38 protein-coding genes (2 of these 38 cut by a window edge) are annotated in these 57,671 nt (G+C 53.9%); 9 read left to right on the plus strand and 29 right to left on the minus strand.

The genetic code is table 11. From position 1 onward, the window contains the following. Both ACI1P1_RS24795 and ACI1P1_RS24800 read right to left on the minus strand, forming a co-directional pair. Positions 1 to 145, minus strand: partial view of an endo-1,4-beta-xylanase gene (locus ACI1P1_RS24795; RefSeq protein ID WP_416219161.1) — the beginning only. Its footprint begins 2,309 nt before the window's first position; 145 of the gene's 2,454 nt are visible here — the first part of the coding sequence; its start codon is at positions 143 to 145; the stop codon falls past the left edge of the window. A gap of 11 nt (positions 146 to 156) precedes the next feature. Continuing rightward, a complete protein-coding gene (locus ACI1P1_RS24800; RefSeq protein WP_416219162.1) occupies positions 157 to 1,164 on the minus strand; it encodes a glycoside hydrolase family 43 protein in 1,008 nt (335 codons plus the stop codon). Positions 1,165 to 1,346: 182 nt separating this feature from the next. On the opposite strand from ACI1P1_RS24800, the gene ACI1P1_RS24805 reads away from it, so the two are divergent. Further along, positions 1,347 to 2,153 (plus strand): AraC family transcriptional regulator, encoded by an 807-nt coding sequence (locus ACI1P1_RS24805; RefSeq protein ID WP_416219163.1) that lies wholly within the window; start codon positions 1,347 to 1,349, stop codon positions 2,151 to 2,153. Here ACI1P1_RS24805 and ACI1P1_RS24810 read toward each other — a convergent pair. Continuing rightward, a complete protein-coding gene (locus ACI1P1_RS24810) occupies positions 2,139 to 3,674 on the minus strand; it encodes a glycoside hydrolase family 43 protein (RefSeq protein WP_416219164.1) in 1,536 nt (511 codons plus the stop codon). The genes ACI1P1_RS24805 and ACI1P1_RS24810 overlap by 15 nt on opposite strands. Positions 3,675 to 3,895: 221 nt before the next feature. Here ACI1P1_RS24810 and ACI1P1_RS24815 point away from each other — a divergent pair, with 221 nt between their 5' ends. Continuing rightward, positions 3,896 to 5,443, plus strand: a complete 1,548-nt coding sequence (locus tag ACI1P1_RS24815; RefSeq protein WP_416219165.1) for a glycoside hydrolase family 43 protein — start codon at positions 3,896 to 3,898, stop codon at positions 5,441 to 5,443. Between the two features lie 345 nt (positions 5,444 to 5,788). Here ACI1P1_RS24815 and ACI1P1_RS24820 read toward each other — a convergent pair whose 3' ends face one another. From ACI1P1_RS24820 to ACI1P1_RS24845, 6 genes are all read right to left on the minus strand, one after another. After that, the gene (locus ACI1P1_RS24820; protein WP_416219166.1) at positions 5,789 to 12,067 is read right to left on the minus strand and encodes a fibronectin type III domain-containing protein; all 6,279 of its coding nucleotides are present in this window, start codon (positions 12,065 to 12,067) and stop codon (positions 5,789 to 5,791) included. A 146-nt stretch (positions 12,068 to 12,213) separates the two neighbouring features. After that, a complete protein-coding gene (locus tag ACI1P1_RS24825; protein WP_416219167.1) occupies positions 12,214 to 13,824 on the minus strand; it encodes a response regulator transcription factor in 1,611 nt (536 codons plus the stop codon). Positions 13,825 to 13,837: 13 nt separating this feature from the next. Continuing rightward, positions 13,838 to 15,577 carry a sensor histidine kinase gene (locus ACI1P1_RS24830; RefSeq protein WP_416219168.1) on the minus strand — a complete coding sequence of 580 codons (1,740 nt, stop codon included), beginning with the start codon at positions 15,575 to 15,577 and terminating at the stop codon, positions 13,838 to 13,840. Between the two features lie 214 nt (positions 15,578 to 15,791). After that, a complete protein-coding gene (locus ACI1P1_RS24835; protein WP_416219169.1) occupies positions 15,792 to 16,634 on the minus strand; it encodes a carbohydrate ABC transporter permease in 843 nt (280 codons plus the stop codon). After that, positions 16,631 to 17,587, minus strand: a complete 957-nt coding sequence (locus ACI1P1_RS24840) for a carbohydrate ABC transporter permease (protein WP_416219170.1) — start codon at positions 17,585 to 17,587, stop codon at positions 16,631 to 16,633. Before ACI1P1_RS24840 ends, ACI1P1_RS24835 begins: the two co-directional genes overlap by 4 nt. A 182-nt stretch (positions 17,588 to 17,769) precedes the next feature. Next, on the minus strand, positions 17,770 to 19,761 hold the full coding sequence (locus ACI1P1_RS24845; protein WP_416219171.1) for a hypothetical protein: 1,992 nt from the start codon (positions 19,759 to 19,761) through the stop codon (positions 17,770 to 17,772). A 122-nt stretch (positions 19,762 to 19,883) separates the two neighbouring features. Between ACI1P1_RS24845 and ACI1P1_RS24850 the strand changes: the two genes are divergently transcribed. Together ACI1P1_RS24850 and ACI1P1_RS24855 are read left to right on the plus strand one after the other, a co-directional pair. Beyond that, a complete protein-coding gene (locus tag ACI1P1_RS24850; protein WP_416219173.1) occupies positions 19,884 to 20,168 on the plus strand; it encodes an AraC family ligand binding domain-containing protein in 285 nt (94 codons plus the stop codon). Further along, the gene (locus ACI1P1_RS24855) at positions 20,144 to 20,314 is read left to right on the plus strand and encodes a helix-turn-helix domain-containing protein (protein WP_416219174.1); all 171 of its coding nucleotides are present in this window, start codon (positions 20,144 to 20,146) and stop codon (positions 20,312 to 20,314) included. The genes ACI1P1_RS24850 and ACI1P1_RS24855 overlap by 25 nt, the downstream gene beginning before the upstream one ends. Before the next feature lie 55 nt (positions 20,315 to 20,369). Here ACI1P1_RS24855 and ACI1P1_RS24860 read toward each other — a convergent pair whose 3' ends face one another. From ACI1P1_RS24860 to ACI1P1_RS24890, 7 genes are all read right to left on the minus strand, one after another. Then, positions 20,370 to 21,710, minus strand: coding sequence for an ABC transporter substrate-binding protein (locus tag ACI1P1_RS24860; RefSeq protein WP_416219175.1), 1,341 nt, complete (start codon positions 21,708 to 21,710; stop codon positions 20,370 to 20,372). Between the two features lie 899 nt (positions 21,711 to 22,609). Then, on the minus strand, positions 22,610 to 23,746 hold the full coding sequence (locus ACI1P1_RS24865; protein WP_416219176.1) for a glycoside hydrolase family 88 protein: 1,137 nt from the start codon (positions 23,744 to 23,746) through the stop codon (positions 22,610 to 22,612). A gap of 809 nt (positions 23,747 to 24,555) precedes the next feature. After that, the gene (locus ACI1P1_RS24870) at positions 24,556 to 25,932 is read right to left on the minus strand and encodes an ABC transporter substrate-binding protein (protein ID WP_416219177.1); all 1,377 of its coding nucleotides are present in this window, start codon (positions 25,930 to 25,932) and stop codon (positions 24,556 to 24,558) included. Between the two features lie 141 nt (positions 25,933 to 26,073). Next, positions 26,074 to 27,681 carry a response regulator transcription factor gene (locus ACI1P1_RS24875; protein WP_416219178.1) on the minus strand — a complete coding sequence of 536 codons (1,608 nt, stop codon included), beginning with the start codon at positions 27,679 to 27,681 and terminating at the stop codon, positions 26,074 to 26,076. A gap of 28 nt (positions 27,682 to 27,709) precedes the next feature. Further along, positions 27,710 to 29,524 carry a cache domain-containing sensor histidine kinase gene (locus ACI1P1_RS24880; protein ID WP_416219179.1) on the minus strand — a complete coding sequence of 605 codons (1,815 nt, stop codon included), beginning with the start codon at positions 29,522 to 29,524 and terminating at the stop codon, positions 27,710 to 27,712. Positions 29,525 to 29,652: 128 nt separating this feature from the next. Beyond that, positions 29,653 to 30,498, minus strand: a complete 846-nt coding sequence (locus tag ACI1P1_RS24885) for a carbohydrate ABC transporter permease (RefSeq protein WP_416219180.1) — start codon at positions 30,496 to 30,498, stop codon at positions 29,653 to 29,655. Positions 30,499 to 30,513: 15 nt separating this feature from the next. Further along, on the minus strand, positions 30,514 to 31,422 hold the full coding sequence (locus ACI1P1_RS24890; protein ID WP_416219181.1) for a carbohydrate ABC transporter permease: 909 nt from the start codon (positions 31,420 to 31,422) through the stop codon (positions 30,514 to 30,516). Positions 31,423 to 31,644: 222 nt separating this feature from the next. Here ACI1P1_RS24890 and ACI1P1_RS24895 point away from each other — a divergent pair, with 222 nt between their 5' ends. Continuing rightward, positions 31,645 to 33,582 (plus strand): DUF2264 domain-containing protein, encoded by a 1,938-nt coding sequence (locus ACI1P1_RS24895; protein ID WP_416219182.1) that lies wholly within the window; start codon positions 31,645 to 31,647, stop codon positions 33,580 to 33,582. A 444-nt stretch (positions 33,583 to 34,026) separates the two neighbouring features. On the opposite strand, the gene ACI1P1_RS24900 is transcribed toward ACI1P1_RS24895, so the two are convergent. From ACI1P1_RS24900 to ACI1P1_RS24925, 6 genes are all read right to left on the minus strand, one after another. After that, positions 34,027 to 36,042, minus strand: coding sequence for a beta-galactosidase (locus ACI1P1_RS24900; protein ID WP_416219183.1), 2,016 nt, complete (start codon positions 36,040 to 36,042; stop codon positions 34,027 to 34,029). 161 nt (positions 36,043 to 36,203) lie between these two features. Further along, positions 36,204 to 37,241, minus strand: coding sequence for a LacI family DNA-binding transcriptional regulator (locus tag ACI1P1_RS24905; protein WP_416219184.1), 1,038 nt, complete (start codon positions 37,239 to 37,241; stop codon positions 36,204 to 36,206). 81 nt (positions 37,242 to 37,322) lie between these two features. After that, positions 37,323 to 38,744 carry a family 43 glycosylhydrolase gene (locus tag ACI1P1_RS24910; RefSeq protein WP_416219185.1) on the minus strand — a complete coding sequence of 474 codons (1,422 nt, stop codon included), beginning with the start codon at positions 38,742 to 38,744 and terminating at the stop codon, positions 37,323 to 37,325. 100 nt (positions 38,745 to 38,844) lie between these two features. Next, positions 38,845 to 40,419, minus strand: coding sequence for an extracellular solute-binding protein (locus tag ACI1P1_RS24915; protein WP_416219186.1), 1,575 nt, complete (start codon positions 40,417 to 40,419; stop codon positions 38,845 to 38,847). A 64-nt stretch (positions 40,420 to 40,483) separates the two neighbouring features. Next, the gene (locus tag ACI1P1_RS24920) at positions 40,484 to 41,377 is read right to left on the minus strand and encodes a carbohydrate ABC transporter permease (protein WP_416219187.1); all 894 of its coding nucleotides are present in this window, start codon (positions 41,375 to 41,377) and stop codon (positions 40,484 to 40,486) included. A gap of 15 nt (positions 41,378 to 41,392) precedes the next feature. Beyond that, complete coding sequence (locus ACI1P1_RS24925) at positions 41,393 to 42,316, minus strand: ABC transporter permease (protein ID WP_416219225.1); 924 nt, start codon at positions 42,314 to 42,316, stop codon at positions 41,393 to 41,395. A 619-nt stretch (positions 42,317 to 42,935) separates the two neighbouring features. Here ACI1P1_RS24925 and ACI1P1_RS24930 point away from each other — a divergent pair. The 3 genes from ACI1P1_RS24930 (at position 42,936) to ACI1P1_RS24940 (ending at position 46,691) form a co-directional block, all read left to right on the plus strand. Next, positions 42,936 to 45,188, plus strand: a complete 2,253-nt coding sequence (locus ACI1P1_RS24930) for an AraC family transcriptional regulator (RefSeq protein ID WP_416219188.1) — start codon at positions 42,936 to 42,938, stop codon at positions 45,186 to 45,188. A 134-nt stretch (positions 45,189 to 45,322) separates the two neighbouring features. Continuing rightward, positions 45,323 to 46,486, plus strand: a complete 1,164-nt coding sequence (locus tag ACI1P1_RS24935; protein WP_416219189.1) for a glycoside hydrolase family 27 protein — start codon at positions 45,323 to 45,325, stop codon at positions 46,484 to 46,486. Position 46,487: 1 nt separating this feature from the next. Next, complete coding sequence (locus ACI1P1_RS24940; protein WP_416219190.1) at positions 46,488 to 46,691, plus strand: hypothetical protein; 204 nt, start codon at positions 46,488 to 46,490, stop codon at positions 46,689 to 46,691. Here the strand turns inward: ACI1P1_RS24940 and ACI1P1_RS24945 are convergent. Further along, entirely contained in the window at positions 46,688 to 47,497 is an 810-nt protein-coding gene (locus tag ACI1P1_RS24945) for an AraC family transcriptional regulator (RefSeq protein ID WP_416219191.1), read from the minus strand. The two genes, ACI1P1_RS24940 and ACI1P1_RS24945, sit on opposite strands and share 4 nt — an antisense overlap. A gap of 87 nt (positions 47,498 to 47,584) precedes the next feature. Continuing rightward, positions 47,585 to 49,888, minus strand: a complete 2,304-nt coding sequence (locus ACI1P1_RS24950) for a sugar-binding domain-containing protein (protein ID WP_416219193.1) — start codon at positions 49,886 to 49,888, stop codon at positions 47,585 to 47,587. A gap of 121 nt (positions 49,889 to 50,009) precedes the next feature. On the opposite strand from ACI1P1_RS24950, the gene ACI1P1_RS24955 reads away from it, so the two are divergent. After that, positions 50,010 to 50,831 (plus strand): AraC family transcriptional regulator, encoded by an 822-nt coding sequence (locus ACI1P1_RS24955; protein WP_416219195.1) that lies wholly within the window; start codon positions 50,010 to 50,012, stop codon positions 50,829 to 50,831. Positions 50,832 to 50,885: 54 nt separating this feature from the next. Here the strand turns inward: ACI1P1_RS24955 and pelA are convergent, their stop codons facing one another. The 5 genes from pelA to ACI1P1_RS24980 all read right to left on the minus strand — a co-directional run. Further along, entirely contained in the window at positions 50,886 to 51,860 is a 975-nt protein-coding gene (gene pelA, locus ACI1P1_RS24960; RefSeq protein ID WP_416219196.1) for a pectate lyase, read from the minus strand. A gap of 238 nt (positions 51,861 to 52,098) precedes the next feature. Continuing rightward, entirely contained in the window at positions 52,099 to 52,875 is a 777-nt protein-coding gene (locus tag ACI1P1_RS24965; RefSeq protein ID WP_416219198.1) for an NAD-dependent epimerase/dehydratase family protein, read from the minus strand. 55 nt (positions 52,876 to 52,930) lie between these two features. Then, positions 52,931 to 55,549: a phosphoenolpyruvate synthase gene (ppsA, locus tag ACI1P1_RS24970; protein ID WP_416219199.1), complete on the minus strand. Its 2,619-nt coding sequence runs from the start codon at positions 55,547 to 55,549 to the stop codon at positions 52,931 to 52,933. A gap of 256 nt (positions 55,550 to 55,805) precedes the next feature. After that, a complete protein-coding gene (locus ACI1P1_RS24975; protein WP_416219200.1) occupies positions 55,806 to 57,077 on the minus strand; it encodes an erythromycin esterase family protein in 1,272 nt (423 codons plus the stop codon). 359 nt (positions 57,078 to 57,436) lie between these two features. Then, positions 57,437 to 57,671: the 3' portion of a family 43 glycosylhydrolase gene (locus ACI1P1_RS24980; protein ID WP_416219201.1), read on the minus strand. 1,184 nt of this gene lie beyond the right edge of the window; only the last 235 of its 1,419 coding nucleotides appear in the window; its start codon lies beyond the right edge, outside the window — the gene reads right to left on this strand; its stop codon occupies positions 57,437 to 57,439.

Here is a 57,671-nt window from a genome sequence, read left to right on the forward strand (position 1 = left end):
ATTTCATCTGGTTTTCGGCTGTAATGCTATTGAAGTGCCGGGTTATCAGCTCACTCTCCGACCTGATGACGGACGGACTGACGGCGGCGCCGATTTTGAAGCCGCTGCTGTAGCTTTTAAACAAAGAGGGAATATCCGGTTTCATGGAAGCCTCCATTATTCTGCAGGTTGACCGTCATCCCCTACGGGATACGGGTTGATGGGTTGAATGGTGCCGTCCTCATTATAGTGGAGCTCGGCATACTTGACGCAGCGCTGGTGGTTAAGACCGCCCGACAAGGAGCTGTCGTGATAAAACAGGTACCATTTCCCTTCGAATTGGACAATGGAATGATGGGTAGTCCAGCCGATAACCGGCGGCAGGATCAACCCCTTGAAGGTAAAAGGCCCCTCCGGTGACGGACTGACAGCATAAACCAGCTTGTGTTTGTTGCCTGTGGAATACGACAAATAATAAAGGCCGTTGTATCGATGCACCCACGCCCCCTCGAAGAAGCGCCTGTCCTCATCTCCCGCCAGCAGCGGGTTACCCTCCTCATCCACAATCGAAAGCTCCTTGGGGGGTGTTAGGAAGGAGAGCATGTCATCCGACAGCTCTGCGAATTGCGGGCCTAAGGCAGGAGCATCCGGGGCAGGCCCTTCCCCGTCCGCGAGATAGGAGCCGGTTTGCCATTTCTCCAGCTGGCCTCCCCACAAGCCGCCAAAATACAGATAGGTCCTGCCGTCATCATCTACCAGCACGGCCGGATCTATGCTGAAGCTGCCGGGAATATAAGCGGGCTCCGCTTGGAACGGACCGGCGGGGCTTGTGCCGGAGGCAACCCCGATGCGGAAGATGCCGTTATGGTCCCGTGCCGGAAAATACAAGTAATACCGCCCGTTCTTATAAGCGGCATCCGGTGCCCACATCTGCGTCGACGCCCAGGGCACATCACGGATATGAAGAGCCTCGCCATGATCCACACACGGGGAACTGAAGCTATCCAGGGAGAGGACATGATAATCCTCCATGACGTATTGGTCGCCGTTATCATTGCTTTCCATATCATGTACAAGATCATGAGAGGGATAGATATACAGCTTCCCCTCAAACACATGTGCAGACGGGTCTGCCGTATATATATGGGTTACCAGCGGTTCATGCTGCGAAGCAGGCTTAATCATTCCTATTTCTCCTTTTCTTTTTCATTGTAGTGAAACGCCTCCTGAAATCCATAGAATAAAAAAAGATGTTTTGGAATTTTTAAAGATTCATTTATACTAGGGTGTGTCTGAAAACTCCGTGGGGAGCAGATTATCCTGAAATTTCTCAGACAGGCCCTAGAAGAAAGAGGAGGCGTGTTGCTTTGGATTTGGCGAATCACCACCACTTGGTTCCCAATATATTTTTATTCGTGGACCGCAAATGCTTCGGCGACTGGAAAATAGGGAAGGACTGGATCGATTTCCATGATTTAACCTTTGTAATCAGCGGCAAAGCCCGCTACTGCATAAACGGTGAAACATATGAAGTCGAAGCCGGCGATTTGGTTTATGTTCCGGAAAACAGCACCCGCGAGGCCCATACCTATGCGGATTCGCCCATGCATGCCTATCCCTTCAACTTCCAATGGGCTACGCCCCATAACAAGGTGCATCTTCCTTTTGGAGTTGTCACCAAAAAGCTGATCACCACAGAAATCCTTGATTATATTCAGGAATTTAAGCATGTCTGGATGGGCAAACAACCCTTTTATCCGCTTCAAGCCCGGGCTATCTTCGAGCTGATCCTCCACCGTCTGCTCAGCAATTATTACCTGCTGTCCAACCCGGTGATGGATCCCCGCATCAAGAAAATCACCACATATATCGAAGAGCATTATTCCAGTGACATCGCCATCAGCCAATTGGCGGAGACGGTGAACCTGCACCCCGTCTATTTGGGGAAGCTGTTCAAGGAATGCACCGGCTCCACCTGTAAGGAATATCTGAACCGCATCCGCATCAACAATGCGGAAATGATGCTGTCCTCCGGGGACTTTACGGTATCGGAAACGGCAGAGCGCTGCGGCTTCCGGGATATTTCCTACTTCAGCAATATGTTTAAGCTGCTTAAGGGTTATCCCCCGTCCGCAGTTTTGCGCAAAACCGGGCTTTCTTTATTCAACAAGTGAATATGCGAACTCCGAAAAATCGGCTCTGCCCCCGGCTTCCCGGGTAGAAAACAGGAACAGGCCTACCCGGGCTCCGACGAACATGTCCATCTTGAACACCATGCTGTGGGACACCCCAAGCTTGTGCCAAGCAGCCCCCTCCATATAATAAAATTCGCATGTATCCGCCTTTTCCACAAAATTACACCGGACCTTTAGCCTTACTGGGGTGCCCTCAACCGCCACTCTGGCATATTCCACTCCCGGATCGTTGTCCACCAGATTCCCGAAGATGGATTTATCCTCCGTTGGCCGTGCCCGCATCACAAGATAAAGCTGCCCCTCCTGCCGGGTAAGGGCAATAAATCCATACGAACTGATTAACAAACAGAGACCCGCGAAGTCCCCATCCTTAAGTGCGCTTCCATCCAGAGTAACCTCGGCTTCGCATTGCGGTCCTACGGTTCTTTGGGTCAAGGTATTTACCGCGTACACCAGATTGGGAGACAGCCTGTCCGTGCGTATCCGGTATACGCCGGGTTGTTCGGTAACCGACCATAAGCCGTCAGCCGGATTGTGGTTCCACTCCCAATATTCCTTCAGGTGCACCCTGCCCTCCCCATCAGCAATATACTGGAAATCGTCGCCGCCATACAGCGGCTGGCAGACGTAACCGGGCCTTGGGTCAGGCACTTCAATGTAGAGCGGCGCCTGTTGCGGAAATACGGGCCAACCCTTCTCCCACCGGAAAGGCACCAGAACGGGGATCCGGCCAAGTGCTCCGTAGTCCTGGAACAGCATGGCATACCAGTCCCCCTGGGGCGTATCCACAATCCCTCCTTGGGCTACACCGGAATTGAAGAAGCCCATATCATCATTGAAAATATCCCCTCCGGCAAATTCCCCCTCCAGTGAGTCGGCGATATAACAAGCCTGTGTCCGGCGTCCCGCTGCTTTGGGCATATGGATCAGGAACAGCACGTACCTGCCGTTGATCTTGTACAGATGGGCCCCCTCATAACCCAGGTAGACCTCCTCCTTGCGGTCCTGCACAAGCACACGGTTGAGGCCGCCGGGCTTGGGACCGGACAAATCCTCCGCCAGCTCCGTCAGACGGATCTCCATATTGCCCGAAACCAGATACGTCCGCCCGTCGTCGTCAAACAGCAGGGAGCAGTCATGGTAAAAACCCGCTATCGTCCGTTTGCTCCACGGCCCATTAACGGAAGCAGCTGTGTACAGATAGGTTTTGCCCGTATCATTGGCGACAAAGCATACATAGAATGTGCCCTGGTGAACCCGCAGAGACGCGGCCCACATGCCTTTGCCGTAGATATGCCTCCCTTCCTCCAGCTTCTGCCCCGGTGTATCGTCCAGCGTCCGGTACACATGCGCCGCCGTTTCCCAATGAATCAGATCATAGGAACGCAGGATGACACAGCCTGGCATAAAATGCATGGTTGTGCTGACCATGTAATACGTATCCTCCACCCGGATAATATCCGGATCGGGGTAATCCGCGAGAATGATGGGATTCTGCATATGCCCATTTCCTTTCCAGAAACTGTTATCGGTACCGCGATAGTAGCACGGGAAATCGGAGCCGTCAATTGCCTCTTAAGCCAGGTGGCGGCTGATCTTTTTACCGCTAAAATAATCTTTAATTTCTCCAAATGTTCTTGATTTTCTTTATGGACGAATGGAAGAATAAGGTCCATTATAGGAATGATAACGTTTTCTCCACATGGAAAGAGAGGCCGCCCATGAAAACCTTTACGAATCCGATTTTGCCCGGTTTTTACCCGGACCCGTCCATCTGCAGAGCAGGGGATGACTATTACCTGGTTACCTCCACCTTCGAATATTTTCCCGGCATCCCTATCTTCCACAGCAAGGACCTGGTCCATTGGCGCCAGCTCGGCCATGTGCTGGACAGGCCGTCCCAACTGGACCTGGATGGTGTATCCCCGTCCAAGGGCGTATTTGCCCCGACGATAAGGTATCATGAGGGCGTTTTTTATGTCATCAATACCATTGTCGGCAAAAAAGGCAATTTCGTTGTAACCGCCACTGATCCTGCCGGCCCCTGGTCAGAGCCGTATTGGCTGGAGGCGGAGGGCATTGACCCGTCTCTCTTTTTTGATGAGGACGGCAGGGCCTATTACACGGGAACCCGGCCTGTCCGGGAAGGCGAGGCGTATTTCGGCAACTGGGAAATCTGGCTCCAGGAGCTGGACTTATCCACCATGCAGCTTACAGGGGATACGTATTCCCTATGGAGAGGCGCACTGCGTGATGCCGTTTGGCCGGAGGGTCCCCATATCTACAAAATCAACGGCTATTATTACCTGATGATCTCAGAAGGCGGCACCGGACCGGACCATGCTTTGTCGGTTGCCCGCAGCCAACAGCTGACCGGGCCATACAAGGGATATCCCCGCAACCCCTTCCTTACCCACCGCCATCTGGGCCAGGACTATCCCATCGTGAATGTAGGCCATGGGGATATTGTGGAAACTCAGGATGGGGAATGGTGGATGGTGCTGTTGGCCTCCCGTCCCTACGGCGGATATTACCGCAACCTGGGCAGGGAAACCTTTCTGGTGCCCTTTGTCTGGGAGGACGGCTGGCCGGTGGTGAAGCCGGGCAAGAGTATTGTAGAGTTAACGGAAACTGCTCCCAGCCTGCCGGAGCACCGCTGGTTGCCCCCTTCGGCGTGCGACCAGTTTGAAGGCGGAGCCTTGGATATGCAGTGGATGTTCGCCCGGACACCCCGGGACACATTTTACAGCCTGGACGCCCGCAAGAGCTATCTGCGGCTGAAGCTGCGGCCGCAGACCCTCTCGGAGAATGCCAATCCCAGCTTGGTGTGCAGACGCCAGCAGCATATGGATTTTACGGCGAGAACCAGGATGGAATTTACCCCTCGGGCAGAGGGTGAGGCCGCCGGGATGGCACTGTTACAGAGCAGCCAGTACCACTTCCGCTTTGAAACCATTCAAGTGGATGGCAGACAATATGTCCAGTTGGCCAAAAACCAGGACGGCCAGGAGGAGATTCTGGCCCGGCAGCCCTATTCGTCGGATGTCCTTTATCTGACGGTAACGGCGCATGGGCAGGACCATTCCTTCTATTATGGAAGCACCCCGGAGGAGCAGACGCTCTTGGCCAGCCAGGTAGACGGGCGTATCCTGAGTACGGACGTTGCCGGAGGTTTTGTTGGTGCATGTCTCGGCATGTACGCCAGCAGCAACGGCAAGGACAGTAATAACTGGGCGGATTACGACTGGTTCGAATATACGGGTGTGTAATATTGAACGTTTGGTATGGAGGCTGTCCGCGGGGACGGCCTTCTTTTTTGTGTATGCTTGGTTTAGAGGGGGACTCCCGCTGCCAATCGTATATGAAAAACCGAGTACAATGACCCAAACTGGGGCTCTGCGACCATTCTTAGCCCGCAGGAGCAGAATAGACATATGTTTCATAGCAATTATTATATGGTTAATATTATATATATTGTCATATATACATTTTCATCTTTCATCCACGCTGTTAGATGCTATCATGTCAAAAGGAAGGAGCTCAAAGGCTCCTTCCTTTTGCATGATCACCTACCCTGAATGAACATGGTGTGTATCGCAGTGTTGTATGATTGGTTATTTCTTGTAAATCCGGTAAATCAGGACGGCGGCCTCCGCCCGGGTTGCCGTACCGTTAGGATGAAGGCTGCTGCCGTCTCCCTGCACAATGCCCTCCTTCACCAATGCTGCCACGTTGGCTGCGGCATAATCGGCCACATCCGGTGCGTCCGCAAAACGGCTCAGATCTTCGTTGTTTCCTTCCGCCGCAAGCTTGTTCACAGCCTCCAGCGCTCTGGCGGCGATGACCATCATATCCTGCCGGGTAATGTCCCCTCGCGGATTGAATCGCCCATCCTCCAAGCCGTTGATAATGCCCAGCTTTTTGGCGATAGCCAGTGCCTCGTAATAATAATCATCCGGCTGCACATCGATGAAGCTTCCTTCATATCCGGCCTTCAGGCCCAAGGCCCTGACCATCAGCACCACAAAATCAGCACGGGTCACATTGCGCTCCGGACTGAAGGTAGTGTCCGTGGTGCCTTGGATAATGCCCTTGGCATACAGCTCTCCGATGGCCTCATCTGCCCATGTAAATCCGCTGTCCACATCCTCAAACACGCTGCTGCCCGGTGCCGGAGCAGGCTGCTGCGGTACTGATGGTGCTTCCGGTCCAGCTGGTGGTGTAACCGGAGGTGTGACGGGCGGCGTTACCGGCGTTCCGGGGGTTCCCGGCGTGACCGGAGGTGCCTCCGGCTCAGGGTCAGGATCAGACCCGGGCTCCTCACTGTAGCTTAGGGTAGTCGCCATCACTGACGGCCCACTGGTGCTCCAGTTGCCGGCTGCGTCTCCGGCCTGGATCAAGAAGGTATACTCCGTACCTGCCGTTAAACCGGTGACGGTGTAACTGCTGGCCGTACCCTCCGGCTCAGCAAGCACGCTGCCATTCCGGTACAGCTTATAACCTGTTACTCCCTTGTTGTCACTGGCCCCGGACCAGCTCAGCACCAGACTCGTTTGCGTAATCCCCGATGCCGTCAGTGTGCTGCCCCCGGTCCACACAGGAGCTGAGGTATCCGGAGCAAGCAGCGTAGTCGCCGTAACCGACGGCCCAGTAGTGCTCCAGTTACCGGCCGCGTCTCCAGCCTGGATCGAGAAGGTATACTCTGTACCCGCCGTTAATCCGTTGACGGTGTAACTGGTAGCCGCACCCTCCAGCTCAGCAAGCACGCTACCGTTCCGGTACACCTTGTAGCCTGTTATCCCCTTGTTATCACTGGCCCCGGACCAGCTCAGCACCAGCCCCGTTTGCGTAATCTCCGACACCGTCAGTGTGCTGCCTCCTGCCCACACAGGAGCCGATATATCCGGAGCAGGCAGCGTAGTTGCCCTAGCGGAGGGACCGTTTTCCGTCCAGTTCCCGGCAATATCCCCCGCTTGAACCGTGAATAGATATTCTGTCTCCGGGGCAAGCCCCGTCACCCGGTAGCTGTACACCGACCTGGTGACCGCCCCGCCGCCATACACGGACCCTGTCACAGACGGCGAGTAAACCGTTTGCGACACCGTGAGAAGCGGATCACCAGCGACAACCGTCAGCGGCAAGTGAATCACGCCGTTATAGATCCGGTATCCGGCTATGCCGCTTTCATCCTCTGCCTCCGTCCAGCTAAGAAGTGCCTCCGTGCTGGTAACCCCTGTCACGTCCAGCCTGCTGCCCTCCGGCCATACCGGCGGGGCCACATCTGCGGCAGAAGGAGTAACAACGGAAACGGCAGGGCCGTTAACACTCCAATTGCCAGCCTGATCCCCCGCTTCAATCTTGAAGGTATAGGCTGTAGCCGGCTTCAATCCAATTACCCGCCAGCCGTACACATCTCCCGCCACCGTAACCGGCTCCGCATCCACTCCGTTGTAGATCCGGTATCCGGCTATGCCGCTTTCATCCTCAGCCGATGTCCAGGATAACAGCGCACCTCCGCTGGTTACCTCCACGGCCTTGACTGAACTGCCTTCCGGCCATACCGGACTTTTTTTGTCATCTCCTTCTCCTCCGAGCAGGGTAATCGTGGGGACGTTGAGAACCGCCTTTCCTTTGGTGAAGACAACTGAATACGGGTTGCTGCTTCCGGAGATCAGCCCCTGCACCCCAAGTGCCTTCAACTCACTGTGCAGATCCAGCCATTGCTGAGCCTTCGCCTTTAACGCCGGATCCTGATTTAGCGCGTTGGGCACAATAATGGAGCTTCCGATCAGGGCCGCCGCTTGCTCCACAACCACCTGGTCGGGACTGGTTGTTGTGTTTCCCGAGGATTTGGATAAGGTCACATTAGAGAACGTAATCTGCAGATCTGCCGTGGAGCTGACGTTGGTTCCGTACAGCTGCAGCTTGGCATTGGTGAAGAAAGCCGGCGTGTACGTGGTAGGCACAGTGGCTCCCGGGCTTCCGCTCATAATGGTGTAGCTGGCGCCTCCGTTTGTGGAGAAATACCCCTGCACATCATTTCCGGTTTTGACTACGCGCAGATAATAATCCGTTCCGTTGAGGCTGGTCTGGCTGGTAGTATTGCTTTTGGTTTCACTGCCTGTTTTGCCGGAGCTGTTCACCTTGACGCTGGTGCCTACCCGGATGCCGTTCAGCCGGAAGAACTCCCCGGTGGAGATATTGCTGATCCCCAACCCTACTTGAGTACCGTCTGTAAAAGAGGAATCGCTCAAGGCCTTATTCACGCTGATCTTCGCCGTTAAGGTCCAGTTACCCTCGGCTGAGCCAGGGAATTGCAGCATATTGCTGCTGTCGGGGTAAGCGGCATCTCCCTTAACTCCAGCCAGTGTAACACTGCCGGAGGAATTAAACGCCAGAGCCTGCTCAGGTTGAACCGGATTGGCAATGGTCCAGCCAACCGGCAAGCCGCCGGCAAAGCTGATCACCTGGGTGGTGGAAAAGGCAATCGTATAGGTTTTGACCTGTTGGCCTTTCACAAAACGGACAATGGCCGTGCCGCTGGTGCTGTCCGCCTGGGAAATGCTCACCCTGGTGTTAGGATCAGTGGAAGAGGCGGTTACTACCGGAATGGTCTCGCCTGTCACCGGATAGGAATAATCATATTTATTGGGATCAAAATTGGCCGGTGGCGCTCCATTAACCATTACCGTATAAGTAGGAATGAACTGTGGCACCAGTGAAAGCTGGTCGGCGTACAGGATATTGGCATCCTTGGCGAAAACCGCCAATGCAACCTTCGCTGTCCCCTCCGGCTCTTCATATACGAAGGAAGTGCCGTCACTTTCATGCCAATCCGCCACCTTCACCATCAAGGGCTGGAAGTTGCTTAAGCTCATAGGGCCACCCTCCAGAACGCGCCCGATAAAAGCACCGTTGCTCCAGTACCCGGCATCTCCCGCTTCACGGACCGGATATGGCTCCGGCATATCACGGCCGCTGATGGGCTTCATGCCCAATTGATTGCCCTGGCTGTCGTAATACACCAGCGCAATTTCCACATCTCCCGGCTGCTCCGCAGCCACATCGAAGCTTTCCGGGCGGCTCTTCATGGACAGGAAATAACCCTTGAAGTCGTAGCTTTCCCCCTTCTCCAGCTTGCCGGTGACATCCTGCCACATACCGTCATACTGGCCCGGTGCTTCCGTGCGGTTGGCGATTTTGGCCGAGCCGGCTACCTTGGAGGTGGAGCCGTTCTTCAGGTACCGGGAGAGCCCGGAATAGCTTTGAATGGTATCTGCGCTCAGAACTGGCCCGGTTACGGTGCGGGTGAAGACACCGTTGTCATATCGGCCCGTAGTCCAATTATCTGCCGAAGCCGCTGTAGCCGTGTCAAAATCCCCGTTCAGGAGAAGATTGCCCGGTATGGCAACCGTAGAATTGTTGGCCGCTGTACTCCAGTCGGAATCATTGGCCCCAAATAAGAAACGGTCGATTACAACAGATCCTGCGGATGCGGACACAATATACAGATCCTTCAGCCCGTAAGCACTGAGGTCCCCGGTTTCCACCATGTCCTGATACTTGCCGAACTGGCTTCCCGCAGGTACGTTGATATCCGCTACCTTGCGGCCCTTGGCCATAATGTCGCTTGCCCCGGCCACAGCTGTTCCCGGCGGAAGCACATAAGCCTCAAGACTGCCGCCTTCAGCGGATTTGGCCTGTGCGGTCAGATACAGGAGATGCCGACGCACAACACCGCCATTGGCGGAGCCGTCTGCAAAGTTCAAATTTTTGTACGCCAGATAGCCGCTGTTGGCAAGTGTAACGGCTTCATTGCTCCGTCCGGCGTTCCCTGTTGTATCCCCGGTTATCCCGTTATCATTGCTCTCGGCTTCCAAGGAGGAGAAAATATCCCGTTCCCCGTCCAGGCCGTTGAAGCTGGCATAGGTGCCGTTGGAGGGAACCACAGTTACAATACTGGCGGAGGGGATATCGATGGTGAACTTGCCTCCACTGACGGGAATGGTCCCCAGCTTCTTCTGATTTTCGCTGCCGGTTGTGCGGAACACCGTCACGCTGTTGGTTCCGGCGGGGAAATCCTGCAGGGTAAACGCCAAGGGTTGGACGCTGTCGTCATTTTTGGCATTGGTGATGGTAATGGAATAATCCTTGCTCTTGTCATTCTTGAACCCGACAATGTTGATGTCCTCCACCGGGCTGCGGGTCACATCCATTCGTTTGTCGCCGGGGTTCATAAACCGGGAGAAATGCCCGTAGCCGTAAAACCGCTTAAAGATCCGGTATTCCCCGGTAAGGGTGCTGGTCCGCCCCGGCTCCTGCTGGGAGTTGTTGGTGACGAAACGAATCAGATCGGAACCGTCCGCCCCGTTGCTGTCCCACATGCTCCACCAGACGAAGCCGTTAAAGCCGGGATTGCTGGTGAACATATTGGTCATCAAGTTCGACCAGCGCACAGCATCGTTGATATTTTGGTTGCCGTACCGCTGGGTGTACGCCCCGGCGGAGCCGTCCCCGGTATCCTGGTTCATAAATTCGGCCTGCCACAGCTTGTAACGGGTCAAATATTCGGGGTACTTGGCACTGTCGGTGGTGTAATCCAGAGGCCGCTGGGCAAAATCCCCAGTATGATACAGCTTGTTTTCATCAGTACCGATACCAACCGTTCCATACAAGTGGGTGGTGAACACATCCAGAAACGGATTTTTCGGCGTTGCCGTTGCTTCATCTGTTTCGGAGAAGACCTTCCCGCCTCTGCTGATGGACGCCGCCAGATTCGTGCCATCCACAGCCGCCAGTTGAGGTGTGAAGTCGATAGCCTTGCCCTTGGGGTCCTTGATTTCATATAAGGCGCCGCCGGGCTCCACAGCCTTCTTCAGGGAGGGGCCTACGTAATCGTCAATGATTTCCTTGACATAATCAGCGGTTCCCCCGGCCAGATCCACCTCGTTGAAGGGATTGATGTGGGTGATAGGAATGCCCCATTGCTCCCACATGCCCTTGATGTAATGAACCAGATAATCCGCGAAGGCCTGGTAATAAATTTTCACATCCTTGCCGTCAATATTGGCCATGTCGCTGCGGATGATTTTGCTTGGCGCATTGGTGGAGGAATTGCTCATCCAGTAGGGCACGGTCCATACGCAGGCATAAAATTGCTTCACCCCATATTGCTGGGCCTGCAGCATGGTCCATACCTGGTCGAAGTCGAACAGCTCCTTCCGGGTGCGGGAGGTATTCTTGATCACCACTGGAGCCTCTCCCGGTGCGCTGAGCAAATTGGTCGGACCGCCACTATCATTGCCGATGGGTATATTCCAGGATGGATAATTCCAGACGAAATCCGTAAGCGGCACCAGCGTTCCCTTGGGATGCTCCGGCTCCACCGGCCAGATGCTGTCCGTATTGCCGTCGTAATACCGGTTTTCCGCTTCCATTTTATAGCCGTATTGCCCTGCAGTGCCTCTCATGGGGATAGCATTACCGCCTATGTCGAAGCCCGGTTTAGTTACGTCGGCCAATAGACCGGTCACCGGGTTGAAGCCGGGACTGGAGGCGGTTCCGTTGGCAGTGAGACCTCCGTTGTCGCCGATGATGACCCGTACAATATCATGCCCTGTGCCGTTTTTCTCATCGAAAGTCAAATTGAGCAGCTTACGGACGGTATCCTGGTGTCCGGCAGTCGCCAGCTGCATCATATGAACGGAATCTGTATAGGCATACGCAGCGCCTACCCCGTCCATCGTCTGATGCGTATCGTACCAGCTGGCGGTTACCGGGGCGGCAGCCGCCGCCTGAACCCGGGTGGCGAACGGAGCCGGAGCGGCGATGGATGCCGCCAGCGCCATCACTGTCACAGAAGCCAGTGTCTTTCGCCGGATGAAATTATTCATGTTTTGCAATTCCTCCTTTGTTTTCTGAATGCGCTTACAAACCCTTCAGAAGCACTGCGTCCAAGCTGATATCATCGTAACAACCCCCTATTCAACTTTAAATAGGAGGAATGCACGAATCATTATAAAATAGCACGAAGATTTCCTTATTTGATTAAATCGGTGGGATTCATTCCGGTGAGCTTCTTGAAGAGAGTGCTGAAATACGGCACATTCTTGTAGCCTACCTGCTCAGCCACCTCATACACCAGAAGATTCCCTACAGTCAGCAGCTCCCGGGCTTTTTCAATCCGGACGCGGGTCAGATAGGTATTGAAGGTCTCTCCGGTAATGTTCTTGAAAATAATGGAAAGATGATTCCGTGAAATAAAAACCTTGTCCGACAGATCAGCCAGCGTCAGATCCTCCGCATAATGCTCATGGATATATTGGGTCATAAAATCCACTACCTTGCGGTGTTTGCTGCTGCCCTTCCACTGCCTGCTGCCGCAGATGACGGATATCTTCTCCTGAAGCCACAGCTGCAGCTGCTCCGGCTGGGTCAGCTCCTTAATTTCTCTGGCGATGAGCTCGTTGTTAAACAGCTCCTCCAGCACCTGCCCCACCTCATACAAACAATACGCAATAATCCCCCACAGCTCGCTGCCCAGCATCCGGACGTAATCCGGCGTTATTCCCGCCTGATTCCGCAGCCCGCTTGTCAACTCGGCCACCAGCTGCTGAGCATCCCCCTCCTGGGCGGACTTGATAGCGTTAGCCAGCTCATAGGAAACCTTTACCGGCAGCAGAACAGCCGGATTATCCCCGCTCTCCCCAATTCCCTTGTACACAAACAATTCGCTGCTGCCGGGCACCCGGGTATGCCGGGTATCCATCGCCCGAAAGGCCTCTTCCGTGGAATCCGGGATACGGGTCCAGACGTTTTTAATGCTGCCGATTCCCACCCGGCAGGCCAGCTTCAAATAGCTCTGGATGCTGTCGATGAAGCGGGCTCCCAGCTCCTCCATGGCTTTTTGGGCCTGTTCGGTCTGGCCTGCCTGTGGATGGATAATAAGCACGGCCCTGGTGCTGTGGAGCTCGGCATATTCCACAAACGGGAAGGTTCTCCGCGCCCATTCGCAGACAATATTGCTGACGGCAAACCGGAACAGATTCCAGTCGGACAAGGAGCATTGGCAGGCCCTGCCCTCCCGGACCAGCTCGATGCCCATCACCGCATGGTGGCAGCTTTCCCAGTAGCGGTAAGGTTTGGGCAGATGTGTGCCGTAGGAGCTGTCCAAGGTCCCCACCGCCGCGGAGCGAACCCATTCCTTCTCGATGAAAGGTTCGTAGAGCATCAGCTTCTGCTCCAGCTCCCCCTGCTTCATCCGTTTCTCCTCCTCCGCCGTCAGCTCCTGGATAACCTTGGCGAGGATGGTCTTCAGTGTCGGAATGCTGATGGGTTTGGATACATAATCGCTGACGTTAAAGCGCAAGGCCTGGCGGGCATATTCGAAGTCGGAATAGCCGCTCAGTATAATGAACTTGCCGCTGAAGCCTTCCTTGCGCAATTGCTCGATCATATCCAGACCGTTAATCAAGGGCATATAAATATCGGTAATGACAATGTCCGGCTGGGCCGAACGGATGATGTTCAGCCCATCTGCCCCGTTCATGGCTTCGCCCGACCATTCCGCATCCAGCTCTTCCCAGGGAATGGCCCGTTTCATCCCCTGCAGCACCTGGCGCTCGTCATCGATAATCGCAATTTTCCACACTGTCCTTCCCTCCTCACATTTCCTTGACCGGGGGCTCCGCCAGCAAGGGGAGCAGAATCTCCGCCCGGGTTCCCCCTTCTTCGCGCTCTGTCAAAGCCACACTGTAGCCGTCCCCGAAATATCCGGCAATCCGTTCCTTGACATTGCGCAGTCCATAACCGCCAGTATGGCGTTTCATCGGGTTCTCTGCCCCCTGCTTCAGCCCGATGCCGTCATCCAAAAGGAGAATCTGAAGCGCCTCTTCCTGGCGGCTGATCCGGATTTGCACATTTCCCGTCAGCCTGGCATTAAAGCCGTGCACAATGGAATTTTCCACAAAGGGCTGCAGCGTCAGCTTGGGGATATACAGCTCCAGCACCTCTGGCGGAGCTTCTATGGAATAATCCAGCCCTTCCCCCCAACGGAGCTGCTGAATCTCCAGATAGCAGGTAATATGCTCCAGCTCCTTCTCCACGGTGATGAAGCTGTCCCCGTTGGACAGCCCGATGCGGAACATCTGTCCCATCAGCTCCAGAATCCGGCTCAGCTCGTTTTGCCCTGCTTCAATAGCCATCCAGTTCAGCTGGTCCAGCATGTTATACAGGAAGTGGGGGTTGATGTTCGCCTGGAGGGCCTTGATCTCCGCCTTCCGCTGCTGCTCATACCGGCGCTGCAGGGATACATACAGCTCCTCAATCCGCTCATTCTGCTTCCGGTAGCCTGCAAACAAATAGCCGAACTCATTCTGGTAATCGGAGGGCAGATTCACTTTTTTGCCCCCAAGGGAATAGGAAGTCATGGCTTGCACCAGGGTTTTGATGGGTTTGGTAAATTGTCTGCTCAGATAAAGGGTCAGCGCCAATACCAACAGCACCGCTGCAACACCGATGATGCTGATAGCCTCAGCCAGCCGGACGCTGCCGGAGGTGATCTGGCTCCAGGAGGTCATCTCCACCAAAGCCCAGTTGGAGTTGGCCAGCTTGGAATACACCAAGAGGGAATCCTTCATCCGGGAATTGCCTTTTATATGAACATAACCGGATTGCTCCGTTTTCATATTGACCCATTGGCTAAGCTCCATCTGCTCCAGAGTTTTGCCAACCTTGAGGAACTCCTGGCCGTTCATGTCCGTCATAATCCGGTTGGAGCCGCTGGTGTGCCCGGTAAGCAGGGTACGAATTTCATTGGCCTTCACATGAATGACCACCACGCCCACAAGCGCAGTATCATTAAACAGGATTTTCCGTCCGAAGCTCAGCACCGGCACATTGCCCTGGAAGCTGGGAATTTCATGCTCCGCCGTCCACGCAGAATCACTTTTGTCCAGATATCTGGTCCAGCCCTCCTTGTCCAGCTCTCGGATATCCTGGAATTGGATGTAGCTGTTGGCTTCGTTCTTTAGCGGACGCTCCATATACAAATCGATGCCTTGGATAATTGGAATGGAATAGGTCAGATTGGCAAGGGTATTCTGGACATTGACAATTTTGCGGTAACGGTCAAATTCGTCCTGATTGTTGCGGAGAAGCGCTATCATTTCGTTATCGCGTGAGGTGGACAGGGAGAGCTGCTCAATCATCACAAGCCGGGTGGTAATCTCGTTGTTCAGCTCATCCAACAGCTGCTGCTGATAGTGGGAGGTGGTGGCGACCAGGGTTTTGGATGAAATGTTGTAGCTGACATAGATGATGCAGGCCAGCACAACAATCATCAGAATGGAAAAGCTGCGGAAAAACAGGCTGTCGATGCGGAATTTCTTGAAGGGATTCGTCATCCGGCAAGTCTCCCCAGATTATGATTCAAGAGCTGCGAGGAAATTAGTACCCGCTTTTGCTGATAAAATCTCCACGGTTTTGGGAGTTTTGTCAGCAAATTAGCGGTACTTTATTTCGTCGCAGTCTCTACGGTGCACGAAACGGTAAAGCTGCGAATGGGACTTCGTGGCTTTACCGTTTATGGTTAACGTGGTTAACTTATCCAGGATTATCTTACCCTTTAATTCCCGTGGTGGCAATGCCCTCCACAAAATAACGCTGCAGGAACATAAAGACTATTGTGGCCGGCATAATGGAGACCAGAGACATGGCCAAAAGCTGCCCCCACTGTTGTGCGGATTGGGCGTCGTTAATCATCCGCAGGGCCAGTCCCACTGTATATTTGTCCACGGAGTTCAGGTACAGGAGATGTCCGAGGAAATCATCCCAGTTCCACAGGAAGCAGAAGATCAGCACCGATACAATAGCCGGTTTGGTTAGCGGCATCACCACCCGCCAATAAATGCCGAACCAGGAGCAGCCGTCAATTTTGGCGGATTCATCCAGGTCCTTGGGGATCCCCCGGATAAACTGGATCAGGAGGAATACGAAGAAGGTTCCACCTGTACCCGCCGCCACCAGATGGGGAATGACGAAGGGAAGATACGTATTGACCCAGCCCAGCTGATGGAACATGGCGTACTGGGGAATAATGAGCACCTGCCCCGGCATCATCAGCGTCATCATCAGGATGGAGAACCAGAACTTCTTCAGGGGAAAATCCAGTCTGGCAAAGCCAAAAGCCACCAGAGTGGTGGACAGCAGGGTCGCCAGCAGCACCATCGCTTCCAAGCCGAAGGTGTTCAGATAAAAGTCGGTGAAGGAATGTCCGGGAACGGAATTCCATCCGTCGGTAAAATTGCTCCACTTGGGTATCGAGGGGAAAATCCCCGGGGAACCCAGCTCCTCATTGGATTTCAGCGAGGCCCCAACCCACCATACTAAGGGATACACCATAATGGCACTGAATACAATCATGAGGGTATGCCGGATGACAGAATGCCATGTTTTGTTCATTTGGACTTCCTCCCTGTTTCCGTTTCGTAGAAGACCCAATACCTGGAGGTTCCTGCAATGATAACAGCCACTACCACGATCATCGCTAGCATCACCCATGCCAGAGCGGACGCATAACCCAGCTGATAACGGCTGAAGGCGCGTTCATACAGATACAGCGCATAGACGTAGGTGGAGTTCATAGGCCCGCCATTGGTAATCACGAAGGCCGAGGTGAACATCTGGAAGGAGTTGATGACACCCATAATCAAATTGAAGTAAATAATCGGCGACAGCATGGGCAGGGTAATCTTGAAAAACTGGGTAAGCTTATTGGCGCCATCCACGGACGAAGCCTCATATAAGTCGTTGGGGATCTGCTTCAGTCCGGCCAAAAAAATCACCATCGCGGAGCCGAATTGCCACACCGTCAAAAGGATCAGCGTCCATAACGCCGTGCCGGGGCTGGTGATCCATCCCCTCCCCTGAATGCCGAAGGTGCCCAGAATCTCGTTAAAAATCCCGTCTACTCCGAAGATATTGCGCCACAGAATGGAAACGGCAATGCTTCCGCCGATGAGCGAGGGGAAATAAATCGCCGTGCGGTATACAGACAATCCCCGGATGGCCTTGTTGAGAACCACCGCAACCAATAAGGCAGCCACCAGCTTCAGGGGCACCGATGCCAGCACATATTGGAAGGTGACCCGGACGGAGGTGGTGAACCGGGTATCATCCGTGAATATCCGGGTATAGTTGTCTACACCCACCCACTTCATCGGCTCCAGCAGCGTGTAATTGGTAAAGGAATAATATAGAGACAGGAACATGGGATACGCCGTCAAACCCAGGAAACCGATGAGCCAGGGGGCAATAAACAGGTACCCGGCCACTGGCGCCTCCCAGCGGTTCAGAAATCTGCGTTTCTTCTTGACAGCAGCGGCGTTGGCGGCTGTGGCTGTAGATTGGTTCAAGCAAGATCACCTCTGCACTTTCCTCAAAATCTTGTTTTATAGCTTCATTATATAAACCCCTCCTCCCGTCCTAAAGTAGGCAAATCATCGAATTATTTCACTATTTAACGAAAAAAAAGAAAGAGCGGCCGCAGCCGTCCCTTCCTTTTGCGAATCAGGCCTAAATCAGGCGTCCGGTCTCATCACCGATCATGCTTTTCCGATCCCCGCTCCCAATAATCGCCTGCCAGGCTTTCAATAATGCAGCCGCTGGCCCACGGCATCAGGGCGAACCAGGTGCTGGCGGGAGAGCCGTCGGCGTAGGTTTCCGTTACCAGCCCTTCAGAATGGCAGAACCGTTCGGACATCCAGCCTTTTTTGCCGTAATCAAATTCCATATCATACCGGTTATAGGTTTGGCAGCCCCAAGCAGCGGTATCCAGCATCCGGTCCCGGACGTAAGCATCACCGGTCTGCTCCGCATAATACAGCATCTCGTCCACCACATTGCTGGACATGGGATGAATATGGGGGTTGGCGGTGGAGGTGACGCTTCCTCCGCAGCTGGACCACCCAAGTGTGCTTAATGGCGGCACCTTCACCGGGGAGTTGTAGCAGAATTTGAAGGTAAACTCGTACTCCAAGGCAGCCCGCATATGCTCTAGATACACCGGCTCACCGGTTATGGCATGAAGATAACGCAGCGCCTTGATGTACGCCAGAATCCCCTCCGAATCCACTGCCTTGTCGGCATCCAACGGGGCTCCGTAGCATTCCATCCGTCTTACATAGGCATGATAATAATGCGCCTCGCTTTGCTTCAGGCTGTCCAGGTGAGTTCTGTCGCCGGTGAGCCAGCTCCAGTACGCTATAGCTGCCATTGCCCAGGTGCCGCAGAAGGCATCATACTCCAGACCGGCTCCGGTTTTTTCGGACAGAATATAGGGATATTCATGATCCGCATTCTGAGTGCCCTCAAGCCGCTGGAGCACCCGGGTGGCGAACACCAGCCAGTTCTCATGAACGATCCCCGCAAACCGCTGCTCGTATTCATATGCCTTGAGAAGGTAATACATAGCCTGTCCAGCCAGATATGAGGTATGGCCCGGTGTGTGCATGCCGTCAAACCACCAGCCGTGGTTGGACCATTGGCCGTTGCTGTACGTTTCGAAGGGCAGCCCTGTGGCGGGGTTCAGGGAATGCTCCACCACTTCTTCAATAAAGGCCAGCGCCTGGCGCCGCATTGGCTCCTGCCCGAGCCTGTGGGATGCCATCAGAAGGGGAACGGCCACGGACACCCCATTGGTCCAGGTAAGAGAAAAGATCTTGTTGTACCGGTACCCGCCGGGAGCTGCTTCATCCTCAATGACAAAGCCCGAATAGCTTTTTTCCCCAGGCAGCCAGGCGTATTGATGCACCGCCCCCGCCAGATCGGCAACTGCTGTTTCCGGCTCCGCCCCCTGACGCGGGTTTTGGTGGTACAGGTAATAAATGTTCTGAAGAGCAGCATTTACGCCCAATTCGGATTCCGCCCCATACGCGTACAGCAGCATACCAAAGGTTACAGCTTCACCCGGCTCCAGCTCGAAGCAATTGTCAGCAAGAGGTGCACGTTCCTTAACCAGTGTTGCCTTGATGAACAGCCAAGGGGCATTTTCGTAGCCAAGAGTATAACCCACCGTACCTTTGGCGATGGAGCAGCTGTAACCCCCGTACTGGTAAAAATCCCCCTCTTCATCGGGCCTCCACTGCCGTATTGCGCCTTCACTGCGGATAAAATACGGGCTGGCGCAAAGTCCGTAGACCATACCGTTGTCATAGGCAAAAGCCGCCGGATGGGAAAGTCGGTCGCTTCGCACCATCCACCAGGGGGAAGCCGGACGGGGCGGATTTCCTTCACGCAGACGCGGGAACTCCTTGGGCACATTCAGAGGTGCCTCCCCGCGGTTTGTTCCATACATGAAGGCAGGCAGGAAAAAACGGGGGCTGGTTTTGGCAAAGGGCAGCTCCACATGAATGACCCCTGCCCAAGCAGTACCTTCCTCATTCCGGATCGTAATGTCTGCGCGGTACGGGTCCCGGGGTCCTCCTGTGCCTCCCGAAATATGAATGGACGGACTTAATCCATGACCGGTTAGCCCGGTGTATTCCGAATGGTCCTGCCCTAGGCTTCTTGCTGTGAGAATCAAGTCCATAATAACCTCCAATGTTGCCATCCACTTTTCTCAATGGTAAAATAAATTCATTTTAGAATAGGCTAATGCTATTTTCATTGCGTTTCTTGCAGTTATTATTGCGTGAACGGATATGGAGGGCCATGTTGAGCGGCCATCATGATTTTCTGTACGATCCTATCGGCCGGGAGCTTCTTTATCTTCACCGGGTCACCACCTGCAATCAGGGAACCTTTTACCACCGGCATAATGCTTACGAGATTTATTTTTTTCTCCGCGGGAATATCCATTTCTATGTGGAGAATCAATGCTACCGTCTCACCCCCGGCGATCTCCTTATCCTGACCCCTGAGGAAATGCACCGCTCCTACAATCTGGACGCTCCTATATTCTGGACAGGCGGGTGGCGCTGGCCAAAACCTGTCTGAGCGAAGGACTAAGCCTGTCGGAGACATGTTATCAATCTGGCTTTGCCGATTATTCCAATTTCATCCGCAGCTTCACCAAGCTTGCCGGGACGTCTCCCGGCAAATATGCCAGGAAAATGAAGGGACAAGAGGGAGAACCGCATTAAAACCGTCTGCAGTAAACAAACCGCCGGAGCGAAAAACCCGCTCCGGCGCTTCTGTTTATTTTTCGTATGATTTGGATGCGGATTTCAGCTGGTCAAAGGCTTGCTCCGGCGTGATCTTGCCGAAGGTCAGCTGGTCGCCAACCAGAGTCCAATCCTTGTCGATAAAGTTGGTCCAGCCGCTGGTGGAATCCCAGGTTTGGCCGTCTTTTTCCGTTGCCCGGAGAAGTCCCAGGCCAATTTTGTCCGCATCGCCCAGGTTGGACTCCAGCAGGCTGGCCATTTCCTTGTTCGCGGGCAGACCGCGGACAGTAGTCAGGATCTTGGCTGCTTCGGGATCATTCACAAACCAGTTGACGAACTTTTTCGCTTCCTCCTGCTTTTTGGAGCTTGCCGTAACCGCCAGATACATGGAAGGCTTCAGCCAGCCGCCTGCCTCAGTGGAACGAGGCATGGTGGTCAGTGCATACGCGCCTTTCTTCAGGCTGTCATAGGTGGCATAACCGCTGGAGAAGCAGTAACGTACCAGCACCTTGCCGTTCACCAGCAGGTCCAGCTTGGGATCATTCTCCTTATCCGATGCATTCACATCGGCCGGGGGAACCAGCCCATCCTTGCGCAGCTCCTCGAATTTCTTGGTCCATTCCAGGAATGTAGCCTGATCCACATGGAACTTGCCGTCGGTGGAGACTACCGGACCCTTACCTTTGGCGTATTGGTAAGCGGAATAGACGAAATAGTTGCCGCCGTAATCCTTGGTGAAGTAGGTGCCGCTGGGCAGCTTGGCTTTGGAATCCTTGGCCAGGGCGAAGAAATCATCCCAGGACCAGCCGTTGGCCGGGTTCTTGATGGCCAGCTTATCCATGGCCGCTTTGTCGTAGATCATCCCGAAGGCAACCGATCCAAGCGGAATCCCGTATTGTTTGCCTCCGGCCTGTCCCCCTGCCATCAGCTTGGGGTCAAACTTGCTTACATCCACCGCCGGAGTCAGCTCCGCCAGCTGCTTGCGTGCGGCCCAGTCGGGGGTCCAGCCTGGATCAAGCTGAACAATGTCGGGGGCATTATTGGCAGCCGCCTGGGTGGACAGCTTATCCAGATAACCGTCCATACCCGAATATTCCGGCTCGAAGGTCACATTGGGGTTGTTTTTGGTATACAGCTCAAGTGCCTTCAAGGTGGCATCATGGCGGTTCTGGGCGCCCCACCACATAATTCTCAGCTTTACCGGCTGGGCCGAAGCCGTTGGCGCAGCGGTTGCGGTTGCGGCTGCCGATGCCGCAGCGGTTGGTGCTGCGCTGCTTGCAGCATTTTTGTCATCGGTTCCGCCGCAGCCAACCAGCGTTCCCGCCAAGGCGGCTGTTGAAGCCAGCACAGCCAGAGAGCGCTTCCATCCATTCATTTTTACCCCTCCAGATATTTTTAATGGCCTTTCTTGATCCTATAGTACCAACTCCTCCCAGTAATTCATATAAGAGAGATGCACGATTTGTTTTAAAATCCCCCGAAAAAGCCCCCGTCCCCATCCATACAGTAGAAGCTCTCCGGGGGGGCCGGCTTTTGGAGGGGGCATATAGGGCGGGGGTATAGGCCGCTACATAAGAGTACATAGGCGGTACATTGGACGGGCGGGGGAATAGGCGGGAGCATATGAGTACATAGGCGGGGACTTAAGGCAGTTACATAAGAGTAAATTAGGCGGGACATTGGGCGGGCGCATATGAGCGTCCATAGCGGAAGGTGAAATTCTCCTATTGCAGGAAGTATAGGGAAATTCCAGATATAAGGGAAGCTTATTTTCCCTTATTTCGTATATTCCTCCCAGTTTTGGAGCTGAACAGGGACAATAAGGGAAAGCAGACTTACCCTATCGCCGCATATGCGGTTGCTTGGGCCGATTAGCGGAAGCAAGCCTTCCTTTATTCTTTGCGGACACCCCGGCCGGAGCATGGACCGGTGTTTTATCCGGTTAACGGAAGCAATTTTCCGTTAATCTCCGGGCAGAAGCATTATCATGGGGAATAGCGGAAGCATACTTCCGCTAAGCTCTCTCGGGCAATGTTTTTCCATGGGATACGGGATGGGTTAACGGAAAACCCCTTCCGTTATTCGTGTCCATACCCCCGCCGGAGAAGCGGTAACGGAAAACCCTTTCCGTTATTATCGTTCGCGCCCTCCCCTACTTCCCGCTGTAACCTCAAAAAAACCGACGTCTGCCACCTGGCCGCGCATAATGCGCAAACCCGGATCGGCAGCCGCCGGCTTGATTATTGTGTTATAGTGCAGGGCGTTGCAGCTTGCTTACCAGAACAGCTCGCCATGTCCCAATAAACGGGACAGGCCTTCCACAAAGTAATAATCGCCGTAGATCAGCGGTACATCCATGTTTTTGCGCTCCGGATAATGGCTGGTGCCGTGAAGGATCAGCCCTTCCTCCTTCTCGGAGTCCCAGGTGCCGTAGTTGGCATAGAGGGAATGGAGAATCCGCTCCCCGGCCTGGCGGTACAGATCCGCCTCCAACCCATCCACCTGCTCGGCTATAAGCAGCAGGCCACAGGCAGCGCAGGCTCCCGCAGAGGAATCCCGGTAATGGGGCACATCCTCCGGCAGACGGAAATCCCAGTGAGGCACATGATCCTCCGGCAGATTGGCGATAAAGAAGTGGGACACCCGCTTGGCTGCTTCGAGATAGCGGATATCGCCGGTATGCTTGTAGGACAGCGCCATGCCGTAGATGGCCCAGGATGCGCCGCGGGACCAGGCGGAATCCGGGGCGAAGCCCTGTCCGCCGTTGACGGAAACCTGCTCCCCCGTCTGCGGATCGAAGATCACAATATGATTCACCGAGCCGTCCGGCCGGATAAAATGCTCCAGCGCCGTATCCGCATGGCGAATGGCAATATGGCGGTAGCGGGGGTCGCCTGTCAGCTCCGTTGCCCAATGGAGCAGGGACAGGTTCATCATACAGTCGATGATGGCCCAGCCTGCATTTTGCTGGCCCTCATGCCACGGGTTCCAGGCCCGGATATAGTTGCCCTGCACATTAAACCGCGCAGCCAGCAGATTGGCGGCCAGCAGACCGCGGCGTTTGGAATCCTCCGCTTCCGCGGCGCCCAGTATTTTATACCGGGCTACACTAGTCAACGTCCACATAAAGCCGATATCGTGATCCAGCCTGTAGTAGTCCGCAATGACGCCATCCAGCTGCTTTTCGCAGGATTCGGCCAGCTCCCGCAGCTGCGCATCGCCGGTTTTCCGGTACAACAGCCACAACAGTCCCGGCCAAAAGCCGGCGGTCCACCAATAAGCGGGCTCCAGCTTGTACATCCCGTCCACGCTGGCGTGGGGGAAGCCATCCTTGATGCGCTTGCTGGTCCGTCCAACTTTCTCCACCGTTTTGTCCCATGCCTCCTGGGCCCAATTCTGCGGCAGACTCATAATATCATACCCCTTTATCCATCGAATGTTAAAACGTTTCAACATAATGAAACCCATTTCATTTTACCAGCTTGCGCCAATGTATTCCAGCACATTTTTGAGGCTGCATGAGTCTCCAAACACGCTGCCGACAGTCAGTGAGGATAGCCACCGAGGAAAGTCCAACCACTTCAGAAACTTAAGTCACATTTAGCCACCTTAGTCACCTTAGTCACTTAGCACCTCAGTCACTCACCTCAGTTACCTCAACTACTATCACTTTAGCCACTTCAGTCACTTCAGCCACCCGTCACTTTAGCAACTTTAGCCACTTCAGTCACTTCAGTCACCTGCGACTTCAGACACCTCAGTTACCCCGGTCCCGCCGCTAACGGAACTTAGAAGCTCTTAAAAGCCAAAATTCGGTGTTTGCAGATTCTTACGGAACTCAGAAGCTCTTAAACGGGCAAACCGGCGGAAATCGAGCTGAAATACATCGCTAAGGATCGCTCAGTTCCGTTACAGCGAAAACAGTCCATTTTACGCCGCCTAACGGTCGCTCCGTTCCGTTACAGCAGTAACAACCACTCTTATACCGTCTAACACTCTCTCCGATCCGATCTGCAGCAGAAACGGCCCCATTTTCGCTGACTCACGATCTCTCTGTCCGCTGCACGAAAAGCGCAGCCTGCATAAGAGCCGCTGCTCCCCTCGGAGTTTTCAGACTTTACCTAGAAAAATAGAGAGGATCAGCGATCCTCTCTACCTCTGCCTAAGGCCTGGCGTCAAACCCGCCAGAGCGTGTTTGCTTCCCGCCCTGTTACGGCATTTTACTTCTTGTTGGCGTCAATCAGCTTTTGTGTGCGCTCTTGAGAGTTTTTGATCATCTGATCTACATTCTGCTTGTCGAGAATCAGCTTCTCATATTCCTCGTTGATTACCTTGTACACGTCGGCATTATAGGAGGTCGGCGGCACCAGGGAAGTAGACTTGGCGCTCAGCAGCACCCGCTTCAGGGACTCCTTGTCCACCTTCTCCGGATTCTTCGTACCGGCCAGGATGGTGTCAATGATGGAGCTCAGCTGGTCATCCTTAATTTTGGCCCAGGACGGAACGTATTTCTCTTGGGCAATAACCCCTTCGGTGGTAGCAAACCGGATAAACTGGTAAGCCGCATCCTTGTTCTTGGAGTTGTTGGCCATGGCGTAGAAGTCGGTGGTCACCATGGAATAGGTTTCCTTATCCCCGGCGTTGTTCTTCGGGAACGGAGCTACGGCCACATTGAAGTTCAACGGGAATTGCTCGGTACCGCCGATTTCGGAGTTCATCCAGCTGCCGATGACGATCATGCTGGCCGCTTGGTTGAAGAACTGCGGACGGTAGTTCAGCTTTTGGGAGATCATATCGGTATACGGAGTGGAGGACTTGTCCACCTTCTCCATGTTGTAGCGCAGCTCAATGGACTTGCGGAAGTTCGGGTTGTCCAAATTGGAGGTGCCATCTTCCTTCAGATAGTCGCCGCCGGTAGCCTGGTTGGCCATAGCCAGACGGGTAAACTCCAGCCAGCCGCCGCCTTGGGGGCCGTGGAAGTAGGTGCCGTAGCGTTTGGTAGGGCCTTCGCCCTTGGTCAGCTTTTTGGCATAATCCCGGAATTCATCCCAGGTCCAGTCGGTGGGAACCTTCAGGCCGGCTTCGTCCAGATGGGTTTTGTTCAGGAGCACATACCACGGGTTAAACTTACCGGGCAGCGCGTAATATTTGCCGTTCAGCTTCGTGTCCACCTTGTATTCCTCGGGAACCTTGTAGCCTTCTTTGCTAATATAATCGTCCAAAGGAGCCACCATACCCAAGGCTACACGTTGGGCGTACATGCCGGCCTCACTGAACATAATGACGTCCATTGCTTCATTGGAGGCTGCTGCCAGGTCCAGCTTCTTGGCATATTCCTGGGTGTCCCCTTTTTCGCTCAGGTTGACCAGGTCCACCTTGATGTTGGGATATTTGGTCTGGAAGGCATTGATTACCTTGCTCCAGTTTTGCTGGGCTTCACTGCCGAAGGCATGGAACTTGATGGTTACCTGCTTGTTGGCATCCGGGCTGGCTCCGCCGGTACCGGTATTGGCATCATCTTTTCCTCCGCAGCCTGCCAGCAAACCGGCAGCCAACACGCCGCACAGCAACCCAGCCGTCAATTTACGCTTTTGCATGTAAGGACCCCTCCATATTATGTGAAATGGTGTACAGCGCTTTCTTTCTCTTACTTTTCGAGTATAACAAGGGGCGGAATGGAGCAGATAACGCAATATTTACCTCTCCCGTTGTTATTTTGACTTTTGCAGCCTACGGGCTCAGGAGCTTCCGTTCCGGTATTCCTGAGGGGTAACCCCCGCCTGGGAACGGAACATCTTGATGAAATAGCTGTGATTGTCATACCCCAGCGCTTCACCGATTTTGGCTACCGGCAGGCTGGTCTGGTCCAGCAGCTCCTTGGCCCGCTCCACCTTCATCCGGTTGACGTACTCGATGAAGGTTACACCGGTTTCCTTCCGGAACAGGCGGCTAAAGTAACTGGGATTCATAAACAGATGCTCCGCTACCTCATCCAGGGTGATCCGGCGGTTCAGATGCAGGGTGACATAGTGGATGGCATCCAGCACCTCGGTGCGTTTACTCAGCTCTTTGACTTCCTCCGCCACAACCAGAGAGGATTCAAAGAAATGGACGATCCAGACCTCCATTTCCTCCAGCGTGTCGATTTCCAGCAGCTCTCGGTGGAGAATATCCACCGAAAAATGGTTCCGGAACATCTGCATGGACTGCAGCTTCAGCTTCAGGTCAAGCATCAGCTTCATGGCCCAATCCTTCACCATGTCCGGCCGGAAACGCTCCTCCCGGATGAACTGCATCCAATGGCGGACAACCGGCTCCACCCGGTCCGTTCTGCCTTCGATCAGGATTTCCCGGAAGGCATTAACGGCTTCATCATAGGACGCGAACAAGTCATTGCAGCTAAATACCTGCTTATTTTTCCTTTCCAGCGAATTGCTATACATATAAAAACGCTGTCCGGACGAAGCCAGCAAGCCGTTCAGCTCCTGCTTCAGCTCAGAGGGGGTTTTACAGAGGCTTCCGACTATAAAAGACAGGCGGATTTTGATGGTGCCGTTCACCACCGATTGAATCCGTTTCAGCAGCGCTTCCGCCACATCATACGGATTGGTTTTGATCCCGCCTGACACGGGAGCAATAATGAAGGAACGCAGGGCGTCATAGGTGAAATTAATGTTACCCGTTTTTTCGTCGGCCAGCATTTCCTCCAGCAGATTATTCACGGCAAAACGAAGTACATCATCCGTGACAAACCGCTGCCGGGCGGAGCGCTGCCCATCGATAAAACAAATCACGGGAAGAAAGTCGCCTGCTGTGGACAACCCGAAGGACTCCGCCTCCTCATTCCAGGCCATCTCATTCAAAAGAGGGGAATGCACCATGCCCCGGATAAAGGATTCCTTGTGCTGCTCACGATTCCGGTCCACCAGCTGCCGGAGCTGGTCATTCTTGATAAAGCGGCTGGATTCCTCGTCCAGGCTGACCTTGAGCTGGCCGAGCAGTGTCTCCAGATCCTGGGGATCCAGCGTATCCTTCACCAGATAATCCTGGACGTTTAGCTTCATGGCCTGCTGGGCATAATGGAACTCGCTGTGACAGGAGAGAATCACCACCCGGACGGCGGGATTCAGCTCCTTCAGCGCCCGGATCAGCTCAAGCCCGTTCAGCCGGGGCATGCCGATATCCGTGACCACAATATCGGGCATCACCACCTGTGCCGCCTCTAACGCAACCTCCCCATTCTCATAGGTGCCCATCAGCTCCAGTCCCAGCCCGGGCCAGGGGATCGCCTCGGACAACAGCTCCAGCACCGGGTAATCATCATCCACCAGCATTACCTTGTACATTTTGCGGCACCTCCTGACGTGAAAGTTTCTAAGCTTGATCTGCTTGACCTGGGAGAGGCAGATACATGGATATGCATGTGCCCCCTCCTTCTCTACTTTCAATCTCCATATAAAACCCGGACCCGAAGGTCATTTTCATCCGTTCGTACACATTATGAAGGCCAATGCCCGAGAAGCCCCGCTTCTCCCGTCTCTCTGTTTCCTCTCCCCTGGGCTCCGCCAGCCGCAGTCTTAGACGCTGCAGGGCCTCCGCATCCATTCCCTTGCCCGTATCCCGGACCTGAATGCGGATAAACTCCTCCTCCTTGCCGGCATGTACGCAAATCCGCCCTTCCTGCTGGTTCAGTCCATGGATCAGCGCATTCTCAATAAGCGGCTGCAGGCAAAAACGGGGCACCCGTTCCATCAGCACGTCGGCGGCGATATCCACCTCCAGCCGGACCTCCTGCTTTTGCCGCATATTCATCAGCTTCACATAATCAATGGCCGTTTCCACCTCGTCATGGAGGGGGATATGATCCGTATCCTGTATGGTCATCCGCAATAGCTTGGACAAGGAGCTGAGCATATCGGCGCTCTCCTTGTCCCCGTTCTTCAGCACCTTCATCCGGATGGAATTCATCACATTAAACAGGAAATGGGGATTGATCTGGGCCTGGAGCATATCCAGCTCCGCCTTGCGCTTGCGGGCCTGGGTGTCCGTGATTTCCCGGATCATATCCGTAATGCGGTCCAGCATCTGGTCAAAGGATTGGCCCAGCCGCCCTACCTCGTCCTGCCCCCGGATGGAGGAGCGTACCTGAAGATCCCCCTGCTGAACCTTCAGCGCTACCCTGTCCAGCCGGACCAGCGGTAAGGTAAAGGCCCGCAGTGCCAACAGCAGCAGACCAAAAAAACCTACGAAGGAAATCAGCTGGAACCAGAACACGTTTTGAAAAATGTCGTTGATTTTGGCCACGGCGGACTTGTAAGGGGTTAAGGAAACCAGCTTCCAACCGGCCATGCTGATAGGCTTCTCCGACACCAGGTACGCTGTCCCGTCCCGATGTATCAGCGGTGTGCCACTCTCAGCCAGGGCTTCTCTCATTTCGGGAAAAGGAGTGCCGATCCGTTCCGTATCCGTATGGGACAAAATCCGGTCATTCCCGTCCAGCAGCAAAATTTCCTGCTCAGTCGGCAAACCTTCAAAATATTGATGAATCAGGCTTTCCATCACGGTGACCACCACATAGCCGTAGATGGCGTTTTTGTCCCCCCGGAGAGGACGGACTGCCGTAAGCTGATACGGATTGGCTGCCTTTTCGCTGCTGAAGGAGGTGGGCATTACCCCCGGCCAATAGGAATTCAGCCCAAACACACTGCCCGATTCCTTGACCCAGTCCTGCTTCAGGAGCTGTTTCGGATCATATTCATATCCCAGATAATTGGCGAAGGTCATGCCGTTGTTCAGCACAATGGAGACAAAGCTTTTTTGCCCCGCCGCCGTCAGACTGCCAATGCTTTTGCGCACCTCGTTGCCTGCCAAAAACTGCACATCCGTCTGCCGGTTCGGATCATACGGCTCCGCCGCCAGATTCTTCAGAAGAAACAGGACATCCTGGTCCACCGTAAAATAGTTCATCAGATACAGCATGTACCGAAGCTCATTAGACACGTGACCCTCCACCAGCTTCAGGGTTTGGTCGGCATTCCTCACCGCCTGGTCCTTCACCGCATCCCGCGTAAGGTAATTGTACACCAGCATGGTTCCCAGCGCCGGGAGCAGAATACATGCCACCGATACCACAATCAGCTTGCTTCTGAAGGACCTGGAGGCAAAGGAAAAGCTATGGCGCCAGCCCATAATTAGTCCCCCTCCCTAAAAGTATCCCCGGCATTGTCCCATAAAGTGAAATACGCGGGACTAGAGCTTTCACTCTCCGTCCCGCGGTAACCACTTTGTATATCATTGCTGCTGAGTATTCGTTCAGATTACCCTTTGACTCCGCCCAAGGCAATACCTTCAATAACATTCTTTTGGCCGATGATGAAAATAATGAGCAAGGGCAGAATGGCCGACACGGCGGCCGCCATGATCAGGGAGTAGAACTCGCCATTCAGAGAGGCGAATTTCTGCATCGCCAGCTGGATGGTGTACCATTTGTCCGAACGGATAAAAATCAGCGGGTTCTGGTAATCGTTCCAGGTCCAGATAAACCGCAGAATCGCATAGGTAGCCACGGACGGGCGGACCAGCGGCAGGGCAATCTGCCAGAAGATCCGGGCATGGCTGGCGCCGTCGATTTTGCCGGACTCGATATATTCCGTGCTCAGACTCATGAAGAACTGGCGCAGCATGAAGGTGCCCAATACGCTGAAGCAGTTGATGATAATAAGACCCAGCAGGCTGTCGAACAGGCCGATGTTGCGGTACAGAATAAACTGCGGCACCAGAATCGCTTGTCCGGGCACCATGTAGGTGGCCAGAATCAGCAGGAACATGCCGTTGCGTCCCTTAAAATCGATCTTGGTGAAGCCGTATGCCGCGAGAGCGGACACGACGCAGGAGATTGCCGTTGTCGCCACAGACACGATAATGGAGTTGGCGTAATACTTATAGAACGGATTGGCGCCCAGCCAAATTTCCTTATAGTTGGCGATCGCATTCCAGCGCTGCGGAATCCACTGGATGGGATAGGAGAATACGTCGGATTCCACCTTGAAGGATGCGGACAGCATCCAGACAAAAGGCAGCAGGAACAGAATACTGATAATCAAAAGTATAATGGTCCCAATAAGCTTTTTTATGCTGAACGGTTCTTTAATACCTGAATCCATAGGAAAGCCCCCTCTTTAGTAATTGACCCATTTCTTCTGTGCGAGCCATTGGATGCCGGTAATGATCAGCACACAACCGAAGAGGACCACAGCGATGGAAGACGCATAGCCGACCCGCAGGCTGACGAAAGCTTCATCATACAAGTACCAAACCAGCATGCTGGTGGAGCGCATCGGTCCCCCCGCCGTCATAACGGCAATCAAGTCGAAGGCCTTGAAGGAGGAGATCACCCCGGTGATCAGCAGGAAAAAGGTGGTCGGCGATAGCATGGGAATGGTGATATGGCGCAATTGCACCCAGGAGCTGGCCCCGTCGATGTCGGCAGCCTCATACAAATCCTTGGGAATAGACTGCAAACCGGCCATGTACACGATCATGTTATAGCCGATGGAGATCCAGACCGAGATCATCATCACGGAAATCAGGGCGAAATTGGGGTCCGCAATCCACTTGGGCGGATTGTCGATGCCGATGGACATCAGGAACTGGTTCACCGGACCGGAGGACGGATGGAACAGCACCTGCCATACGATGGCGACGGCAACCACGCTGGAGATATACGGCATGAAGAAGGCTACCTTGAAGTAGGACTTCATGTACACATATTTGTTGATGAGAATGGCCAATGCCATGGACACAGCCAGGTAAGCAGGCACGGTCAACAGGAAGATCAGGTTGTTGCGCATGGAGATATGGAAGGTCTCCTCACGGAACAGCCGGGTGAAATTGTCCAGCCCCACCCAGGTAATCCCTTTAAAACCCTGGACGAAGTTCCAGTCGGCCAGACTCAGGACAAAGGTGGCAATAATCGGCAATAAGGTTAGTACAATCAGCCCGATCATCATGGGGCTGACAAACAGGAGACCGGAAATGGTTTCTTGTCTGCGGAGATTGTTCTTATGCTTAGCCTGTTCGGATTTCATGTTCGCGTTCACCTCTCGCATTGGTTTTCTGCTCTTTCGTTTATTCTCGATGCTTGAATTATAATGAATATCGGAAACGGCCGGATAACGCTATTTTGATATTTTGCACTTCAATTTTGACATCTTGCGGGAAGGCTGTATGTCCTCCAGACAGATTGTCGTATAATGAATGCAGGCTGACGATTCCCATTTTTCCATTTGAATGGAGGCTTCCCATAACCCATGAACCCGTTTCCTTTGCCTATCCGGCAAAATCCGCTTCAGACAAAATCCGATCTGCAGCAAGCCTTCCGGCAGCTCACGGATCCGCTTATGCCTTATTATTCCTCCGGACGGGCCGGCTTCACCATTGGCAGTACCGGCACCAGCTACAGCGGCAAGGTTGCCGCGATGGAAGGCTTTTCCCGGATCCTGTGGGGGCTTGTCCCGCTTGTAACCGGGGGTGGCGACAGCCCGCTGTGGGATATGTATATGGAAGGCATCAAAAACGGCACCAACCCGGCACACGAAGAATATTGGGGAACGGCAGGCGATTACGACCAGCGCAGTGTGGAAATGGCTGCCTTCGGCCTGGCTCTTGCCCTGGCGCCCGAGAAGCTGGTGGAGGGCCTAGGCCGGGATGGCCTGGAGCAATTGACCGCCTGGCTGGCCCCTATCAATAACCATAAGCTGTGGGACTGCAACTGGCTCCTGTTCCGGGTGATGGTACAGATGGGCTTCCGCAAGGCAGGCCTGCCTTATGACAAAGCACTGACGGAAGAGACCCTGGATGCTATCGAACCTTTCTATATGGAGGACGGCTGGTATGCCGACGGCTTGAAGGGTCAGGCTCACAGTGATTATTATGTACCTTTTGCCATCCATTATTACGGATTGCTGTATGCGAGCTTTATGGAGGAGGAGGATCCGGTCCGCTCTGCGCTGTACAAGGAACGGGCCGTGCAATTTGCCGGGCAGTTCATCCACTGGTTTGCCGAGGACGGAAGTGCACTCCCCTACGGACGCAGCCTGACCTACCGCTTCTCCCAAGCCGCCTTCTGGTGTGTGATGGCCTTCACCGGTTTGGATACCCCTTATTCCATCGGTGTGATAAAAGGGCTTGTTCTGCGGCATCTGCGCTGGTGGTTTGCCCAGCCGATTTTTACCCCTGACGGCCTGCTGACCATCGGCTATACGTATCCCAACCTGGTGATGGGCGAAAACTACAATTCTCCCGGGTCACCCTATTGGGCCATGAAAAGCTTCCTGGTGCTGGCGCTCCCGGATGATCATCCCTTCTGGACTGCGGAGGAGGAAGCAATGCCCCTGTTGGAGGCGTCGGTTGTGCAGAAGGCCCCCCATTTGGTGCTTTGCCGCCAGGCGGAGGTGCCGCATGTAACAGCCTTCAATTCCGGGCATACCTCGTCTAATGAGCATACCCATACCTCCGCGAAATATGAAAAATTCGCCTACTCCACCTTTTTCGGGTTCAGCGTACCCCGGGCGGAATGGGGGTTGGCTCAAGGCGCCTTTGACTCCATGCTGGCCTTGGCCGAAGGAGATAATCTGTACCGGGTGAAACGGCGCTGCGAGGAGACCCGCGTGGACGAGGGGCTCATCTATACCCGCTGGAAGCCGTGGGCGGATGTGGAGGTTCGCACCTGGATCATTCCCGGCCTGCCGTGGCATGTGCGGGTCCACCGCATCGCCACCGGCCGGGTGCTGGACGGTGCGGAAGGCGGCTTCGCCCTGGGCATCGAAGGGCCGGGCTCCGGTGGTTGGCTGCCGGGCGGCAGCATTGTACCGGCGCGGCCGTACAGCACGGTGCCGCCGCAGGAGGCGGAGAGCAGCGGGAACGCCGCCTATGCTGCCTACGGCAGAGGCGCCAGCGGCGTGAAGCTGCTCTACGGGAGCGGGCAGGCGGAGCTGTTGACGCCGCAGGCCAACACCAACATCATGGTGAGCCGGACCGTGATCCCCACGGTTCGCACCCATATAGAAGCTGGAGCCACTGCATGGCTGGCCGTGGCCGTATACGGCGAAGCCTTCGGCGCAAAAGGCTACGGTGCCGGAGCTTGGGCTGCTGCGCCAAGAGCGCAGGTGGTGGACGGCGAACTGCAGGTTTATACCGATGCAGGCGGTACAATCGAGCCGGCGTTCCGGGTGAGGTTGGACGCGTAGCACCGCCCTCCATAGCGTAAAAAGCATAGAAAACCCGCCAGGGAGTAAGCTTCCCTGGCGGGTTTTGTTTAACGGTAACGGTTGGTTCGTTAGGTAGTGAAAAGTTGGCTGCTGCTGAGGATGGCGCATACCCCACCGCTGAACCTAACGGACTGAGGAGGCTGGTTCTCAGGCCAGCGGCAAGGAGATCCTTGATCCTAACGGACTGAGGATACCCTATTTGCCGAAAAAACAGGGTTTTGAGATTTTTACGGACCCACAATCCGCTATTCCGCTCATTCTGCCCACTTAGACCCTCTTATCCGCACAATAAGGTCCCTACGGTCCGTTCAGCAGAAAAACCAAGGCTAGCTTGCGAAATAGCGGAACCACGGTCCGTTACACCCTACACTTCAACCGCATTCGTGCTACGAACAACACTTTGGTACTCGCGGAGTTCCCCCTCTATTCGAGCCTCAGTATCATCACACCGTACCCGTTTACCTCCACTGTCCCGGTCACCCTGCTGCCGGTTAACAGATCCTCCGCCGCCAGCCCGCCCAGATGGATGGAAGCAGCAGCAGGATTATGGTTCAGCACAAAGGTGAACACGGCCCCGTCCTTCTTCCGCTGCACCAGCTCGACACCCGTATCCGCGCCGAACGGGGCAGTGACACCGGCTTGTGTGCACAAGGTCCGGCAGAGGTCGGCGATCATCCTGTCCTCCGCGTCCGCTGCCACATAATAAGCTTTGCCTGCGCCAAACTCATTGACCGTCAGCGCCGGCATTCCCGCGTAGAAATCCTCCCCATACACCGCCAGGGCTTGCGCTCCCTCCAGATGAAGGAGATCACACAGCAGGCCGCATTCATATTCGCCCTGCACCTGGCCGAAGCCGCCCTGCAGTACCACCCGGTTTTTCATCTCCGGCAGCAGGCTGTCGATCTCCTCCACCCAGATGCCAAGCAGCTTCCGCAGCTCACCCGGATACCCGCCCAGCTTCACCCGGTCGTTCTCGTCCACGATCCCGCTGAAGAATGTGGTGACAAAGGTGCCGCCGTTCTGGACAAAAGCCTCCAGCCGCTCCGCCACCCCAGGCTTCATCATATACAGCACCGGCGCGATAACCAGCTTGTATTTGGAGAAGTCCGACAAGGGGCTGATCACATCCACACCAATATGGGCATCATAGAAGGCCTTGTAATATTTCTGGGCTTGCTTCAGATAATCCAGATCCACGCTTGGGCCGCTGGTGATCTCCACTGCATTCCACGTGTCAATGTCGAATAGCAACGCCACATGGTTCTCCGCCACCGCATCAAGCAGCGTATCCCCCAGCACCTCCAGCTCCCGGCCCAGCTGTGCACATTCCCGGAATACCCGGGTATTGCCGTGGCCCACATGCTCGATGACCGCGCCGTGGTATTTCTCACAGGCGCCGAAGGACCGGCGCAGCTGGAAGAACATAACGGTATCCGCCCCATGGGCCACCGCCTGGTAGCTCCACAGCCGCATCACACCCGGCCGCTTCAGGCTGTTGTACGGCTGCCAGTTCTGCTGGCTGGGGGTTTGCTCCATCAGCATAAAAGGCTTGCCGTCCTTCAAGCCCCGCATATAATCATGCCGCATGGCTACATTGGTCATGGGCTCATTCATTTGCGGATAGCTGTCCCAGGAGACCACATCCATCCGCTCGCCCCACTTCTTCAGATCCAGCCCGTTAAATAACCCCCAAATATTCGTGGTAATGGGAATATCCGGCGTAACCGCCTTAATGGCATCATACTCCGCCTGGTAACAGGCCAGGATGGAATCCGACATAAACCGTTTGTAATCCAGCATCATCCCCTGGAAGCACCGGTTGTCTCCGTTCAGATTGGACGGCGGCACAATCTCCTCCCAATCATACACGGTGTGGCCCCAGAAGCTCATATTCCAGCGCTTGTTCAGCTCCTCCACCGTCCTGTAACGCTCCTTCAGCCACTCCCGGAACCCAGCCGCACACTGCTCACAATAACAATGGGGTCCGTATTCATTGGCCACGTGCCAGATCAGCAGTGCCGGGTGCTCCTTGTAGCGGAGCGCCATCCGCCGGGCCAGCTCCACCGAAAAACGGCGGTACACCCCGCTGTTGGGGCAAAAATTCACCCGGGAGCCGTGTGTCCGCCTCCGCCCGTCCACATCCACCGGCAGCACCTCGGGATACTGCCGCGACATCCAGGCGGGCTGGGCGGCGGTGGAGGTAGCCAAACAGGCATAGATGCCGTTTTCCGCAACAAGATCCAGAATTTTATCCAGCCACTCAAAGGAATAAGTGGTTTCGTCGGGCTGCAGCTTCGCCCAGCTGAACACCGGCAGGGTCACAATATTAATGCCCGCCTCCTTAAAAAGCCGCATATCCTCATGCCAGATTTCCTCCGGCCATTGATCGGGATTGTAGTCGCCGCCATACCAGATGGACGGGAGCTTGGAATTGATCATGGGAACATCCTCCGTTCGGTGTCATATAGTTATGGGCATGTGTTGACGGCCGCTTACTGAAACCCATTTCATGAAATGGGTTTCACTCATAAGCAGAGAAGCTCCGCCAAAGCGCCCTCTTCTCCCCTCATCTTAAAGCAGGTCCTCACATCGGTCAATCCTCAAATTCCGGGTATCTCCACAGGGCCTGTGCTCTGCCGGCAGATCAGCTTCGGCTCCAGGACCGTAAGCTTCCTGCCCTTCTCTCCGCTTATCATCTGATGGAGAAGCTGCACCGCCTGCTCACCCAGTGCATGGGAATTCTGCGACACAGTGGTAAGCTCGGGCGTAATGGAGGTGGCCAGCAGCGTATCATCGAAGCCGGTAACCGACAGTTCTCCGGGAATGTCCACCCCTGCCTCCAAAGCCGCCTTCACCGCACCAACCGCTACACTGTCGTTTACACACATGACCGCCGTAGGCCGGTTCTCTTCTGCCAGCACCGTCTGCATCAAGCTCCGGCCGCACGCAATGGAAAAGCCTCCGTAAAGAACCGTATCCGGCCGGAACGGCAATCCGTTCTCCTCCATCACAGCCTTGAGGGCCTGCACCTTCTGGACAGTGGCCGTGACGGAGCCTTCACCCCCGATGAAACGGAGCTCACGGTGTCCCAGATCAATCAGGTGCTGTGCTGCCAGCCGGAAGCCTGCGGCTTCATCCGTGATGACCCGGGGCAAAGAAACCCGCGGCATATTCCCGTTGACCAGCACCACCGGAAGCCGGGAGGCACAATCCACCAGCTCCCGGGCCAGCTCTGCCTTGGAACGGACCTGATTTATCCGCCCGCCAAGAAAAACAATGCCGTCCACCCGTTTTTCCTGCAGCAGAGCCAGGTACTCCGACTCCTTCTCCTGCTCCCCCATAGTGTTGCACAGGAAAATCGCATAACCTCTCGCCCGTGCCTCCTTCTCCGCACCAAGAAATACCTCCGGAAAGAAAGGATTCCCAATATCGGGCATAATCATGCCGATCATGCCGCTTTCCTTTTTGATCAGGCTTCGTGCCAAAGCGTTGGGCTGGAACTGGTGTTTATTGATCACCTCCAGAACCCTCTCCCGGGTGCTGGCCTTAACCGGAGCGGTGCCGTTCAAAACCCGGGAAACGGTCGCAACCGAAACCCGGGCCTCGTGGGCAATATCATAGACGGTTATCTGCTTCATGAATGAATCCCTCTCGTATCAAAAATTCCTCGTATGTTCGATTATAGCATGACCGGAGGAGAAACATTCAATAAGGCCTGTTCAATTGCCGTAGATCTTAACCTCCCACAGTCTGGGCGTATACCAGTTGTTGGGATTATTATGAAGCACCGCTTTGACCATATTGATCCGCACGTACCGGGCCGAAACCGATAACGTATCGGATGTGAAACCGTAGGTGGTGTTATTGGTGCGGTCCAGAGCGACCGTCCAATTGACGTTATCCGAGCTAGTTTCTATTTTGTATTGATAATACCCTTCGGAGCCCTTCATCATCCACCAGGAAATCTGCACATTCTTGACCGTTTTGGCAGCTCCAAGATCCACCTTCCACCAGTGGGGCCACGTCGCCCCGGTGCCGGTCCACTCCGTTTGGTAATTCCCGTCATTGGCATACCCCGCCGGAGTGGTTCCCGCCGCGGATTGGGCCGTTGCCGTTTTCCCTTGGGACAGCAGCGTACCGTTGGGCACACCGGTTACCGCTCCAGTAGCCGCATCAAGGCTGACGGTGTCATAATAATCCATGGAAGCGGTGGTTCCATTCAGCGTCAGAGGCAGCCAGACATACCGGGAATCCCCCAAAGCACCGGATTTCCAGCGGTCCCCGGCATACAGGTACGAGGTGGTGCTGGTCCCTTGAACCGTGAAGATGAAGGCGGGCTGCGAATAAAAGGTGGATGAGTTGCCGATGGGCTTCAGCTCCGACCAAGGCCCGTTGATGCTGGCTGCTGTGGAATACATAGCCTGATTGGGATACCAGCCGGTGGCTCCGGAGGTAATCAGGTAATAGGTTGAACCCTTCTTCACAACAGCCGGCGCTTCCCGGTGGTCCCCTTCGTAGATCATATTTAATTCGGAGTCGATGCCCAAATAATCCGGGGTCAGTCTGTATAAGCGGAGATTATAGTTATTGTCGGAGGAGGAGAAAAGATAGGCCTTCCCGTCCGTATCCTTAAAAATGGTCATATCTCTGGAAGCGTTTCCATTTGGTTGAAAGCTTCCCCGATACGTAAACGGGCCCACCGGTGTGGTCGAGGTGGCCACGGCAACCCTTGCCAGGGTGTACCCCGCGCCGTCCTCATAATGCGCCCACATCACATATTGGCCTGTGGCTTCGTTATAAATAACCTTGGGGCGTTCGATTTTGGCGTACTCCAGCTCGGGATCAGAGGTGGTTTTCAGAACATAGCTGCGCCAGGTCCAATTTTTCAGATCCGTAGAGGAGTAGACACATACCGCTTTAAAGTTGGCGCTGTTGTGTATTTTATCCTCCCCATACCAGTAATACGTGGACCCCACCTGCAGGATCGAACCGCCGTGGGCCTGAATGGAGCCGTTGGTCACATCCTTCCAGGCAGCGCCGTTAGCCACCGTCTGGGGAGCCGCTTCAGCAGGCTTCAGACCAGCCGGAAGAAACCCTGCAAACAACGCACAAAAGAGAAGAAGCTTTACCCAACCTTTCATCAATGATCTCTCCTTTCGAATGTAAAGCTATAGTAGATCGTTATCCTGATGAAAAAAAGTGCCGGGCACACATCCTCTACCCGGCACTTTCCTCATGGTGTCACTTGATACTCTTCTCGGCGGTATACGCCAGCCACTGCTTTTTATACTCCGACTGCACCTTTTCCAAACCTGCGGTTTTGGCCTTGCCCAGGAAGGTTTTGATGCCCTCGTCTACATTGGCGATCTGGCCTGCATAGAGCGGGAACAAATACTGCTTCACCACCTGCTCCAGCGCTGCCCGCTCCGCCTGGTATCCGCTGTAATCCTCAGCGAAACCAAGGAATATATCCGGCTTTTGAATCTTATCCAGCTCGGCGAAGATCTGCTTCACCGTGTCATAACCCGGATCAAACAGCATTATTTCCGGATTCCGCCAAGCCCAGCCGTTCATGGATTCCCGGGGGAAGCCGTTGGAGTTTTTGTCGCCCAGCATTTTATAATAGCCGTTTTCCACTGCAAAATTCTTGCCCTCAATCCCGTATTGGGTCAGCCAGTTATAGCGTTTGTCGGTGACCAGCTTCTCATAGAAGGCCAACGCCCGTTCCGCATTTTTGCTGCTCTTCGGGACGGCATAGCCGTTGTGGATCGGATGCACCGGCGTGGCAAAGCCATTGGACAACCCGTAGGGGGAGTACCCCAAATCCCAATCCGGGTGAGCCGATTTGATCTTTTGCAGGCTGTCATTGTAGCGGGTGGGATTGTCCCCGATAATGGCGGCTGTTTTGCCGTTCACCAAAAGATCCGTGGTAGCGTCCTTGATATTCAGCACATTCTTCGGGAAGTAGCCCTTGTCAGCCCAGCTCTTCATGGTCAGCATATCCTGCTTGAACTCATCCGACTCCCAATAGGAATAAACATCGTTGGGTTTGTTATACTGGATGCCCAATCCGTATGGAACCGCCCCTACCCAACCGCGGAATTCACGGAAGCCGTTAATCACCCCATCAATGGCGGCGTTGGCCGTCAGCGGGGTCATGGTGGGCTCATTCTTCTTGATGCCGTCCAGATAGGCCTCGAAGGTCTTCATATCCGTCGGCTTCGGCAAATTGTATTTCTTGCGCAGGTCCTCCCGCCATACAAAACCTCCGGTGACATATTCCTTGTAGGTGGACGGCACTGTATAGATTTTGCCGTTGATCTTCACGGCCTCCCACATGTCCTTGGGTACGAAGGAATAGAGCTTGGGCGCTGCCTTAGGCAGGAGATCGCCGATGTCCATAAACGCTCCGCTTTTGGCATACGCCTGGAACTCCGCCCACTCGGTAGTATAGATCAGATCCGCATCCTGCCCGGAAGACAGGAGCAGCTTATACTTCTGCTGCCAGTCGGTCCAGGTGGTGTAATTGAACTTCACCGTGGCATTCAAATCCGCCAGGGCCAGCTTGTTCACCTCTGCTTCAATCACCGACAGGTCCTTGGGGGCGCTGCCCAGCATGTAGAACTGGAGCTCCACCTTCTTGGAGGTGTCAATCCCCGGTTTCGCCGTAGCCTGTGCGGCAGCGCTTGCGCCTGCAGACGCACTGGGGCTTGCAGTTGCTGCCTGGTCGTCCTTGCCTGCACAGCCCGCAAGAGCGGTGACAGCCAAGGAAGCGGCAAGGGCAACGGCTGCGGATTTTCTTTTGTACAATTTCATGTGAATCCTCCCTTTTCATGTCCATGAATATGTTAACCGGCCCTGGATAACCCATAAGCCAGGTTTAACCTTTTACAGCGCCAATCGTCAAGCCCTTTACGAAATATCGTTGGATAAACGGGTACAGCAGTACAATGGGACCTGTAACGATCAGCGCCATGGCCATTTTGGTGGATTCTGTGGGAACGTCCTGGGACAGGGCCACTCCCGTACCCGCCCCCATATTGGCCAGGAAGGAGATGGTGTTGATGATGTTGTAGAGATAATACTGCAGCTGGTACATGGTCTGGTCGTTGATGAACAGCGACGAAGAGAACCAGTCGTTCCAATAATGCAGAGCCAGGAATAAGCCTACAGTCGCAATTCCCGGCAATGAAAGCTGAAGCACAATTTTCCAATAGATGGTGAAATCATTGGCCCCGTCAATTTTGGCTGACTCCACAATCTCATCTGGAACAGCGGAACGGATGAAATTTTTCATCAGAATAATCAGGAACGGGGACATCAGCCCCGGCAGCACCAGTACGGCATAGGTATCCATCAGCTTGAAATACTTGGTCAACATGATGTACCACGGAATCAGCCCCCCGCCGAACAGGGTGGTAAAGTAGATATAGAAGGAGAGCTGGTTGCGGTATTTGAAATCCTTGCGCTGCAGCACATATCCGGCCATGGTGATCAAAAATAGCCCCATAAGCGTGCCGATCACCGTTGTGGCTCCGGTTACCCCATAAGCCCGCAGCACCTCCTGGGGAAACTGGAACACCATCCGGTACCCGTCCAGGGACAGCTTGGGCGGGATCAGATTATACCCCTGCCGGATAATCGACTCATTTTCCGTCAAGGATGCGGAGATAATGAGCAGGAACGGAATCAGACAGACCACGGTGACGAAGGTTACGATTACGTAGGCAAACACCTGGAAGGAACGGTAATACTTTTCGTCTTTGATTTTCATATGTGTCTCCACCTCCTAGAACAGCGCGTATTCATCGTTCAATTTGCGGATGATCCAGTTCACCGTCATGATCAGGATAAAGCCGAACAGGGATTGGTACAGCCCCGCCGCCGTGGCCATGCCGATCTCGAAGGTCACCTTCAGGGAACGGAATACATAAGTGTCGAGAATATCCGTGGTATTGTACAGCAGGCCGTTATTGCCGATGAGCTGGTAGAACAGATCGAATTGGCCCTTCATAATACTCCCCAAAGCAAACAGGAGCAGCAGCACAAAGGTGGATTTCAGCATAGGCACCGTAATGTACCAGATCCGCTGAAAAATATTGGCCCCGTCAATTTTGGCCGCTTCGTAATATTCGTCGCTGATGCCGGTTATGGCTGCCAGGTAAATCACCATACTGTAGCCGATGTTCTTCCATAAGTAGAAGAGGATAATCAGGAAAATCCACACCACCGGTTTGCTGTACACATCCACCGGCTCCATCCCGAAGGACTTCAGCATGGTGTTCCACACGCCGGTTTCATAATTGAAGATGTTGTAGACGATAACGCTCAGGATAACGAAGGAAATAAAATAGGGCAGGAACATCACCGACTGGGTCAGCTTTTTGAACCATTTGATGCGCAGCTCGCTGAGCAGGATGGACAGGGCAATAGCCAGCACGTTGACCAGCAGAATAAAGGCCACATTGTAGCCCAGCGTGTTCAGAGTTAACCGGGCTAGAATCCCCGACCTCCAGAGAAACTCGAAGTTCTTGAAGCCGACAAACTCACTGTTGAACAGGCTGGTGTTAAAATCGAATTTGGTAAAGGCATAATAAATCCCCACCATTGGAAAATAATTGTTCACCAGAAAAAACAATAATGCCGGTGTAATCATCAGAAATAACAGCCGGTTCTTCACCAGCTCATGCAGGAACCCCCGCTTTTTCCTCATTCCCGCGGCAGCCTGTACGGACGTTCCTCCGTTAGCCGGGCCTGCGGCAGCTGTGGTTCGTTCTGTGGTGCTCAAGCTCCATCCCCTCCTGGTTTGTCTTCCTATTTAGCGTCGCCGCTGTGTGATTTTGATTATAGGGAGAGCCTGCAGGGCAAGGGTAGTGCAACATTCCGGACTTTGTGCAAAAAGGAGCTATTCCCGGTGTGAAGATTTCATCACAGATTGCACATTTCTAACCTTAGGAGTCTGAGCGATGGAAAAGAGTTCATGTGTAATGACTGGGAGGGCAAGGAGTGACTTGAGGGCGAGTTTTTTGGCGGCTTTGATCCCTTACCATTCCAATCCAATCAAGGCCGACAAAACGTGTTTGAGCATCCAAGGCACTCCTTTCCCGGTAAGGAATGAAACCCAATGAATATTAATTTGACCCTCCGCCGCTCAGACTCACGTCAAAAACCCGGGAAGCTCCCCCGCCCCCCGGCACATTGTGCACAAAAGTATGGTTTGTGCACACACATCTTTTTTTTCTACTAGCCGAACGATTCCACCGTATAGTATGATGTCCACTGTAAACAGCCCCGGCCCGACAAAGCCACCTGAGAGAGGAGACGTAAAGCCTTTGAAGCTGCCGAGAATCCGGAAACCCATGAAGCTGTATACGGCGTTTGTTATGAGCATCACACTGAGCATCGTAGCGACAGTGCTGGTATCGTCTTACATCTATTACCGCAATTACACCAATGCCGCCTTGAATCAAACCTTCCTGTCGGACCTGGACCTGCTAGCGCGCACCAGCAAGGATGTGAACAGCATGAAGGACAGCGCCCAGTCCTTGTCCTTCCAGATCTACCGCAACAGCGCTATTTCCAAGCTGCTCAACTACTCCTCTCCCGATGTGTACGATGTGGTGGCCGGGATGAATGAGTTGTCCAATATGCTGAACTCCATGCCCTTTATCGATTCCATCATGGTGTACAATTCGGCCCCCAACACCTTCTATATCGCCGCTTTGTCCGGCCAGAACGGGATCTTCCCCAAGGAGGAGCTGGTGGATCAGAACATCATCCGTACCCTGGACCAGTTCAAAAGCTACAAACCGTTTACCCCCATCCCCCGGGTGTATAATAATCATCCCGACACGGTTGTTCCCGTAAGCGTATACACGTATCTCTGCTACGATGCCATCAATACCAGCCAAACCATCAGCTCGGCCGTCGCCGTGAACGTCAATGCCGCATGGATCAACAGAAGCATCACCCTGAAGGAAGGACAGCTTCCCGGACAGACGTTTCTTATTGATGACCAGGACCGCATTCTGTCCACAGAAACTCTGCTTCCCGCCGAATTAACCAAAGCCGAGGACCAGCTGCTCCGCAGCTCGGTGATGAACCGGGATACGGATTATCTGATCCATTCCTTCTACAATGTCAAATCTTTGATCTCCTTCACGGAGCGGGATTCCCTGGGCTGGCAGTATGTCAAAATCACCCCGTACCACACTCTGGTGGATAGTGTCAGTGCCATCCGCAACACCTCCTTGACCATTGCAGGCATGATTCTGGCTGCCGGACTCCTCATCTCCTGGCTCCTGTCCGGCTTCCTGTACCGTCCGGTCCGGCGGATTACCACCAAGCTCAATATGCTGGAAACGGAGAAGCGGAACAACTCCCAGACCATCCGGCAGAATACGCTGCGGGACCTGCTCCTGGGTATCCGCACCTTAACCAGCGAGCAAAAGCTGGAGAAGCTGAAGCAGGCGGGCATCACCTTCCGGTTTCAGCAGGATTACCGGGTTGTGCTGCTGAAGATCGACCATTTCCAGGAATTCCTCGCCAAACGGGGCAGCGACCTGGCTACCTACAAGTATGCCATCCTGAACATCAGTTGGGAGATTATGTCCCAGCTTTATCCGGTGGAAACGGTGAATATGGACGACGCCAGTCTGGTGCTTCTGGTGAATACGGATTCGCCGGACGTGACTCTTGATGAGGCGATTTTCCTGGAGAAGCTGGGCCAGGTCCAGCAGGCGGTGCTGGATTATCTCTCCATCAGCATATCGGTGACCTACAGTCCTGCAACCAACCAGTCCGGCCACCTCCATCCTTTGTATGAACAGGTGAAAGAGGCCTCTCTGCATCGGATGTTCTACGGGCACGGATCGGTGATTGATTCCGATGATATCCTGGCCTTGAAATCCAAGGAGTACATCTACCCCATGGACAAGGAAAAACGGTTCTCCGAAGCCATCAAAACAGGAAAAACCGCAGAAGCCATGACCATCTTTCAGGAGATTCTGGCGGAAACCGCCCTGTATCCTATCCAGGTGATGCGGCTGGCCATGTCCCATCTCACCATGACTACCAATACCCTGATTACCAGCATCCAGAAGAACAGCGCCATGGATTTTCCCGGAGGTTTGAGCATGTATATGCCCTCTTTGGACAGTGTGGAAACGTTAGAGGAGCTTGTGGCCACCTTTCATTCCTTCCTGGTGGATGTCCACAGCAAGCTGACGGAGAAACGGAGCATGAAGCAGGGGGATTTGGTCAAAAGCATCAACAGCCTTATCGAAAAACACTTTGCCGACCCGGACCTAAATGTCAATTGGATTGCCGAGCAATTCGATATGTCTTCGTTATATATCAGCCGGATTTACAAACAGCAGACACTGAATGCCCTGGGAGACGCCATCAGCGAATTCCGTATGGAGAAAGCCAAGGAGCTCCTGGAGTTGACCCAGATTCCCATCGCCCAAATTGCCGATCAGGTGGGCTACACCAGCAGCACCTACTTCCACCGGATTTTCAAGAAGCATTTTGGGGTCACCCCTACCGAGTTTCGCAAGGCCGGGGCCGGACATTTCCAAACCTAAAACAACAATTCTCCATGCAAAAGCAACCTCCGCCTATAGGCGGCTGCAGGCCGCTGTGTTTTAATGCGGAATAGGGCGTGTTTGCGGACACGTCCTGGCAACATAACCTGTGGATGGAGAAGGGATGGACGAGTATGGGCAATTATGAGCCGCTCGGTTTGAAGCCCGCAATGGGCTGGAATTCGTGGAATACCTTTACCTGGGATATTCATGAGCAGCTGATCCGCGAGGTGGCCGACAGGTTCGTGTCGGAGGGGTATAAGGAGGCGGGGTACGAGTATATCGTTATTGACGATTGCTGGAGCCTAAAGGAACGGGACGCTGGAGGAAATCTTGTTGCCGATCCGGCTAAATTTCCCGGCGGCATGAAGGCGGTAGCGGATTATATTCACAGCAAAGGTTTAAAATTCGGCATGTATTCCTGCGTCGGCACCCATACCTGCGCCGGTTATCCCGGCAGCTTCGAGCATGAATTCCAGGATGCCGCCCGGTTTGCCGAATGGGGTATCGATTTTCTGAAATATGATTATTGCTTCAAGCCCCGCCATATCTCGGGAGAGCTTCTGTACAAACGAATGAGCCTGGCCCTGAAGAACTGCGGACGGGACATTCTGTTCTCCGCCTGCAACTGGGGGGAGGACGGCGTCTATAACTGGATCCGCGAGTCGGGCGCCCATATGTACCGCTCCACCGGAGACATCCGGGACAATTGGGAATCCGTCAAGTCCCTGGCGCTGTCGCAGCTGGGCAAACAATGTTATACCGGCTCCTTCTGCCACAATGACATGGATATGCTGGTGGTGGGTATGTATGGGGGAAGCAACAGCGATTTCATCGGCCGGATCGGGGGCTGCAGCGACACCCAATACAAAACCCATTTTTCCCTGTGGAGTCTCATGGGCTCTCCCCTGATGATCGGATGTGATATCAGGAAGGATAACCCGATTACGAAGCAGATTCTCCAGAACCCCCATCTGATCGCCATCAACCAGGACCTGGAGGCCCGGGGCGCCTACCGCATCAAACCCGAGCCCCAGTGGTTCCATACGGACGATGTGTTTATGCTGGTGAAGGTACTTACAGACGGCGACCTGGCCATCGGCTTCTTCAATCTGAGCGACAGCCAACGGGAGCTTTCCCTGCAATTTTGGGACCTGGGTTTGCCTTACGCCGCCGGCTTCTCCCTCTCCCTGTTTGATTGCTGGGCGGAGCAAGAATTGGGCGTTTTCCGGGAACGGTATGCTCCCGTAGTAGCAGCCCATGATTGTTTGGTAGTCCGGGCCAAGCTGGTGCGGTAATATGGGCAGCGACAGATTTTGTCTGGCCTGCGGGGCTCCCCTTGCTGCCGACGATGTAGCCATCTATCTGAAGCTGGTATCCAGGACCGACCGGAAATTTTTGTGTTTGGATTGTCTGGGAAACAAGCTGCAATGCGGCCGTGAGCCGCTGGAGAAGCTCATCGCCTATTACCGGCAATCGGGCAATTGCGCCTTGTTCCGTTAACTCTCCTGCCGGTGCAGCAAGCGGAAAGCCGTAGGGGAATGGGAGGTTGCTTTTTTGAACACCCGGGAAAAATGCAGCGGATCGTGATAACCAATAGAATAAGCTACTGACTGGATGGATAAGCCGGAGGACCTCAGCAGCTCCCGGGCACGCCCGATGCGAAACCAGGTGATATAGCCGGACACGGATTGGCCGGTGGCTTCTTTGAACAGGCGGAAGAGATAGCTGCGTTCGATATTAACGGCTTGGACAATGTCGGAAACCTTCAGGGACGGCTTCCAGTAATGATGCTCGATGTAGGCCTTGGCCATCCCGGCGTAATCCGTGGGAGCCGCCTCCTCACAAGGATAGAACTCCAGATAGCAGGACAGCAGCAGCCGCAGACGGGCGTCCGACCGCAGACGCTCATACGGCTTTACCCCGGGATTCCAGGCAATTTGAAAGAACGGCCTCAGTTCTCCGGGAGCTGTACCTACAGCAGGACAGCTCTTCCCCAGCTTCGTCATCGCCAGCAGCTGCCGTGCCTCCTCACCGCTGAACTCGTTCCAGACATATTCCCAAGGCTGCTCGGGATCAGGGTAATAGTAGACCTCAGTATGAGGAAAAATGAGAAAGCTCTCTCCTTCCCGGATTTGATTTATCACCCCGCCTGTCTCCAGCGTGCCACGGCCGCTGATGATATAGTGGAGAGCATAAACCTCCCGCACACCGGGTCCCCACCGGTGCAGGTTGGCAGGTTTGTAACCTCCCGCCAGATAGTGCAGATCACCTGCCGGATAGCGGGATACCGTATAGCCTCGTCCCATGAGAATATTCTCCGTTTCTCTTCCGAAGGTTCGCCCGGACAGCTCGTTGCTGCAAGTGTAACAGGAAACCTCCTGACCGGCAACGGCCTATTCCATGCAGATGATCATCCTGGCGGCATACATCCCCTCCGCCTCCGCGGTGAGTACCACACGCCCCGCCTCCCCCGTAAACCGGAGCACCGTGCTTACCTGTCCGTGGTACAGATGCATCCAGCTCCGATCGTACGGTTCACTAGAGCACAGATCCCCGTTGTCTACTCCCGCAATTTCCGCCGGTCCGCTCACTTGGAAGGTCACCTTGGCACTTTCCCGGAACACGGGAATCCCCTCCGCATCCTTGGCCCGGACCGTAAACAGCTTGTGGACCACATCCTTACGATCCACGCTGATCTCCTCCGCATCAAATTCCAGCTTCACCGCCGGGGCTGCAGTCTTGAGCGTATAACGGCAAACCTCCTGCCCGCCAATCAGCCCCTTCACCACAACGGTGCCAGGCAGATAAGGGAGGTAACCCGTAATCATCCGGTTGGGGAATTCGAAGGGTTTCTTGACATGAATCAGCTTGCCGTTCAGCTCGACAGTAGCCTCCTCGCAGTTGGTAGCAATCATATACGGGATGACCGTTTTGTTAAACTGCGGGAAGCTCCAGTGGCTGGCATACCGCGGCGCATCCCAATGCTCCTTCACCCCTTCATCCGTCAGGGAATAGTCCAGCACCGCCATGTACACCATTGGCTTTTCCGACCAGTAGCTTTCATAGAGATAAGACAGCGGCTTGCGCTCACTGTTGGTCCAGAACAGGGACCCTGCCCAGCCTTTGGCCGGATAACCCATGGATTCCCCCAGGTAATCGATGCCGGTCCACAGCATTCCTCCTATAACATAGTCATGCTTCTCCACGTCCATCCAGGGAACATCCTCGCTGAAGTTCTGCATTTGATCGGGATGCCCTCTGAAATACTGGTAGGTTTCCGTCCCGAGAATCAGCTTGTCGGGAATCGCCTCATGAATAGCGGGATACCATTGCTCCTGGTAGTTGCAGCTGATTACATCCACAATATCGGCAATCCGCTTGATCCGCTCGATCCGGTGCTCCAGATTATAGATTTCCGTGTCGCTGACCTCATCTACAAACTGCTGGATGTCCTTCACCTTGGACAGGTCCGCATTGCTCTCATATTTAAAATGGGGATTCATCGCATACGACACCGGCCGGGTATCATCCAGGGTTAACAGATGACTTTTCAGCATACGCAGAATCTGCAGCATGGATTCCTGCCCCTGATTCTCCACCTCATTGCCTACACCCCACATGAAGATACAGACGTGATTGCGGTCCCGCTTGACCATACACTCCAGATCATATTGCCATTCCGTCTCAAAGTATCTTCTGTACAGCCCGCCGACCCACTTGTCGAAGGGCTCCTCGTATACCAACAGCCCGATTTCATCACAGATATCCAGAATTTCCGGCGCAAAAATATGGTGGGCTGTACGGATAGCATTACAGCCTATCTCTTTAAACTTCACCAATCTGTCCCGCCAAATTTCAGAGGTGACAGCAATGCCCAGACAGCTTGCATCCTGGTGGATGCACAAGCCTTTAATCTTCACCGGTATACCGTTGATGAACATTCCCTTGTCGGGAACCATCTCGATTTCCCGTACGCCAACCCGCAGGCTGTACGTATCCACTATTTCGTTTCCTTCATATAAGCTCAGCTCCACCTGGTACAAATACGGCTGGTCGGGACTCCACCGTTTCACATCCGGAATCTCCAAATGGATGACCCCGTTCTCCGATTCACCTGTCAGCCGTATATCCCCATCCGAAATGACGGCCTTCACCAAGGAAAAAGTGCCTGTGGCAATCGAAACGGAAGCACTGCTGCCCTGTACCGCATATTTCACCTGAATCTCTTCCGGCTTCAGATGGTTGCGGTGCAGCTCCAGCAGCTTCACCGTCCGGTAGATGCCCGCGCCGGAATACCAGCGGTCCGCCGGGAACGAGGTGTTGTCCACCTTAACCAAAATCAGATTTTCCCCTTCATGAATCACACCCGTTATATCCAGCGTAAACCGGGAATAGCCGTATTTATGGCCCCCCACCTCCACACCGTTCACCCAAACCGTGCTGTTTTCATACACTCCTTCAAATTGAAGCTGATACACATGCCCTTCGGTAACAGCCGGAATCATCAGCTTTTTCCGGTACCAGCCAATTCCCCATCTGTCCCGGAAGCCTTGAGCCGCTCCCTGCTTCATATTGGTATTAATAGGAGCGTAAATCGCCCAATCATGGGGCAGCTGCACAGGCTGGAAATACGGGTCCTGCGGCTCCAACAAGGTAAATTCCCAATCCTTCATAATAGCCGTTTCTATCCGGCCCATCTGTAAACCCTCCTCTTGCGTTCTTGAAAGCTTTGTTATATTTTGATTATATTAAACACGAATACAGCCAGCAATCTGAGGATATTAAGCATTATATTAAAATATTAAGGGTTGATCGCCGATGAAACGATACATGTCAGTCATTACGGAATCAGACAGGGAGCTTCCTTATTACCTGGTGGATGCGGGGCATCAATGGAACCAGGAGCACATCGTCCGGCCTAACGGATATTTGTACCAATGGATTCAATGTGTCCAGGGTGAAGGGGAATTGATTACCGGCGGCAAAACCTGCCGGCTGAAGGAAGGCTCCGGCATGCTTCTGTTTAAGGGCGAGCCTCACGAATATTACGCCATCAGCTCCACATGGATCACGGACTGGATTGTGTTTGACGGCAGGCAGGTTGGCCCTTTCCTGCAGCAAACGGCCGGCATCCCGGGCTCCTGTGCCTTATATGTGTCCCGGCCGGATATTCTCTTAACCCGGGTCCAGCAGCTTCTGGATATCGGCCATTCCGATGCTGCCCTTAAGAGCCTCAAAAGCTCCGCCGTGATTTATTCCCTTCTGACCGATATCATGCAGCATACATCCGTGCATCCTAACAACAGCCCAACCAATCTCAATTACAAGCTGAAGCCGCTTTTCCAATATATTGATCACAATTACGGGAAGCCGCTCACCCTTGACGCTATGGCCGGTATTGCCGGCATGACCCCGCAGCATTTATGCACCGTCTTCAAGAAAACCACCAACATCCGGATTTTCCAATACATCAACTCGGTCCGGATCCAAAAAAGCAAGGAGCTTCTGCTGCAGCATCCCCATATGCAAGTGAAGGAAATCGCTTTACTCTCCGGCTTTGAGGACGCCAACTATTTCTGCTCCGTCTTCAAGAAGCAGGAGCAAATCAGCCCCAACCAATTCCGAAAAATTCATCACTGAAAAATCAAAAAAGGCCTCAGCCCGGAGGCTGAAGCCCTTTTTACAGATAGAAAACTACTTGATCAGGTTTGACGGCCAGTTTCCGTACCATGAATAGCCTGTTCTTCTCTCCTGCTCAATGTCACTGAGCTTGTACTTCACAACGCCGTCACGGCCCACAAAAATCGGCTTGTTGGTGCCAATTTCATAGAACCGCGCCCAAATCGGAGTGGTTACGCTGGGGTCTTGCACAACCACAACATCATCCGCTGTTTTGACCACTTTGATTCCGGTAATTTTCACTGCCTTGAACCAGTCCACAGCAGCATTGATGGAAGCGGTGATTTGTGTCGTGGCGGTCCTGGTTTTCAGGAAGTTAACAATCGCCACGCTTTCGCTTGAGCAGAGGGAAGGGACCTCATACGCTCTGGCCCCTGCCGGCTTCAGGGTGCTGGCATCATGCTGCTGCCCCCATACCGTCAGCTTGCCGTTGACCGTAACCTGGGTTTTCAGGATGCAATCAATGGCTTTATCTACGGCTTGTTTGCTCTTGCCGGCCAAGGTGCTGTCGATGAAGGAGAAATCGCCCTTTTTGCCCGCAACCTCATCCAACAAAATGACTACATTCACCATAGCATTGTCATTGTAGGTAATATGGGTATGATAGTCTGTGCTTTTGTAGATTTGGGGAAAGCCGCCATTGGCGTATTGCATACTGAGCAGGAAATTGATGCCCTTAATAGCCGCAGCCGAATATTGGCTGTTGTTGGTTTTTTTGAATTCCGCCGCCAATCTTCTGATTTCCGTGTATGTAGCCTTATTGTCAATGGTGGACTTGGCCCAATCGCCGCTAGTGACCGAATAATCCTTCTTCCAGCCGCCGTCGGACTGCTGGTTTTTGATAATGTCGGCAATGCTGGCTGTGGCGCCGGATGCATCCGCAGCATATACGGTTCCTGTCGGATGGAGAATAACGGCCGGTACAGACAAAGCCATCGTAAAGGCTACTGCAATGGCAAGAGTGCTTTTTTTCAAATTGAACATGTTCATCTCATTGATTCTCCTTTGTTTGTATGAATAATTGAACTGCTCTTCAACCGTGCCGGTTGTGAATCACCGCCTTTTTGTTAGCGTTTACATATGGACAACTTGATTGTATTCCAATATCTTCCTTTTGTCAATTATCGCCAATAAGAAGTCAAATATAATGAAATTTCTTTAAATTATTATATATTATTGATAATAAAAAGACTTTAAGCAGAAATCCTGCTTAAAGTCCCCTCTCGTGTTACTTCTTCTGCCCGCCCTGGAATTGCGTCTCATCCTGCTTCACCCGGGCCCCCGCTTCCTTCGCCTTTTCCAGCAGCTCCGTGGCGTCATCCTGCGGCTTATAGCCGATAAGGTCCTGCAGATAGTCAATATTATAGTAGCTGTCGCTGTTGGCCGACGTGCCGTACAGGTTCACATACCTAAGTTGGTCGTTTGCCTCGATGCAGCACGTGACCAATTGGGTCATATCCCGCTCGGAGATCCAAATCTTCCCGGCGCGCTCCGAATGGGGGCGGTCATCTCCGGGGAAATTGCCGATTCTAATATTAAACGAGGAAATTTTGCCCTGATCCGCATACAAACGTCCCAAGAGCTCAATATAACATTTGCTCAGGCCATAAAAGCTGTCCGGGCGGTAGGGATCATCGGGATCTACCTTCTGTTCCGTCTTATAAAACCCCGTCGCATGGTTGGAGCTGGCAAACACCAGCCGCCGAACCCCGTTGCCCACCGCGGCTTCAAACAGCTTATACGCATTGCTGACGTTACCGTTTAACACCTTGCCCAGAAAATCATCCTCATCCTTGATCCAGGCAAAATGCAGAATTGTATCCACACCTTTGGTGAGGTCGGCCAGCTGTTTCTCGTCCGCAACGTCCGCCTCCAGGATTCCCTGGTCCTCATCCGCTTTGATGTCTACCCCAATAACGTCATACCTGCCGTCCTGCTTCAGATTGTTGTAGATAGCATTTCCGATTACACCTGCAGCCCCAGTAAGCAGAAGCTTGCGTTTCATCTGAAATCATCCCCTTTCTATGGCTCATATCTACTTTAACCCAAACAGAAAGGAGTCAAGCCTGCTCATCCAGTATTTCGATGTACCCGTCTGTGCCGTTAACGCGGATCCGCTGTCCGTCCTTAATCAGCCTGGTGGCATTCTCCACCCCCACTACAGCAGGCAGGCCGTATTCCCGTGCGATAACCGCTCCGTGGGTCATAAGACCGCCAACCTCCGTAACCAGACCCTTGATGGAAATAAACAAGGGGGTCCAGCCCGGGTCCGTAAAGGAGGTGATCAGGATATCCCCCTCCTCCAGGTCCGCATCCTCCAGGCTCAGAATAACCCGTGCTCGCCCCTCTGCCACCCCGGCGGATACAGGCAGCCCGATAACCGCCCGGTCCGGGAGATTCTCCCGCTTGTACGCCCCCGTCACAATTTCACCTTCAGACGTCATCACTCGGGGAGGAGTCAGCTTTTCATAACCCCGGTATTCCTCCTTCCGCCTGCCTATGATGGCATAATCAAGACGTTGTGTACGCACAGCCTCATGAAGCTCCTCAAACGTCAGGTAATACATGTCGTCCTTTTCCCGGATCACCTGAGCCTGCACCAGCTGCTCCGCTTCCCTCAGCAAGGCTTGCTTGTAAATCAAATAACGGCAGATCATTCCGTATTTGGGGTATTCCCTGAACCCGCTGCAGGTCCGTAGAATACGAATCATCCGTTGGGCTTCTGCTGCTTTTTCGCCGCCGTCAGGCAACAGCCTGATCCTCTCCAAGAGCTCCCGCTCCTTTTCCCGGGCTGCCTGCTGCCCTTGCTCATATTTCCGAATGCCGGCTTCAGGGCCGAATTGCTTGAGATTCCCGAGAAGCAAAGGAACCAGCGCAAGGGGATGTTCACTCCAGCGTGTTCTTGTGATATCGATCTCACCGGGGCAGCGCATCCCATATTGGCCGAGAAAATCCCCGAAGGCCTCCTTTACTTCCCGGCCTCCCTCCAGGGGATCAAGCTCCTCCAAAAAGCAGCTGCTTTTTGCCTGCTGCAAATAAGCGATGACCTGCGGATATGGACGAATAACATCCGCCAGCTCCAACAGGGCCAAGCCCATCTCCGAGGTGATATTATGGGGTACGGATTGGGACAGTATATCTGCCGCACCCTTTTCCCCCAACCATTGATTCATGTGCTCATTCAACCACACCGAAGCATTCATTGCTGCCATATACACACTTGCAGCCTTCGGATCAAAGAGGAATTTCTTCAGCACAGGGATATCCCCCAGAATAAAATCAAACAAGTCAGGGCCGGATTTGGCCGATATAGTCTGTTTCAGCTCTGCGATGGAGTCTTCCGTCTTTCTTATTAAAGCGGAAACCAGCTCAGCGTCCGGTTCAGGCAGCGGATGGGTTTCGGGAAGCGGATTTTCCCGTTTGCCCGCAGAGGACGCCTCGTTGATGTCAGACGGCAAGGGAATATAATCCCGTTCAATCAGATTCAGAAGAGCGTCCTTGATCAACGGGTCGGACTGGCCGAAGGAGGTTAACAGCATGTCTCTGGTGGCGGGTGAAGCCAGCATGGGGGCCACATCCACAAACAGCCTGCCACCTGCTGTACGCATACGTGCAGGAGTGACCATCAGATAAAAAGACAGCCCCAACGGTTTGATCGGGTCCGTCATCATTTGCTGGTGGCCCACAGACAAATAAACCTGCCTGCCCTCGTCCTTCGTTTCGGGAACCGGAAACAAGGTAGTGATAGGACGGCTTTGAAGGATATAAAACACCCCGTCTGCCAACCCCCATTCAATATCCTGGGGGCAGCCGAAATACGCCTCAATTCTTCTTCCTATACGCGCCAGCTCCAGAATCTCCCCGTCCGTTAGCGCCGGAGATGTTTGGCGGGCGGGGTCAACCGGCCGGATTTCCGTTCCGCCTTCCGTCCGGGCATAAACAGCCTGGTGTTTGGCAGCCAGACGTTTCCCGGTGATATGCCCATTCTGCACGTTATAACAATCTGCCGAAACCAGGCCCGAAACCAGCGCCTCCCCAAGTCCAAAGCCGGCATCAATGGACAGTACCGTGCGGTTGAAGGTGACCGGGTCTGCGGTGAATAATATGCCCGAGGCTTCGGGAAAAACCATTCTTTGAACGATTACGGCTGCATAAACCTGGTGGTGCGGAAAACCGTTCTGCATGCGGTAAACCACAGCCCGGTCCGTAAACAACGAAGCCCAGCACTGGCGGATATGCTCCAGGATAGCAGCCTTGCCTCTGATATTCAGGTAGGAATCCTGCTGCCCCGCAAAAGAAGCATGCGGCAAATCCTCAGCCGTCGCACTGGACCGCACGGCATATGCATGCTCCTCTCCCAAGCGGGACAGATAACCGCCAACAGCATCTGTGATCGCAGCGGGAATTTCCACCTCCGTAATGGCATGGCGGATTTTACTGCAGATTTCCCGGACAGATTCCCGGTCTTCCGGCTTCAGTATAGCCAGCTGGTCAAGCAAAGCATGATAAGCTTCGTTGTGTGCGGTTGCTTGCTGGAACGCCTCCGTGGTGATGCAAAAGCCCTCCGGTACAATCACTCCTTCCAAACGTGACAATCTCCCCAGATGCATCCCTTTTCCGCCGACCAAAGCCAGCTGCGTTTCATCGATTTCCTGAAACCCGAGAACCAAAGAGCCCATTCGAATCTCCCCTAACCTCTGAAATGAGAAAACCGTTGACAAGAGGGCGCAGACATGATACGATTAAAATGTAAGATAAGATACTTCTGTCTTCTACTCGGTAAAAACGCAGTAGTGATCCGATTATAGCATTGGGTTTATGGATTTGCAATTGAAATGTAGAACCTGCTTTTGTGCAGGTTCTTTTTTGCTTTCCAGCGGGGATTGCGGGCGCCAAAACAAAGAAGCAGGTGGCCCTTGCACCTGCTTCAAACTTTTAGGACAAAAGCACATGAGCCTCCATAGGCTCCAAAGCGCTGGTTGTGTCCAGATAGATAAACGCGTTATACCGTTTGGGGATGATCGTAGGCACATAATTGCCCCGCTCCCGCTCCGGATGATACACGACCCCGATGGCGCGGTGGCCAAGGGTCGTCTGCTCCAGTAACCGCGCTTCTTCCTGTCCAAACAGGAACAGCTTATCCTCAGGACCGATGCGATGCAGTATTTCCTCCCAGCTGTTCAATTGGGCTTCCGGTACGGTCATCATCTCCGGCGGTTCTCCCCAACTGCGCGCCGCGGTTACCGTCCCCCGGCAGGTTCCGTAGCCGATTGCATATACGGCATCGAGTCCGTGATGCTCCCGCAACAATTGGCCTACGTTAACCATCCCGTCCTCCGCCATATCAGTGGCCCGGGCATCGCCGATATGGGTGTTGTGCTCCCAAACCACAGCCCGGGCAGTCTCTCCATAAAAGGCTGTAAGCTTCTCCAGCGCGGATACCATATGGCGGTCCCGGACATTCCAGGATTCAGCATCATGACGGATCATGATCCGGTAATACGCCTCGGCGTTCCGTACGGCCAAGGCATTCATCTCCCCGTTTAAGGCACGCTCCCGCTCATCCACGCTTTGGGCTTCCTTCCATTTATCCTGCAGGCCGGCAAGAAGCTTCACCACTTCATCCTCGCAGCCCTCCCCATACAGAGAAGCCGAAATGCCGTATGATTGCCCGTCCCTGTTAAAAGGGTCAAAACATTCGAAGGCGCGTTTCGCCGCCTCCAGATCTATCCCCGGACGGAACCGCAGAATGTTCAGAATTTCATCCATCGATTCCCAAAGGCTGTACACATCGATCCCGTAGAAGCCAACCTTCTCTTCCCGGGGTTTATCCTTGTTATATTCCCGTAGCCATTCCGCAAAGGCGGCCACCTCTCCGTTGGCCCACATCCAGGTTGGCCAACGGCTGAAGCCCTGCAGCGCCTCATACACATTGTCCGCCGCGTCCGGGCTTCCCTTCACATACCGGTTCAGAGCAAAACAGGCAGGCCAGTCCCCCTCCACCGCTACGAAGCGGATACCGCCGCCGGTGATCAGACGTTTGGTCAACTCAGCGCGGTCGCGGTAAAATTCCATCGTCCCGTGGGAGGCCTCCCCGATCAGAATATACTTGGTGGCACCTGCCCGATTTACCAGCTCCTCCCGGACTCCTTCTTCGGCATACGGCTTGGCCAGCTTCTTGATTTCATGGATCAATTCATTCTCCATCGTCCGCCCCCTGGATTTTAATTCCTCCTTTGTTCGGCAGTATTGTCCCCGGCGGGACCCGCTTTATACGAAACAAATTTGCAAGATCGCTCCAGCGGCAACAATCCCAATAGGGCAAATAGCATTCATCATTCCTGGTTTCCCCGCGCAGCATGGAAAAGCTGCCGGAACAATGAAAACGTCCGGCAGCTTCAGGTGATTCTCGCGGACACAGGGGACCTTATTCGTTCGAAAAAGGAGCTCCACCGTCTCCAGAGCTGCAATTAGCGTCACTGGAGTCCGTCCCATCTGCAAAACACCCGTTTTGTCAAAATAGCGTCTTACCGGTCCGTTACCGCCAGCCAGCATACCACCGCTAGTTATACCTCCAGCGTGAAGGAGGCCAGTCCGGCGCTGCCGGAGCCGGTATACGTCAGGTAGATGGCCTGCACGCCATCGGGTATGGCGATATCCGCTACATATTCCTTCCACACATTGGTGAACACCACCGGAATCTCGCCCAGCACCGGGCCATCCCATGCGGTTTTCACCTGGAAGCTCCCGCGGCAGTAGCCCCGTACCCGAATTTTCACCCGTTTGACTCCCTCACAGTGG

Source organism: Paenibacillus mesotrionivorans, from assembly GCF_046098205.1.
Classification (GTDB): Bacteria; Bacillota; Bacilli; order Paenibacillales; family NBRC-103111; genus Paenibacillus_AR; species Paenibacillus_AR mesotrionivorans.

Excerpts from the sequence above, each read along its gene's own strand:
- ACI1P1_RS24815 (WP_416219165.1), top strand. The coding sequence starts at position 3,896 with ATGAAAACCTTTACGAATCCGATTTTGCCCGGTTTTTACCCGGACCCG.
- ACI1P1_RS24890 (WP_416219181.1), bottom strand. The coding sequence starts at position 31,422 with ATGAAATCCGAACAGGCTAAGCATAAGAACAATCTCCGCAGACAAGAA.
- ACI1P1_RS24860 (WP_416219175.1), bottom strand. The coding sequence starts at position 21,710 with ATGAATGGATGGAAGCGCTCTCTGGCTGTGCTGGCTTCAACAGCCGCC.
- ACI1P1_RS24900 (WP_416219183.1), bottom strand. The coding sequence starts at position 36,042 with ATGATCAATTCCAAGCTCCCGTCCATCTGGTATGGCGGCGACTACAAT.
- ACI1P1_RS24820 (WP_416219166.1), bottom strand. The coding sequence starts at position 12,067 with ATGAATAATTTCATCCGGCGAAAGACACTGGCTTCTGTGACAGTGATG.
- ACI1P1_RS24810 (WP_416219164.1), bottom strand. The coding sequence starts at position 3,674 with ATGCAGAATCCCATCATTCTCGCGGATTACCCCGATCCGGATATTATC.
- ppsA (WP_416219199.1), bottom strand. The coding sequence starts at position 55,549 with ATGGGCTCTTTGGTTCTCGGGTTTCAGGAAATCGATGAAACGCAGCTG.
- ACI1P1_RS24865 (WP_416219176.1), bottom strand. The coding sequence starts at position 23,746 with ATGAGTCTGCCGCAGAATTGGGCCCAGGAGGCATGGGACAAAACGGTG.
- ACI1P1_RS24830 (WP_416219168.1), bottom strand. The coding sequence starts at position 15,577 with ATGACGAATCCCTTCAAGAAATTCCGCATCGACAGCCTGTTTTTCCGC.
- ACI1P1_RS24945 (WP_416219191.1), bottom strand. The coding sequence starts at position 47,497 with ATGGGACGAGGCTATACGGTATCCCGCTATCCGGCAGGTGATCTGCAC.
- ACI1P1_RS24875 (WP_416219178.1), bottom strand. The coding sequence starts at position 27,681 with ATGTACAAGGTAATGCTGGTGGATGATGATTACCCGGTGCTGGAGCTG.
- ACI1P1_RS24935 (WP_416219189.1), top strand. The coding sequence starts at position 45,323 with ATGGGCAATTATGAGCCGCTCGGTTTGAAGCCCGCAATGGGCTGGAAT.
- ACI1P1_RS24940 (WP_416219190.1), top strand. The coding sequence starts at position 46,488 with ATGGGCAGCGACAGATTTTGTCTGGCCTGCGGGGCTCCCCTTGCTGCC.
- ACI1P1_RS24905 (WP_416219184.1), bottom strand. The coding sequence starts at position 37,241 with ATGAAGCAGATAACCGTCTATGATATTGCCCACGAGGCCCGGGTTTCG.
- ACI1P1_RS24925 (WP_416219225.1), bottom strand. The coding sequence starts at position 42,316 with ATGAGGAAAAAGCGGGGGTTCCTGCATGAGCTGGTGAAGAACCGGCTG.
- ACI1P1_RS24845 (WP_416219171.1), bottom strand. The coding sequence starts at position 19,761 with ATGGACTTGATTCTCACAGCAAGAAGCCTAGGGCAGGACCATTCGGAA.
- ACI1P1_RS24910 (WP_416219185.1), bottom strand. The coding sequence starts at position 38,744 with ATGAAAGGTTGGGTAAAGCTTCTTCTCTTTTGTGCGTTGTTTGCAGGG.
- ACI1P1_RS24915 (WP_416219186.1), bottom strand. The coding sequence starts at position 40,419 with ATGAAATTGTACAAAAGAAAATCCGCAGCCGTTGCCCTTGCCGCTTCC.
- ACI1P1_RS24965 (WP_416219198.1), bottom strand. The coding sequence starts at position 52,875 with ATGAAACGCAAGCTTCTGCTTACTGGGGCTGCAGGTGTAATCGGAAAT.
- pelA (WP_416219196.1), bottom strand. The coding sequence starts at position 51,860 with ATGAACATGTTCAATTTGAAAAAAAGCACTCTTGCCATTGCAGTAGCC.
- ACI1P1_RS24870 (WP_416219177.1), bottom strand. The coding sequence starts at position 25,932 with ATGCAAAAGCGTAAATTGACGGCTGGGTTGCTGTGCGGCGTGTTGGCT.
- ACI1P1_RS24835 (WP_416219169.1), bottom strand. The coding sequence starts at position 16,634 with ATGAACAAAACATGGCATTCTGTCATCCGGCATACCCTCATGATTGTA.
- ACI1P1_RS24950 (WP_416219193.1), bottom strand. The coding sequence starts at position 49,888 with ATGGGCCGGATAGAAACGGCTATTATGAAGGATTGGGAATTTACCTTG.
- ACI1P1_RS24975 (WP_416219200.1), bottom strand. The coding sequence starts at position 57,077 with ATGGAGAATGAATTGATCCATGAAATCAAGAAGCTGGCCAAGCCGTAT.
- ACI1P1_RS24850 (WP_416219173.1), top strand. The coding sequence starts at position 19,884 with ATGTTGAGCGGCCATCATGATTTTCTGTACGATCCTATCGGCCGGGAG.
- ACI1P1_RS24920 (WP_416219187.1), bottom strand. The coding sequence starts at position 41,377 with ATGAAAATCAAAGACGAAAAGTATTACCGTTCCTTCCAGGTGTTTGCC.
- ACI1P1_RS24800 (WP_416219162.1), bottom strand. The coding sequence starts at position 1,164 with ATGATTAAGCCTGCTTCGCAGCATGAACCGCTGGTAACCCATATATAT.
- ACI1P1_RS24885 (WP_416219180.1), bottom strand. The coding sequence starts at position 30,498 with ATGGATTCAGGTATTAAAGAACCGTTCAGCATAAAAAAGCTTATTGGG.
- ACI1P1_RS24955 (WP_416219195.1), top strand. The coding sequence starts at position 50,010 with ATGAAACGATACATGTCAGTCATTACGGAATCAGACAGGGAGCTTCCT.
- ACI1P1_RS24895 (WP_416219182.1), top strand. The coding sequence starts at position 31,645 with ATGAACCCGTTTCCTTTGCCTATCCGGCAAAATCCGCTTCAGACAAAA.
- ACI1P1_RS24880 (WP_416219179.1), bottom strand. The coding sequence starts at position 29,524 with ATGGGCTGGCGCCATAGCTTTTCCTTTGCCTCCAGGTCCTTCAGAAGC.